We start from the raw sequence: 52,259 nt of genomic DNA on the forward strand, positions 1-52,259 counted from the left end.
TGGATATCGATGACATCATTCTGCGCGGTGGAGATTATAAGTACACTTACATTTGCGATTATGATAACTCCGATTATAAAGTTACCGAAACACATCACACGATTGGAGGTAACGACCATGAAACGGAAAAAATTCCTTGCCCTCGCCCTCGCGGGCGTGATGACCGCAGCGACCCTCACCGCCTGCGCACCGCTGGAGGACCTCTACGACTGGTTCTCTTTGGCGGCGGGAGCAGCAACGCTTCCCACGGCAGCGAAAAGGGCCTTGTGACGGAGTCCGAGGAGCTTGAAAAGCAGCTCAAGAAGTATTTGGAACTTTCTGAAACCACACCAAGCGACAAGGCCAAGGAGACGCTTGAGGCAGTGGCAAAAAAATTTGACGCGGAATGGCTCATCGACGGCGAGTTGGTGAACAAGCCGGCTATAGATGCTGCGCTCGGATCCATCATGAAAGACAAATTGTTAAACCAGCAGTTATGCGTGGACGTGATGGAATGGCCTTCCTCCGACGGGACAGCGGTTACTGATCCGGGTCACAGGATGATTTACGTAGGTAGCTATAAGGATCGAGGGCCTGATCCTGATACTGGTGTGCCTTCCTATGACTCTCGTCTGACAAAGTATTCTTTCTTAAAAGCTCAATTGAAATCCCTCAATATAAATAACGCTGAACTATACGCTGGTACATTCCAGAAAGACGGAAAAACGTACGCCGCGATGGTCATCATATTTTAGGATTGCAAGCAGTGATTAGGCCCTGCTTTACACCCCCTGTTCCAGAAAGAAAGCTTTTCCCCCTCGGAGCGCAGGCCCGGGGGGCTTTTTGCGCCTGCCGGTAGACCAAAGCCTCTCCCTTTGGGAGAGGTGGCATTGCAAAGCAATGACGGAGAGGGCAAGCCCGTCTCCCAAGAGCCGCCGTGCAGCGATAAGCTGTCTCTTTGTCAGAGCGATACTATCGCTGCGCCTGCGCTTCTCCGCCAGCGTCCTTGCCCTCTCAGGCGCTTCGCGCCAGCTCTCCCAAGGGGAGAGCCTTTTCAACTGCACGATACGGCTCCACTGCGGTGGAACAAGTGGCGAAGTTCCTATAAATAAAACGATATATCATTCAATATTGATTGTTCGCCAACGTGGCGAAGTTCCCCTGATTGGCGAACTACCTACTTCGCCAGCAGGGCACAAGTCCGCCACCTTGGCGAAGTTCGTTTTACGGCGTTGGTACGCTGATATTTGGGAACTTCGCCAGATAACCTGCGTGGCTCGGAGGTGCAGCTCCGTCATACCGCCCTTCCTGCCCGCATACACTTTCCCAAGAGCAAGGACAGGAAAGGAGCATCACCATGGAGCTGAAAGTGTTCCGGGACGTTCTGCCTGCGGCGGGTGCGGACTGCACGGCCAAGGCAGAGCTGCCCCTTGAGACCGAACTTCTCATCTCGGACTATCTGCCGCCGGTGCAGCGCATCGTCAAGTGCTTCGCGCAGCCGGTGGTGCTGCAAAAGCAGCTGGCCCCCGGGCGGCTGACGCTGGAAGGGTATCTGCGCTGCACCGTCTATTATCAGGGCGAAGAGGGGGCGGGCCTGTGCCAGACCGAGCAGAAGCTGCCCTTTACCAAGACCCTCGAGCTGCCCAGCTTCGGGGCCACCGCGTGGACGGCCTGCGTCGAGGGCCAGACCGAGTACCTCAACTGCCGGGCCGTCAACTCCCGCCGCATCGAGGTGCGGGGGGCCTACGGGCTGGTGGTGAGCGTCCACGCCCAGCTGTCCACCGAGGTCATCACGGCCCTCAGCGAGGGGGGCATCGAGCAGAAGCTGACGACCCTTGGGGGCGTGCGGCGGGCCGCCACCCTCGAAAAGCTCGTCACCATCGAGGGGGCGCTGACCTTCCCCAAGCCCCCCGCCGCCATCCTCGACATCACCGGCACCGCCGAGGTGAGGGAGCTGAAGCGGATGCAGGGCAAGGCCGTGGCGAAGGGGACGCTCCGCGCCCTCTGCGCGTGGCGGGCCGAGGGGGACGCCGCCCTCCTGAGCCAGACCGCCGAGCTGCCCTTCCATCAGATCGTGGACGTGGAGGGGCTGAGCGAGGACTGCCAGTGCCTGTGCACCCTTGCGCCGGTGGGCTTTGCCGCCGCCGAGGGGGAGACCGCCGAGGACGGCAGCGCCTCCACCACCCTGACGGCCACCGCCCTGCTCCGGCTGAGCGGCTGGCGCCCCTACCAGCTCCAATGCGTGGCCGACGCCTTTTCCACCCGCTTCGCCGCCGAGGTGACGCCCCAGACCATCGCCACCGAGGGGCTGCTCTGTACGCTGGATGAGACGACGGTGCTGCGGGGGTCCGGGCCGCTGCCCGATGCGGGCGCGCACATTCTGGCCTGCTTTGCCTCTTTCGGGCCGGTGAGCCTGACGCGGAGCGAGGGGAGGGCCGCGCTGACGGCCCGGGCCGTGGTGTCGGCTTTCGCCGAAAACACCCTCGGGGAGATCGAGTGCTACGAAAAGGCGCTGGACTACGCCCTGCCCCTGCCCGCCGACCTCCCGCCCGACGCCCAAGGCTACCCTGAGTGCTGGCTGACGGTGCAGGACGTGCAGTGCACCAGCGCGGGCGGTGCGCTGGAGGTGTCCCTCACCGTCCGGGCCGAGGGCGCAGTGCTGGTGCGGCAGACGTGGCCGCTGGTGGGCGGGGTGGAGCTGGGCGACCCGCTGGCCCCCGCCGACCCCGAGGTGTCGCTGCGCATCTGCTACGCGCAGGCGGGGGAGGAGCTTTTCGCCATCGCCAAGCGCTACCACGTCTCGCCGGGCCAGATGCTCGCCGCCAACGACCTGCCCGACGGCACGGAGCGCCTCGATGAGGCCCAAAGACTGCTGGTGCCGGGGGTATAGGGGGAGGCTCCCCCTTTGGGGGAGCTGGCGAGCGGAGCGAGACTGAGAGGGCAAGGACGCTGACAGAGAAGCGCAGGCGCAGCGATAGCATCGCTCTGCCAAAGAACCTGCTTATCGATGTGTGGCGGCTCTCGGGAGACGGGCTTGCCCTCTCCGTCATCGCTTGCGCGATGCCACCTCTCCCAAAGGGAGAGGCTTTGGCTTGCGGGAAGGAGAAGTACGACTTATGACGAAAAGAGGAAGAAAAACTTCGAAAACATCTACCGTTTCCGCCGCTGGTCTGCTATAATTTTCTATGCTTGTTACAAAACCCGGAAGTGAAGCAAAGGAGCTAGGATATGATAAAGAGCGCTGAACTGGAAAATTCGGCATATGATTTCGAGGCGAAGATGCCGCTGCGCCACGCCGTCCCGCTGGGCCTGCAGCACGTTTTCGCCATGTTCGTGGGCAACCTCACCCCGCTGCTCATCATCACCAGCGCCTGCGGCATCGCAGGCGGTGAGTTTGCAGACCTGCAGGTGAGCCTGCTGCAGAACGCCATGTTCGTGGCGGGCATCGTCACGCTGGTGCAGCTGTACGGCCTCGGCCCGGTCGGCGGCAAGGTGCCCATCATCATGGGCACCAGCTCGGGCTTCCTCGGCGTCTTTAACAGCGTCGCGGCCACCATGGGCGGCGGCGTCACGGCCTACGGCGCCATGATGGGCGCATCCATTCTGGGCGGCCTGTTCGAGAGCGTGCTGGGCGTCTTCCTCAAGCCCCTGCGCAAGCTCTTCCCCCCGGTGGTCACGGGCACGGTGGTGCTGTCCATCGGCCTGTCCCTGATCTCCGTGGGCGTCAACTCCTTCGGCGGCGGCAACGCGGCCAAGGACTTCGGCTCGGTGGAGAACCTGCTGCTGGCCCTCTTCGTGCTGGTGGTCATCCTTTTCTTTAAGCACTGGACGAAGGGCTTCCTCAGCTCCTCCTCCATCCTCGTGGGCATCGTCGCGGGCTATCTGGCCGCCATCGTCATGGGCTTTGTCCTGCCCACCACCGGCGTCACCGCCGAGGGCGTGGAGTTCACCAAGGCATGGGTGCTGAACTGGCATAAGGTCGCCGAGGCCAGCTGGTTCGCTATCCCGAAGCTGGTGCCCGTCAAGATCGTCTTTGACCTCCGCGCTATCCTGCCCGTTATCATCATGTTCATCGTCACCGCTGTGGAGACGGTGGGCGACATCTCGGGCGTCATGGAGGGCGGCATGGGCCGCGAGGCCACCGATAAGGAGCTGTCCGGCGGCATCATCTGCGACGGCCTCGGCTCCACCGTGGCCGCCTGCTTCGGCGTCCTGCCCAACACCTCCTTCAGCCAGAACGTGGGCCTCGTGGCCATGACCAAGGTGGTCAACCGTGGCGCACTGGCCACCGGCGCCATCTTCCTGATGCTTTGCGGCCTCATCCCCAAGCTGGGTGCACTCATCTCCATCATGCCGCAGGCCGTTCTGGGCGGCGCAGCCGTCATGATGTTCTCCTCCATCGTGGTGTCCGGCATCCAGCTCATCACCAAGGAGAAGATGACCCCCCGCACCCTGACCATCGTTTCCGTTGCGCTGGGCGTGGGCTACGGCATGGGTGCGAACGCCAGCATCCTCGCCAACACCCCCCAGTTCGTCCAGCTCATCTGCGGCGAGAGCGGCATCGTGCCCGCCGCCTTTGTGGCGATCATCCTCAACTGCCTGCTGCCGCGGGAGGAGAAGTAACGCTTTCTCTGGAACATAGCAAAGCCCCCTTTCGGAACGCTCCGAAAGGGGGCTTTGTTTGTCACCGGACGGCCTGCTTCAGCCGCGCCAGATCGTCGGCGTCCGGGTGAGAAAGGGCCTTGTCGAAATTCTCGATCAGCATATCCAGATTCGGCATATGGATGGGCTGCTTCTTCATCGCTTCGTACCGCTGGCGCACCGACAGCGGCATCTTGCCCTGACACATGAAGCTGCCGATGAGGGTGTTGCTGCGGTCGAGAGACTTTTGGACGGTCTTTAAGATCTTGTTGAAATAGCCCTCGCTGCCGCCAAAGCCCGCTGTGCCGAAGAGAAAGACCTTCTTTCCGTGCAGCTGTTCCAGAAATTCCAGAATTGCGGCGTCGGCGGTGCCTTTGTCCGTCCAGAAGCCCACATAGAGGGTGTCGGCGTCCAGAGCGGCGGGGCCCGGAGCGCCGAAATAAGAGCAGGCGTCCTGCGGCAGACTGTCGTGGAGGGTGTCTGCCAATAATTTCGTGTTGCCTGTTTTGCTGCTGAATACGATGGCGTAGCGCATAGCTTCTCCTTTGGAGCCGTTGGCTCTCTGAAATGATGATGGTACGGGCGGCTCAGGCTTCTTTCGCCCGCAGCGCATCGTAGATGCAGCGGGTGCCCTGATGGGCCATCAGCCCGCCCAGACACTTTTTGTTGCAGCGAACACAGCGGTGGATCTGTGCTGCCTGTCCATTTTTCAATTTGTTCACCAAGTCCGGGTCAGCCAGAAGCGGACGGCTCATGGCGGCGCACTGGATGCGCCCGCTGGCGAGCTGCTGCTCCACGAAATCGGGGTCGTTCAGGCCGCCGACCCCGCAGAGGGGCAGGGCGGTATACTGCCGCACCTCGTCGCAGAACTTGAGGAAGCACCCCGGCTGACCGAAATAGGGATGGCTGGCCGGGGGGATGGTGTCCTCCAGGGCCGAGTGGTTTGCCAGCGTCACATGGAAGCTGGTGACGCCCGCCTGTTCCAGCAGCGGGACGAAGACCGAAAGCTCTTCCTCCGCCACACCGGCGTTGCCAAAGTGCGGGTCCTCCTGCCGGACGGCCAGCTTGTAATCAATGGGCATCCCCGGGACAGCCGTCCGGACGGCCCGGACGGCCTCCACCGCAAAGCGGGCGCGGTTCTCTGCGCTGCCGCCGTATTCGTCGGTGCGATGGTTGAAGAGAGCGGAGCTGAAGCTGCCGCACATCCGGTCGCCGTGCACCTGCACCATGTCGAAGCCCGCCTGTCTGGCCAGCAGGGCGGCTTTCCCGAACCCGTCGAGGATGGTCTGGATCTTGCGCTTGGGCATCTTGGTGATGTAGGGGCCGACGGCTTCGTTCAGCTTCTCCCGCAGCTGGTCGGGGGTGAGCTTCTTCGTCAGGAGGGCGGGAAGGTACTTGAGCATCGCCAGCAGGTCGGAGTCGCTCTGGTGGAGCTGGGCGCAGAGCTTGCAGTCTGCGGCGTGGGCGATCTCTGCGAGCTGCTGATAAAATGCAAAGCCCTTGGCATCGAAGAGCGACTTCTCAAACCTGCTTTTGCCCACCGGGACATCCCCGACGATGATCATGGCGCAGCCGCCCTCGGCGAGTGCGCGGTATTTTGCAAGGGTCTCCTCGTCCGACAGGCCGAAGGTAGTGGGCGCAAAAAGAATGCGGTTCTTCAGCCGCAGCCCGCCATAGTCAACGGGGCTTAAAATCGTTTCGTACATCGTTTCACCCTTTCTTTTTTGCTGCTTTTTGCAGGAGGGCCAGCAGCTGCTGCCGCTCCGGGGCCGTCAGCCCGCTCAGCGCCTCCGCATCCCAGTCGGCAAAGACCCGGTGACAGACCATAAAGGCCTGTTCACCCTGCGAAGTCAGCCGCAGACGGTAGCTGCGCCCCGGCTTTTCCCTCGTCAGAAAGCCGTCCTCGACCAGCTTGACAAGGCTGCGCTGGGAGTGCCCCCAGTCCAGATGCAGCTCCTTGGTCAGCTCCGAGGGGGTGCAGTCCGGGTGCTTTCCGACGTAGAGGATGAAATACATCTGCCCGAAGTTCAGGCCCAGCTCCTGCAGGCGCTGGCTCGTATAAGAGGCAAAGGCTCTGTGCAGGGTCAGGATGCGGGAGGATACGGTATAAGGCTCCATGTGCTCAGCTCGCTTTCTTCTCTAGAGTGGAATGCAGTATAGCACATTAACTTGACAAAGTCAAGTAATGCGGCATCAAAAATCGCCGGGGGTGCTGTCGGGCAGCTCCCGGCGATCTTGTACAGCGATATTCCGGCGCGAAGACCGTTTTTTTACAGCTCCGCCAGAGCGCGCTTGAGGTTCTGGGCGATCTGGTCGGGGCAGCTGGTGGGACGGGGGCCGCAGGTCGTGCCCTCCATCCGGGCGATGGCATCCTCCGCCTTCATGCCCTTGAGCAGGCGGCTGATGCCCTTCAGGTTGCCGTTGCAGCCGCCGACGACTTCGATGGATTCGATGGTGTGGTCATCGTTCAGCACGATGTGGGTCTCTTTGGAGCAGGTGCCCTTGTTGGGGTAGCTGAAAGACTTGCTCATATTCATACATCCTCTCTCTATGGCCGATTGACAGTCGTATTATACACCCGCAGGGCAGAAAATGTCAATGTGACCCGGTCACAGTGTGCCGCCCCGGCGCTGGCGGGCCAGCGCTTCCACCCGGGCGATCTGGTCGTCGGCAGTGACGCAGGCCCCCACAGGGTGGGGCTTGCCGTGGTTCGCGCCGTGGAAGTCGCTGCCGCCGGTGACGATGAGGCCGTGGGCCGCGCAGAGGGCGGCGCACTCGGCCCTGTCCTCGGGGCTGTTGCGGGGATGGTCCACCTCGATGCCGTCGATGGCCCCTTCGGCCACCAGCTCCCGCACAAGGGGCATACTCTTGTACACCGTCGGGTGGGCGAACACCACCACCGCCCCGGAGGCTCTGGCCGTGGCCAGCACCTCCCGCACCGGCGGGTAGGCGGGGGAGTGGAGGCATTTGCCCCGAGGCTCCCAGCCGAACAGCTCATGGTACAGCCCGGTGTAGATGCCGTCGCACAGGCCCAGCTGCTGCAGCGCCTGCATGATGCCGCTCTTGAAGAGGACGCCGCTGTCCTGCGCGTACTCCAGCGCCTGCTCGGTGCGGAACTGGGGATAGAGCGCCTCGATCTCCCGGCAGCTCTGCAAGGCGCACTCGTTGCGGCGCTGGCGCATGATGTCGCAGTGCCGCCGCAGGGCGGGGCTGTCGGGGTCGGGCCAGAAGGCCAGAATGTGGACGCGGTGGCTCCGTTGGAAGTCGTAGCCGGTCAGCTCGGCGGCGGGGATGAGCCGCACGCCGTCCTGCACCGGGTGGTCGTAGGCGTACTGTGCGCTGAGGATGGTGTCGTGGTCCGAGAGGGCCAGAGCGCTCAGGCCCAGCCGTGCTGCCATCAGGGGCAGACGGTGGATGGGCACAGAGCCGTCAGAGCAGGTGGAATGGGTGTGAAGATCGCCAGCCATAGTTTCTATTCCCTCGATTTGCGTGTGATTTTTCTACGCCCATAGTGTAGCACAAAACGAATCGGGGGACAAGAGCGCCTCAGCCCACGGTGAGGCTGGAAGCGGTGAGCCGGTGGGTCAGGACAGCCTCGGCGTCCTCGCCGCCCATGGCCAGCAGCTCGTCCACCGAGAGGGTGGTGGAGCAGAGGATGGTCTGGAAGGTGATGGTATCGATGCCCTCAGCCCGCAGCTGACGCAGGGTGGCCAGCGAGACCCGGAGGGAGGCCGTGAACCGCCCGACGCGGATAGAGAGGACGTTGTTGCCCCGGATGCTGGTGTAGGAGATGCGCTGGCCGTCCTTGTCGGTGACGACGAGGCCCGGGAAGACCGACTCCTGCACAGAGGCGTCCGCAGAGCCGCCGCCCGACGCGGAGGGAACCGCAGGAACAGGGTCGGTGGGGAGGGTGATGTTGTTGCCCTCGAAGTCGGAGCGGGTGATGGAGCTGCCCTCAGCAAGGCCGGTGAACTCCTGCTCGATGCCGTTGGCACCGATGGCAACATTGTCTTTTCCAGCGGTGGCTGTGATAGTCACTTTGCCCTCAAGGGTGATGTCGGCATCTGCAACGCTTTCGCAGCCAGCACCGATGCCTGCGCCGCCAATAACGATTTTTTCCTTTTCATCTGTACCGCCGCCGACCGCTTTGACGGTGGGACTGCCGTTCGCATTGCTCTTGATGGTGATTTGATTGCCCTTGTTATCGCTGTTGTTTTCAGCGCCAGCACCGCCGCCGATGGCCGCGCCGCCTGCGCCTCCGGCAGCGTTGACTTTGGTGTTGCCCTCGATGGTCACATTGCCGAGACCATAAACACCACCGCCGATGCCTGCGCCATAGGCGCCGCCCTGCACATTGTCGATTTCGGCATTCTCCTTGATGACCACGTTGCCGTTGCCGATTTTATCGGGGGAACTAAATGCGCCGCCGCCGATGCCTGCCGCACCGTAGCCGCCGGTCGCATTCTCGATTTTTGCATTGCCGGAGATCGTCACATCACCGTCGTAGCCATAACCGCCGCCAATGCCTGCACCGTATTTCGTGTTGGATGCATTTTTAATAACAGCGTCGCCGGTTATCGTAACGGTCGCACCGTTATAATAACCACCGCCGATGCCCGCAGCGCCTTCACCGCCTGCGGCAGTGATGCCGCCGCCGCTGATGGTCACATTGCCGCTGCCGTTGCAGCCGCCGCCGATGCCAGCGCCTAAATAACCGCCGGTTGCATTGATCTCGCCGCCAGTGATCTCTACATAAGCAGTACCGTCGGAACCACTGCCAATGCCTGCACCCCAATCGTCACTGGTGGCCGTGATATTGCCGCCAGTGATTTTCACCTGAGCGTCATTGCTGCCAGCGCTGCCGATGCCAGCGCCTTTGAATCCGCCGACAGCCTCCAGACTGCCGTTCTTATCTTTGTCCTGAATGGTCAGTTCGCCGCTGGTGTCAGTCTTGTTGTGCTCCAATCCGGCATGGCCAGCGCCGCTCTTCAGCTCGTTGTCGCCATCCAGCTCGATATTGGTATCGCCCTTGCCGGTCACGCTCACGGCGGCTTCGCTCCCTCTGCTGGCGTCGATGTTCAAATCCTTGAGCGTGACCTCAACCTTATCATTCTCATTTTCGGCCTTGATGGTCACGGTGTTCTTGTCTGATTTGCCGGTGATGACGGTGCCGGTGTCCTCCACATCCTTCTGCTCGCCCTGTGAGACCATGTTCGTTCCTTCGGTCTTGCCCGCCTTCACGGTGATGTCACCTTTTTCGATGTCCCATGTCTCGGCAAAAGCCGGGGCGGTCAAGGTGGTGAGCATTGCGGCGGTCAGAACAAGCGCCGCTGCCCGCTGAGAGGCCGGACGGGGTGAATCGTTACCCCCCCCCCGTATGGAGAGGCCGACCCAGAACACGCATCGCAAGCTTACGATAAGACAGCATACAAAAACCTCCTTTGAATGGTGAAAAGAAATGGTAAAAACGGGGAACATTTGACTGCCCTGAATGTACCACATCTGAGGGGAAAAATCAAGAAAACCTGCGCGAATCGCCCTGTTTCCTGCGTGAATGGAGAAGATCCGACAGAAAGAGTGCCTTTTGGCGAAGAAGAAGCGCCGCTTTTGCTTTTCCGGGGTAGACATGGTATACTGGGAAAGGAAAAACCCGCCGACTGGGCGGGAAAAAGGAGAATGGTATCATGAAAACGAAATTTGGCATCGTGGGCTGCGGCTTCCTCGGAAACATTGTGGCCGATGCATGGAAGAAGGGCCTGCTGGAAGACTACGAGCTGGTGGGCGTCACCAGCCGCACCTTCGCCTCGGCAGAGAAGACGGCGTCCGCCGTGGGCTGTGCGGCCTGCGCGGACGTGGACGCCCTGCTGGCGCTGGAGCCGGAGTACATCGTGGAGGCGGCCTCGGTGGAGGAGGTGCGGGCCATGGCGGTGCCGGTGCTGCGCCGGGGCGTGAGCCTCGTGGTGCTGTCCATCGGTGCATTCGCCGACCTCGCCTTCTACGAGGAGGTCAAGCAGGCGGCCCGGGAGGGCGGGGCCAAGGTGCATCTGGCCAGCGGTGCCATCGGCGGCTTCGACGTATTGCAGACCGTCACCCTCATGGCTGAGGCCCAGAAGCTGGACGAAAAGGCCGGTATCGAGACCCACACCGGCGCGAAGGGCTTCCGCAACACCCCCGTCTGGGCCGACCATCTGCTGACTGACACCGAAAAGACCACTGTCTTCACCGGCAGTGCCAAGGAGGCCATCGCTACCTTCCCCCGCCGGGTGAACGTCGCCGTGGCCACCTCGCTGGCCACCACCGGCCCGGACGTCACCGGCGTGACCATGCACTCCGTCCCCGGCTGGGTGGGCGACGACCACTGCATCACCGCTGAGATCGAGGGCGTCAAGGCTGTGGTGGACATCTGCTCCTCCACCAGCGCCATCGCCGGGTGGAGCGCCGTGGCCCTGCTGCGCAACCTCGCCTCGCCGGTCTGCTTCTATTAAATAAGGAGGGAAAGCGCTATGTTCCAGAAACTGGTCGCCATCGAGCCGGTCAGCCTCATCCCCTCGGCGGAAGAGGCCCTGCATCAGTACGCTAGGGAGGTCGTGCTCTTCCGGGACGTCCCCGCCGACGCGGACGAGATCGTCCGCCGCATCGGGGACGCCGACGCGGTGCTCCTGAGCTATACCTCCCGCATGGGCCGGGACGTCATCGCCCGCTGCCCCGATCTGCGCTACATCGGGATGTGCTGCAGCCTCTACTCCGAGAAGAGCGCGAACGTGGACATCGCCTTTGCCCGGGAAAAGGGCATCCGGGTGCTGGGCATCCGGGACTACGGCGACCGGGGCGTGGTGGAATATGTCCTCCACGAGCTGACCGGCCTGCTCCACGGCTTCGGGATGCCGATGCTCCGGGACGAGCCGGTAGAGATCTTCGGCCTCCGGGTGGGCGTCGTGGGTCTGGGCGTCTCGGGCCGGATGATCGCCGACGCGCTGGCCTTCCTCGGCGCGGACATCTCTTATTACAGCCGCAGCCGCAAGCCGGACGCCGAGGCTGCGGGCATGAAGTACAAGCCTCTGGACGCTCTTCTGCGGGACAGCGAGGTGGTCTTTACCTGCCTGAACAAGAACGTCCTGCTGCTGGGCGGGCCGGAGTTTGAGGCGCTGGGGGAGGGCAAGGTACTCTTCAACACCTCCATCGGCCCCGGCTTCGACTCCGCCGCCCTCGAAGCGTGGCTGGACAAGCCCGGCACCTACTTCTTCTGCGACACCTACGCCGCCGCCGGCCCGGTGAGCGAGGGCTTCTTCGCCCGTCCCAACGTCCACAGCCCGGGCGTCTCGGCCGGACGCACCAAGCAGGCCTTCGTGCTGCTGAGCGAGAAGGTGCTGGCAAACCTGAAAAAGGCGCTGGACGGCTCAGAGGAAACGCTTCAGCGCCTCTAAGCGCTCCACCGTATCCGCATCTTCCAGCTCCTCGGCGCTCTGGGCGTACACGGCCCGGATGTAGCCGGGGTGCTGGCGGATGACTACGCCGCCGCCCCTGCCCTCGGGCAGGGCGCGCAGGGCGTCGAAATGACCGCTTCCGAACAGGACGGGACTCCCCAGCAGAGGCTCTGCGCCCCCAGCGCGCCAGCCCAGACGGAGGATGACCCGTTCTGTTTCTTTTTGCGCGTGGAAGTCGCGCACCATGGCCTCGAGGCTCTCCCGCCGCAGCAGCGGCTGGTCGCCGGGCAGGAAGATGCACCCCCCGAGGCCGGGGCACTCGCCCAGCAGCGCGTCAAGGCCGAGGCGGACGGTGTCGTTCCGGCCCGGCAGGCTGTGGAGGACGGTCGTTGCACCCGCCGCCCGGGCGAGACGCGCCACCTCTGCCGATCGGGTGACGACCACCCGGGCCGCAAGGGCGGGGGAGGCCGTGACGGCCAGCGCCCGGGCGATGAGGGGCGCGCCGCCGAAGTCGGCCAGAAGTTTATCCGAGCCGAAGCGCACCGCCCGCCCCGACGCCATGATGACGCAGCCCACCGCCGCCTGCTTCGTCTGTTCCATCGTCCCGTCCTCCCCTGCATGGAAAAGTTGAATCGCTACAGTGGCATTATAGCGGATTTTGTGATAGAATAAAAGCAAAAGGCCAAAAAAGAGAGGAAACAGCAAAATGATGACCATTCGGGAATACAAAAAGGCCGAAAGTCTCGAGGAGGCGTGGCAGCTCAACCAGAAAAAGCAGAACCGTGTCCTCGGCGGCATGATCTGGCTCAAGATGGAGAACATCAATGTGGGCACTGCCATCGACCTGTCGGGCCTCGGCCTCGATACCATCGAGGAGACGGAGGAGGGCTTTGCCATCGGTGCGATGGTGACGCTGCGCCAGCTCGAGCTGCACGAGGGCCTCGCCGCCTACACCGAGGGCGCAGTGCGGGAGTCGGTGCGCCACATCGTGGGCGTCCAGCTGCGCAACCTCGCCACCGTGGGCGGCAGCCTTTACAGCCGCTTCGGCTTTTCGGACGTGCTGACCATCTTCCTTGCGCTGAACGCCTCGGTGGAGCTGTACAAGGGTGGCGTCGTGCCCCTTTCGGAGTACGCCCAGCGCCCCTATGACCGGGACATCCTCGTGCGGGTCCTCGTGCCGAAGGAGCACGCCCGCTTCTGCTACCAGTCGGTGCGCAACAGCCAGACCGATTTCCCGGTGCTGACCTGCGCCGCCGCCCGCCTTGCCGACGGCAGCATCCGCGCCGCCCTCGGCGCACGCCCGGGCAAGGCCGTGCTCTACACCGCCGCACCGCAGGCAGGGGAGACCGCCGAGGCCTTCGCCACCCGCTTCGCCGCTGAGGTGAAAGCAGACATCAAGACCGAAAGCAACATCCGGGGCAGCGCCGCGTACCGCCGCCATCTGGCCGGCGTGCTGACCAAACGCGCCGTCTGCCGTCTGGAAGGCTGAGGAAGGGGAACACCATGCAGATCACACTTACCTTAAATAATAAGAAGCTCACCGCCGACGTTGCGCCTGACGCGCTGCTCATCGACTTTGTGCGCAGCCACGGCTGCCTGAGCGTCAAGCGGGGCTGCGAGACCTCCAACTGCGGCCTGTGCACCGTCTTTCTCGACGACAAGCCGGTGCTGTCCTGCTCTGTCCTCGCCGTCCGGGCCGACGGCCGCAGAGTGACCACCCTCGAGGGCCTGCAGGACGAAGCCGCCGAGTTCGGCGCCTTCATCGCCGATCAGGGTGCAGAGCAGTGCGGCTTCTGCAACCCGGGCTTCATCATGAACGCCCTCGCCCTCTTCCGGGAGAAGGAATATCCCACCGAGGAGGAGATCAAGGAATATCTCGCCGGAAACCTCTGCCGCTGCTCGGGCTATGAGGGCCAGCTGCGGGGCATCCAGAACTTCCTCGCATGGAAAAAAGCCAAGAAGGAGGCGGCAGAATGAATACGGTCAACAGACCCTTCCGCAAGAAGGACGCCATGCAGCTGGTGACGGGCCAGCCCGTCTATATGGACGACCTCGTCCCCGCCGACTGCCTCATCGTCAAGCTCCTGCGCTCCCCCCACGCCAACGCCATCGTGAAGAGCATCGACACCGCTGTGGCCAAGAAGGTGCCCGGCATCGAGGCCATCTTTACATGGGAGGATGTGCCGCAGGACGCCCGCCGCTACACGCAGGCAGGCCAGACCTACCCGGAGGCCAGCCCCTACGACCGCCTCCTCATCGACCGCCACGTCCGCTTCGTGGGCGACGTTGTGGCCATCGTGGCGGGCAAGGACGACAAATGCGTCGATAAAGCGCTGAAACTGATAAAGGTCGTCTATGAGGTGCTGGAGCCGGTGCTGGACTATCACACCGCCAAGGACAACCCCATCCTCGTCCACCCCGAGGACAACTGGGAGAGCCTGTGCCCCGTGGGCGCGGACAACAAGCGCAACCTCTGCGCCCACGACGAGTGCAGCGACGGCGACATCGACGGGGTGCTGGCCGACTGTGACATCGTCATCGACCATGTCTACCACACCAAAGCCTGCCAGCAGGCCATGATGGAGACCTTCCGCACCTATTGCAGCATCGACCTCTATGGCCGTCTGAACGTCCTCAGCTCGACCCAGATCGTCTTCCACGCCCGCCGCATCATCGCCAACGCCCTCCACATCCCGAAGTCCATGGTGCGGGTGACGAAGCCCCGCATCGGCGGCGGCTTTGGCGCGAAGCAGACCGCCGTCTGTGAGGTCTACCCGGCTTTCGTGACGTGGAAGACCAAAAAGCCCTCCAAGCTCATCTTCACCCGGGAGGAGAGCCAGATCGCCTCCACCCCCCGCCACGAGATGGAGATCCACCTCCGCCTCGGCGCGGACAGGGACGGCACCATCCGCGGCCTCGACCTCTACACCCTCTCCAACACCGGCGCTTATGGCGAGCACGGCCCCACGACGGTGGGCCTTTCGGGACATAAATCCATCCCCCTCTACGGCAGGGCCGAGGCCTTCCGCTTTACCTATGACGTGGTGTACACCAACCATATGTCGGCGGGTGCCTACCGGGGCTACGGCGCGACGCAGGGCCTGTTTGCGGTGGAATCCGCCGTCAACGAGCTGGCCGCAAAGCTCCATATGGACCCCTTCAAGCTCCGGAAAATGAATATCGTGAAGGAGGGGCAGGTCATGCCCGCCTACTACGGCGCGGTGAACACCAGCTGCGCCCTCGACCGGTGCCTTGCGAAGGTCCACGAGATGATAAACTGGGACGAAAAGTACCCTCGCCGCGATATGGGCAACGGGAAGATCCGTGCCGTCGGCATGGGCATGGCGATGCAGGGCTCTGGCATCTCCGGCATGGACGTGGGCAGCGCCACCCTGAAGATCAACGATGAGGGCTTCTATACCCTCCTCATCGGCGCTGCCGATATGGGCACCGGCTGTGACACCACGCTGGCCCAGATCGCCGCCGAGGTGCTGGAATGCGGCATGGACGACATCACCGTCTACGGTGCCGACACCGACACCTCCCCCTACGACTCCGGCTCCTATGCGTCCAGCACTACCTACATCACCGGTAAGGCCGTCGAGAAGTGCGCCCTGAAGCTGCGCGGTCAGATCTGCAAGCTGGGCGCGCAGCTGCTGGGCTGCGGGGAGAGCGACGTGGAATTTGACGGTAAGACGGTGTTTGCCTCTGCCGACCCCGCCCGGAGCGTCCCGCTGGCCGACATCGCCACGGCCTCCATGTTCGGCCACGATGTGCCGCTGGAGGTCACGGAGACCCATATGTCGCCCCTGTCGCCTCCGCCCTACATGGTGGGCGCGGCTGAGGTAGAGGTGGACACCGAGACCGGCGAGGTGAAGCTGCTGGAGTTCGACGCCTGCGTGGACTGCGGCACCCCCATCAACCCGAACCTTACCCGGGTGCAGGCCGAGGGCGGTCTGCTGCAGGGCATCGGTATGACCCTCACCGAGAACATCACCTACGACCAGCGGGGCTGGCCCATGGAAAATTCGCTCATGCAGTACAAGATCCCCACCCGCGCCGACGTAGGCCATATCCGGGTCGAGTTCGAGAACAGCTATGAGCCGAACGGCCCCTTCGGTGCGAAATCCATCGGCGAGGTGGTCATCAACACCCCGCTGCCCGCCATCTCGGACGCCATCTACAACGCCATCGGCACCCGCTTCTACGAGCTGCCCATCACCCCCGAGAAGGTCGCTATGGCTGTGGCCGAACAAGCAGGCGAAGTCTGATGAACGGCCTCGAGGCGCTGCCCTTCCTGCGGGAGAAGGGCCATGTCGTCTCCCTCGTGGGGGGCGGCGGAAAGACAACGCTTCTCTACGGGATGGCCCGCCTCTGCGCCGCCGAGGGGCAGAGGGTGCTGGTCTCCACCACCACCCACATCCAGCGCTCCAGCGAGAATTACGCCTCCGATGAGGTCGTGCGGGATGCCCTCTGGCAGGCCGGGATCTATGCCGTGGCGGGTTCGCCCGCCGAAAACGGCAAGCTGACCCAGCCGCCCGGCCTGTCCGGATGGATGGCCGGGGCCGATACCGTCCTTCTCGAAGCCGACGGCGCGAAGCATCGCCCCTGCAAGGCCCCGGCGGCCCATGAGCCGGTGCTCCTGCCCGAAAGCGACATCGTGCTGGTCGTGGCCGGGCTGTCAGCTCTGGGCAGGCCTCTCGCGGAGGTCTGCTTCCGGCTGGATGCGGCCTGCACCCTGCTGGGCGTGCCGCCCGAAGCCTCTCTGACACCTGAGCGGCTGGCAAAGCTGCTGGCAAGCGGCGCAGGCGGGAGAAAGAATGTCGGCACCCGGGCATTTTATGTCATCCTCAATCAGGCCGACGACGCCCCGTGCCGCGCAGCGGGGGAGAGAACGCTGGCGATTCTGAAAGAAACCTACAATGTATCGGGATTTTTGACCCATTTTGAGGAAGGAGAGAGGGCCTGATGGCGCAGGAGGATAAAATCATCTTCTGCACGGGCGGCGGCTGTACCGCCAAGCTCGGCGCAGGAGTGCTGAGCCATATTCTGGAAAAACTGCCCCGGGGCGAGCCGGACCCGAACCTTCTGGTGGGCTATGACAGCCGGGACGACGCCGCCGTCTACCGCATCACCGACGAGATCGCGCTGGTGCAGACGGTGGACTTCTTCCCGCCCATGGTGGACGACCCCTACACCTTCGGGCAGATCGCGGCGGCGAACGCCCTCAGCGACGTCTACGCCATGGGCGGCGAGGTGAAGACCGCGCTGAACCTTGTCTGCTTCCCGGAGAGCATGGACCTGAACGTCCTCGGCGAGATCTTGCGCGGCGGCGCGGAAAAGGTGGCCGAAGCGGGGGGCATCCTCGCGGGAGGGCACTCCATCGCCGACACCGGCGTGAAGTACGGCCTGTCCGTCATCGGACTCGTAGACCCCCGCCGCCTTACCGCCAACGACACCGGAAAGCCCGGCGACAAGCTCATCCTGACCAAGGCGCTGGGCGTCGGCCTCATCTGCACCGCCAACCGGGTGGGTGAGGCCGCCCCCGGCGCGATGGACGCTGCGGTGGCCTCCATGACGACCCTGAACAAGTCCGCGGCGGAATGCAGCCGCCGGTACGCCGTCCACGCCGCCACCGACGTCACCGGGTTCAGCTTCCTCGGCCATCTCCACGAGATGATGGGCGGGCGGCTGTCCTGCCGGATCGACGCCAGTGCCGTGCCCGTCCTGCCCGGTGCGTGGCAGGCAGCGGACGACTGTCTTTTTACCGCCGCCGGTCAGCGAAACCGCAACCACACAGGCCCCTTCGTCCGGTTCGAGGGGGTGCCCTTCGCCATGGAGGAGATCCTTTTCGACCCTCAGACCTCGGGCGGCCTGCTGCTGGCGGTCGCGCCGGAGGACGCGGCTCCGCTCGAGACAGAGCTGAAGAGGGTTGGCCTGCCCGCAGCCATCGTGGGCGAGATCACAGAGAGACAGGACACCGAGATATTGGTGTCTTATCCGGAATAAAATGTACGATAGAGAGGAAAAATCATGCTGAGAGTGGATGCCAGAGGAGACGCCTGCCCGCTGCCCGTGGTCAAGGCAAAGAAAGCCATTGCCGCGCTGGCTGGCGCAGGCGAGGTGGAGGTGCTGGTGGACAATGAGATCGCCGTCCAGAACCTGACGAAAATGGCCAAACAGAAGGGTTGCCAGTCCGCCGCAGAGAAGCTGGGCGAGCGGGAGTACCGCGTCCTCCTCACGGTGGGCGAGCCGGTCGAGGCCGAGGCGGAAGCCCCGGTCTGCACCCCCGACGCCCGCACCGACACGGTAGTGGCCATCGCGTCCGACAAGATGGGAGAGGGTGCGGAGGAGCTGGGCAAGACCCTGCTGAAGGCCTTCGTTTTTTCGCTGACCCAGCAGGACAAGCAGCCCAAGACCATCCTCTTCTACAACGGCGGCGCTCACCTCACCTGTGCAGGCTCGCCCATGCTGGATGACCTCAAGGCACTGGAGGCCGAGGGCGTCGAGATCCTGACCTGCGGCACCTGCCTGAACTTCTACGGCCTGACCGAGCAGCTGGCCGTGGGCGGCGTGACGAATATGTACGTCATTGCAGAAAAAATGCTCACTGCCGGGAACGTGGTCAAGCCGTGATCTACCTTGATAACGCCGCCACTACCCTTCAGAAGCCGCCCTGCGTGGGGCAGGCTGTGCTGGATGCACTGGCCCATGGGGGAAACCCGGGCCGTGGTGCCCATGAGCCGACCCTTCACGCAGCCCGCCTCGTCTACCACGCCCGGGAAGCTCTCGCAACACTTCTCCATGCCGAAAGCCCCGACTGCATCGCCTTTGCGGCCAACGTGACGCAGGCGCTGAACACGGCGCTCTCCGGTCTTGTCCGCCCCGGCGACCACGTCATCACGACGGTCTGTGAGCACAACTCGGTGCTGCGCCCCCTCTACCGCCTGCGGGAGCAGGGGGCACAGGTCAGCTTCGTGGAGGTGGACGACGCCGGGCAGCTGCGCTACGACCAGTTCGAACGGCTTCTCCGCCCAAACACCCGCTTTGTGGCCGTGACCCACGCCTCGAACGTGACCGGAAACTTGACCGACCTTGCGTTCGTCTCTGCTTTTGCGAAAAAACACGGCCTTGCGCTTATCGTGGACGCGGCCCAGACCGCAGGCGCGCGGCCCATCGACGTGCAGGCACTGGGGGCGGATGTCCTCTGCTTCACCGGACACAAGGCACTGCTCGGCCCACAGGGCACGGGTGGGCTGTACGTTCGGCCCGGCCTCGCCGTCCGTCCCCTTGTGGTGGGTGGCAGCGGCATCCATAGCTTCGATGAGGTCCACCCGTCCCAGATGCCCACGGCGCTGGAAGCGGGGACTCTGAACGTCCCCGGTCTCGCAGGCCTCGGGGCAGGGGTGGAGTGGCTCCTGTCGCAGGACGTCGAGGCTCTGCACAAAAAGGAGCTGGCCCTGACGTACCTGTTCTATGAGCGGATCGTCCATGCCCCCGGCGTGAAGGTCTACGGCAGCTTCGCCGAGGCCGACCGCGCCCCCATCGTCTCGCTGAACTTTGGCGAGGAGGACGCTGCCCGCGCCGCCGACATCCTCTGGGAGGATTATAAGCTTTGTGTCCGGGCTGGGGCGCACTGTGCCCCCCTCATCCACAAGGCCCTCGGCACGGCGGAACAGGGGATGGTGCGGTTCAGCTTTTCCCATCAGAACACCGAGGCCGAGGTGTTCGAGGCTGCCGAGGCGGTCTGTCAGCTGGCCGAGGAACTGTGAGATGCGGAAAAAGAGACAATATATCGTGCTTTCATTTGCCTCCACCGCCCGCGCGATGGGCTGGGAGAAGGAGTGCGCCGCCCGGGGCATCCCGGGGCGCATCATCCCGCTGCCCAGCGAGATCACGGCGGGCTGCGGCCTCGGCTGGCGGATGCTGCCGGAGGACTGGGAGGCTTGGAACTCCCGGCTGGACGGTGCAGGCTACGACGCCGCAACGCCGGTCATGCAATAAAACTCCATAAGGAGAAGTTCTATGTCGATTCGTGAGTTTGCACAAGCGCTGCGCACCACACAGGGCCAGCATATTCTGGCATCTGTGCTGGAAGGCCCCGAGCAGGGGCAGAGGCTTTTGCTCTGTGAGGGTGCGCCGGTCTGGCCCCCGAAGCCCGAGGGTCTGCTGGCCCGGAATCTCCCGGCACTGGCCGGGTGCGGAGCCAGCAGCCTCCTGACGCTGGAGGGCGTGCGTGTCTTCGTGGAAAAGTTTGGCGGTACGCCCCGGCTTGTCCTCTGCGGCGGAGGCCATGTGGCCGAGAGCGTCGTCCGGCTGGCCGTCATGCTGGGCCTGCCTGTCACCGGGCTGGAGGAGCGCCCCGACTACGCCGACGCCCTCCGCCGCGCGGGGGCGGAAACGGTGCTCTGCGGCCCCTACGCGGAGACGCTCGCCCGGGTGGAGGGCAGCGCGGAGACCTACTTTGTCGTAGCTACCCGTGCCCACGCCTTCGACGTGGAATGCCTCACGGAGATATGCAAAAAACGATCCGCCTACGTCGGTATGCTGGGCAGCAGGAGCCGCGCGGCCCTCGTCCGGCGTCAGCTCACCGAGGCCGGGGCCGACCCCGTGCGGGTCGAGGGGCTCCATGCCCCCATCGGCCTTGCCATCGGAGGCCAGACCGCGCCGGAGATCGCCCTGTCCATCCTCGCCGAGATCGTCCAACTGAAAAACAGCCGTCAGCAGACCGAGGGCTTCCCGCCCGCCCTGTTGAACGCGCTGGACGCCTGCGCCGGGCAGGAGACGCCCCCTGTCCTCGTGACCATCGTTTCCCGCCACGGCTCGACCCCCCGGGAGGTGGGTGCAAAGATGCTGATGCTGCCGGATGGGAAGTGCGTCGGCAGCGTGGGCGGCGGCATCATGGAGTACCGCATCCAACAGCTTGCATCCAAAATGCAGGCAGGCGAGGCCGCACCCTGTCAGCTGGCGGAGTATTCGGCCAGCGCGCAGGAGGACGATGCGGCGCTTGCAGCCTGCGGTGGTTCCATGAAGGTATTTTTGCAGCTGCTCAAGGAGGAAAAGAGCGATGAAGCGTGATGAAGTCATCCTTGTGCGGGGCGGCGGCGACCTTGCCACCGGCACCATCCACCGGCTGTGGTCGGCGGGGCTGAAGGTGCTCGTGCTGGAAGCGGAACAGCCCGCCGCCATCCGCCGTCAGGTCTCGGTAAGCGAGGCCGTCTATCAGGGCGAGGCGGTCGTAGAAGGGATGCGTGCCACCCTCGTGCAGACGCTGGACGAGGCCGTGGTCGTCTGGTGCCGCGGCGATGTGCCGGTGATGGTGGACCCGAAGGGAGCGCTGATCCCGCAGGTGCGGCCCGCCGTTGTCGTGGACGCCATCCTTGCGAAGAAAAATCTCGGCACGACGCGGGATATGGCCCCGCTGACCATCGCCCTCGGCCCGGGCTTCACTGCGGGGGAGGACGTTGATTTCGTGGTGGAGACCAAGCGCGGCCATCGTCTGGGACGCATCATCCGGGAGGGCATCGCCGTCCCGAACACCGGCGTCCCCGGCGTCATCGGCGGCTACAGCGCAGAGCGGGTCGTCCGCGCAGCGCGGGAAGGCATCTTCCATGAGCTGCGCGCCATCGGCGATGTTGTGGAGTCGGGCGACGTCATCGCCGAGATCGAGGCCTTTGACGGCACCCGCACCCCGGTTACGACCTGCATCGGGGGCATCCTGCGGGGCCTGCTGCGGGACGGGTATCCCGTCACGATGGGCTTCAAGGTGGCCGACGTGGACCCCCGCCGCGAGGAGCTGGAAAACTGCTTCCTCATCTCGGACAAAGCCCGCTGCATCGCCGGAAGTGTGCTGGAGCTGGTGGCAGAACAGCTGTGGAAATAAGCAAAACAGGCTCTCCCAAAAGGAGAGCCTGTTTTGCTGTCTGTGTATCAAATGTCCATCCCGTGATCTGCAAGGCACCGACGGAATGCCCCCTGCGTAGACCGGAACACGATGCCATGTTCTTGCAGCTTTTGCCCGTCCATCACGAGGTTTCGGACAAAGTCCGTTTCTTCGATGCGCACATCCACTTGGAGCAGGTGTGCGAAATACAGCGCAGTATCGACCATATCCTTGTCGTTCCCGCTGCCGAAGTTGTAGACGCCGCCGGGCAGCGCCATCGCGAGGAGAAGGTTTGCGATGACCTCCCGCACATAGCCCACGCCCCGGTGGTCGCGGTGGGAAAAGTGCAGCACTTCGCCGGTCTTCGCGGCCTGCAGAAGGTTCAGCGGCAGATTGCCCCGGATGGGCAGCCGACCGCCCGGGAGATCGTACATCCACGGTAAGCGGAGCGCCACAGCGTCCGGGCAGCGGGCCATCACCCGCGCCTCGGCCTCGAGCTTGTGCCGGCCGTAGACATTGGCGGGGGAGAGGGGCAGCGCTTCGGCCAGAGGCCCGGGCTGCTGCACCCCTGCGTAGACCTGATCGGAGCTGAAGGAGAGCAGCTTTGCGCCGGTCTCCGCTGCCGCCGCTGCCACCCACTCGGGCAGCAGGACGTTGGCCCGGAAGGACTCCTCTGGATGCTGCTGGCAGACCTGCGTGTTGGAGAGGGCTGCGGTGTGGACGATGACGTCCGGGTGCTCTGCAGTGATGAAGCGGCGCACGGCGGTCTCGTCGGCGGTACGCAGAAAATCGGGCGGAAAGGCGGAAAGCTCGAACCGGCCGCGCCACATCTCCAGAATGCGCGCGCCTACGAAGCCGCCTGCGCCGGTCACGAGGATCTTTTTCATCAGGTCGTCACCTCACCGGACAAGAAACAGTTCCAGCACAAAGACGACGGCACAGCAGGCCACCGACACCTGAAACAGGCTGGCCCCGTACCATGCCGCAGCGATGCCCACCACCAGCGCTGCCGCACCGGCCACCGGGCTTTGGGTGGCGTTGACGATGGCCGGGAAGGTCATGACCGCCAGCGTGACGTAGGGGACATAGTAGAGGAAGGACTGGATGAACTGATTCCGGATGGGCTTGCGGATGAGGGTCAGGGGCAGGATGCGGATGGTGTAGGACACCGCGAACATCACCGCGATGTAAAGCCAGTTGCTGCGGATCATTGTTCAGCCTCCTCACTCTGGGTCTTGATGGGGAACAGCAGCGCTCCGGCACAGGAGATCGCCACCGTCAGAAGGATGGTGCGGGTGCCGTCCGAAAAGGCGGAGATGCCCGGTAGGTAGGTGCAGACGAAGCTCAGCGCGAAGCTGAGGACCACCAGCCCGGCGACGACCTTATCCTTCCGGGCCGGGGGGATGATGATGGCGAGGAACATCCCGTAGAGCGCCACGCTGAGGGCGCTGACGGCCCGCAGAGGCAGCAGATTGCCTGCGATGATGCCCAGCGCCGTGCCCGAGGCCCACGCCGGGGCGGCCAGCGCGATGGCGCCGTAGGTGTAGAAGGGGTTCAGGTAGCCGGGCCGGGCGATGGTGATGCCGAACAGCTCATCGGTGACGTCGTAGCCGATGATGAGGCGGTGGAAGAAGGGGGTGCCCGGGGCGAACCGCTGGGCCAGCGCACAGCTCATCAGCAGATAGCGGGCGTTGGCGATGAGGGTGATGATGGCCACTTCCAGATAGGTCGCACCGCTGGCGATGAGGGCGAAGGCCGCGTACTCGCCGGCCGAAGCGTTGTTGAGCAGGCTGGCCACGAAGCCCTGCAGGGGCGTGAAGCCCGCCGTCCGGGCCGCGATGCCCAGCGAGAAGGACACCGCAAAATATCCCAGCGCAATGGGCACACCGTCCCGCATCCCCTCGCAGAACACCTTGCGGCTGAATGCGTAGGGCTTGGAGGGCTGTGCGGAGCGGAGGGTCTGTCTCGACGACTCATGCGTTGTTTCCATGAGAAAAGCTCCTTTCCAATTTCAAACACAACGCTTATTATAGCATAGTTTGCCGGAAAATGACATTCGATTCCACTGAGACGAAAAAGCCGCAGCTTTCACCCCCGAAAGCTGCGGCTTTTTCAAGACAGACGGCTCAGTGGAACAGCTTGTTGTCGATCCAGATGCAGACACAGGTGCCCACGACCGAGATGACGAAGGAGCTGAAGCTGCCGGTGGCGTAGATGTGGAACATCCCGAACAGAAACTCGCCGACAAAGCTGCCCAGAACGCCCAGAACGACATTGCGCAGGAACGAAGTCTGCGTGCCCATAAAGCGGCTGGCAAGATAACCGGCCAGTGCGCCGACCAGAATACCGGTCAGCAGGGAAAAGAAGAGGCCGATGATCGAAAAAAGCCCCATCAGGCAGCCGAACAGGGCGACCATAATGGCGAGGATAAGTAAGATCGTCAGAGTGAACATAAGCAAAACCTCCTTGCTTTATCCAATGGATGCCGCTTCTTCCCGCGCATAGCGGCAGATGTCAGAGAGGCAACACTTTTCGCATTCGGGCTTCCGGGCGCTGCAGACAGCACGGCCATGCATCACGAAGCGGTGGCACAGGTCGCTGCCCTCCTCGGGCGGGATGATCTTCCACAGGGCCATCTCCACCTTCTGCGGCTCCTTGATGCCATCCACGAGGCCGATCTTGTTGCACAGCCGGATGCAGTGGGTGTCGGTGACGATGGCGGGCTTGCCGAACACATCGCCCATGATGAGGTTGGCGCTCTTGCGGCCCACGCCGGGCAGGGCCAGCAGCTCGTCGAAGGTGGTGGGCACCTTGCAGCCGTAGTCGTCCCGGAGCCTGCGCATACAGGCCGAGATGTCCCGGGCCTTGCTGCGGCCCAGCCCGCAGGGCTTGACGATGGCCTCGATGTCCTCCGGCTCGGCTTCGGCCAGCGCGGCCACCGACGGATATTTTTCAAACAGGTCCTGCACTACCACGTTCACCCGGGCATCGGTGCACTGGGCCGCCAGCCGGACGCTTACCAGAAGCTGCCACGCATGGTCGTAGTCCAGCGTACAGCCTGCGTCGGGGTATTCGGCCTTGAGCCGCCGGATGACCTCCAGCGCCAGTTCCTTCTTGGCCGTCAGGTCTTCGGCGGCAGCGGTCTTTCCGCGCATATGCTCTCCCTCGATTCTTGACTGGAATGGTACAAGCATATCACGTTTTGCGAAATTTGTAAATCCTTTGCGGATTATCTGAGAATCATTTTTATTATTTCTCTTGCCCCGGCGTGTAAAATGCGCTATACTAGAAAAAAGAACGAACCGCATCCTATGCTTGGAGGGAAGACCCATGAACGAACCGCTGGCGCAGCGTCTGCGCCCCAAAACGCTGGCCGATGTCTGCGGCCAGCAGCATCTTCTGGCCGAGGGGCAGGTGTTCCGCCGCACCATCGAGAGCGGCCGCATCCCCAACATGATCTTCTACGGCCCTTCCGGCACGGGCAAGACCACCGTGGCCCGCATCATCGCCGAGAACAGCGGGATGACCCTCCATAAGCTCAACGGCACCTCCTGCGGCACCGGCGACATCAAGGCCGTGCTGAAGGACATCGGCACACTGGCCGGGGCAGGGGGCATCCTGCTCTACCTCGACGAGATACAGTACCTCAACAAAAAGCAGCAGCAGAGCCTCTTGGAGTGTATCGAGGACGGCTCTGTCACCCTCATCGCCTCCACGACGGAGAACCCCTACTTTTACATCTATAATGCGCTGCTGTCCCGCTGCACCGTGTTCGAGTTCAAGCCTCTCTCTGCCGCCGATGTGGAGCGGGGCATCCGCAACGCCCTGAAAAAGCTCTCGGCGTCCGAGCCGCAGCCCGTGACGATGGACGAGGACGCCTGTGCCTACCTCGCCGAGAGCGCGGGGGGCGATCTGCGCAAGGCGCTGGGCTGCCTCGATTTCGTGGTGACGGCGGCCCCTGTGGACGAGGGGGAAAAGCACGTCACCCTCGGGATGGTGCAGCAGGTCACCCGCCGCACCGCCATGCGGTACGACCGGGACGGCGACGACCACTACGACATCGTCTCAGCCTACCAGAAGTCCATGCGCGGCTCTGACCCCAACGCCGCCCTCCACTATCTGGCCCGTCTGCTGGAAGCAGGCGACCTGCCCTCGGCCTGCCGACGCCTCATGGTCTGCGCCTGTGAGGATGTGGGCCTTGCATACCCGCAGATCATCCCCATCGTCAAGGCGGCGGTGGACGCCGCCAACATGGTGGGCCTGCCCGAAGCCCGTCTCCCGCTGGCGGATGCCGTCATCCTCGTGGCCACCAGCCCCAAGTCCAACAGCGCCCACGACGCCATCAACGCCGCCATCGCCGACGTGCAGGCGGGCCGCACCGGCCCCATCCCGCGCCAGCTCCAGAACAAGCACTTCGACGGCGAGGATGCGGCAGTCAAGGGCCAGAACTACAAGTACGCCCACGATTTTGAGAACCACTGGGTCGAGCAGCAGTATCTGCCGGATGTGCTCAAGGATGTGAAATACTATACGTTCGGAGACAACCGCACCGAACAGGCTGCCCGGGCCTACTGGGCAAAGATCAAAGGGGAGGACAAGCTCTGACCCCGGCCTTGATCCGGACCCAAAACGATAAGAAAAAGGAGAAAGACCATGCGTTATTCCAAGCAGCGCGAGCTGGTATTGCAGAAGGTGGAGCAGCTGTGCGACCACCCCACCGCAGAAGAGATTTTTGACCTTGCGGCCAGGGAGTGCCCCGGCCTGAGCCTCGGCACCGTCTACCGCAACCTCAACAGCCTCGTGGAGGCGGGCCGCGTCCGCCGCGTCTCCATCCCGGGCAAGGCCGACCGTTTTGACCACACGCTGTGCTGGCACAGCCACCTCTACTGCAACTGCTGCGGCGGTGTCGTGGACGCCGACGTGGACGAAAAGCAGGTGATGAAGCTGGTGCGCCACCAGAAGGGTGTCGTGGAGGACTGCGCTGTGGTGCTGTTCGGCCTGTGCGAGGCCTGCGCCGCCAAGCAGGCACAGTAAAAATAAGCTCTTGCCCTCCAAGGCCAAAAAGGGTATACTATAAGGAGCTTTTTATAGTATAACGATGTCTGCCGCCGGTGTGCGGCGGCAGAGAAGGATGGTTCCATTGGAGTACATAGCATTTGAACATAACAACGCGGCGGCTGAGCTGGTCAAGCTGGCCTATGACACCCCGCCGCTGGCCTTCGTCCACAGCTACGGCTGTCAGCAGAACGTCAACGACGGCGAGCGCATCAAGGGCGTGCTGATGGACATCGGCTACGGCCTGTGCGACAAGCCCGAGGATGCCGACCTCATCCTCTTCAACACCTGCGCCGTCCGTGAGCACGCCGAGCAGCGCGTTTTCGGCAACGTGGGCGCCCTCAAGGGCCTGAAGGAGAAAAAGCGCGGCCTCATCATCGGACTCTGCGGCTGCATGGCCAACCAGAAGCACGTCGTGGAGAAGCTGCGCCAGAGCTACCCCTACGTTGACCTCGTCTTCGGCGTGGACGGCATCGACACCCTGCCTCAGCTCATCGCCCAGAAGCTGCAAAAGCACAAGCGGGTGCTGATGGAGCCGGCCCAGCGCCCCGTCATCGTGGAGAATATCCCCATCCGCCGCGAGAGCGAGTTCCGCGCATGGCTGCCCATCATGTACGGCTGCGACAACTTCTGCACCTACTGCATCGTGCCCTACGTCCGCGGCCGCGAGAAGAGCCGGAAGCCCGGCGACATCCTCGCCGAGTTCAAGGGCCTCGTAGAGGCAGGCTACAAGGAGATCACCCTGCTGGGCCAGAACGTCAACAGCTACGGCAAGGGCCTTGAAGAGCAGGTGGATTTTTCCGACCTGCTGAACCTGCTCTGCACCGTCCCGGGGGACTATCACATCCGCTTCATGACCAGCCACCCGAAGGATGCCAGCTTCAAGCTCATCGACACCATCGCGGCGCAGCCGAAGATCTGCAAGCACCTGCACCTGCCGGTGCAGTGCGGCTCGGATCGGCTGTTGGTCCAGATGAACCGCCACTATACCGTGGAGCACTATCTGGAGCTGATCGAGTACGCCCGGAAGAAGATCCCCGGCATCACCTTCTCCAGCGACATCATCGTGGGTTTCCCCGGTGAGACGGAGGAGGACTTCCAGAAGACCCTCGAGCTGGTGCAGAAGGTGGGCTATATGCAGCTGTTCACCTTCATCTACTCCAAGCGCACCGGCACCAAGGCCGCCGACCTGCCCGACCCCACCCCCCGCAAGGAGAAGACCGACCGGATGACCCGCCTGCTGAAGCTGCAGGACGACATTGCAATGGCCCTCGTCAAGGCGCAGGTGGGCCAGACTGTCCGCGTCCTCGTGGAGGGCTATGGCCGGAACGAAGGCACCCTCTCGGGCCGTCTCGACAACAACCTCACCGTCGAGTTCAAGGCCGACCCGGCCCTCATGGGCAGCTATGCGATGGTGCATCTCACGGATGCCCGCGCCACCGTCCTGCTGGGCGAGCTGACCGAATAACGATATTCTGGATATACTATCCTAAGGTGTATCTGAAAACAAAGAAAATGACGAATATTTCGCAAGCACAAGCGGGATTTAAGGCAAAGAGCCGCAGGAATCCTTTGTGGATTTCAAGGCTGTTTAACGCAAAATCCAGCTGTGCTTGTAGAAATAGACTAGATTTTCGACTTTTCAGATACACCCTAATAGAATATAGAACACAGGAAAAAAGGAGACTATTACAATGGATTGCATCGACCTCTTCAAGCGTGCCGCGATGGCACTTCAGACCGACCCCCGCTATCTGGCCATGGACCAGGCCCGCAAGATGAACGATAAGGACGAGGAGCTGCAGAACCTCATCGGCGAGTTCAATCTGGCCCGGATGGACCTGAACAACGAGATCGGCAAGACCGAGCGCAGCGATGCACGCATCGCCGAGCTGAACGAGAAGGTGAACGACCTCTACGGCAAGATCATGGCCGACGAGGGCATGGTGGCCTACAACGAGGCCAAGCGCGACTGCGAGAACCTCGTGAACTATATCGACGCCATCATCAACACCGCCATGAACGGCGGCGACCCCATGACCGTGCAGGAGCCTTCCGCTTCCTGCACCGGCAGCTGCTCCACCTGCGGCGGCTGCCACTAAAGGCATCCCCATCCAAGGCTTACAAAACGCGGCTGTGCAATGCAGGGCCGCGTTTTGCTTGCAAAAGACGGTTTTGGATGCCAAACCCACACCCACGCGACAACAAGGGGAGGAAGGTGAACGGTCATGGCAGAGCTTTCGCCCATGATGCAGCAATATCTTGAGATAAAAAAACAACATAAGGATGAGATCCTTTTCTATCGCATCGGCGATTTCTACGAGATGTTCTTCGACGATGCGCTCACGGCCTCGCGGGAGCTGGACCTGACCCTTACGGGCAAGCAGTGCGGCCTCGAGGAGCGTGCTCCCATGTGCGGCGTGCCCTTCCACAGCTACGAGGGCTATGTGGCCCGCCTCATCGCAAAGGGCTATAAGGTCGCCATCTGCGAGCAGGTGGAAGACCCGGCCAAGGCCAAGGGCCTCGTCAAGCGGGACATCATCCGGGTGGTCACGCCGGGCACCGTCATCGAGAGCAGTATGCTTCAGGATGACAAGAACAACTACATCGCCAGCATCTTCCTGAAGGGCGGCGCGGCGGGCCTCTGCTTTGCTGACATCTCCACCGGCACGGCCCACATCACCGAGCTGAAGCGGGAAAAGATCGCCCCGGCAGTCATCGCAGAGCTTTGCCGCTACCACCCCAGCGAGGTGCTGATGAACCCGGGTCTGCTGGACTGCCGGGAGATCACCGCCTACCTCAAAAAGAACATGAACTGCGCCGTCGAGCTGGTGGAGGAGGAACGGTATGCCCCGGGCCTCGTCTCCATCGCCCTCGAGAACCAGTTTGGCCGCGACTGGCCTGCCAAGACCGGCATGGCCGAGGATGGTCTCGTCCGCTTTGCGATGGCGGCGCTGCTGGAATATCTCCACGATACCCAGATCAAAGGCGTCGAGCGGCTCAAGACCGTCATCACCTATAACGAGGCTCAGTTCATGAGCCTGTCGCCGGTCACACGGGCCAACCTTGAGTTGACCGAGACGCTGCGGGGCCGCGAAAAGCGGGGGACGCTGCTCTGGGTGCTGGACAAGACCAGCACTGCTATGGGCAAGCGGATGCTGCGCAGCTGGATCGAGCAGCCGCTGGTGTCCAGCGCTGCCATCAACCGCCGCCTCAGCGCGGTAGAGAGCCTCGTGAACCAGACCATGCAGCGGGGCGACCTCATCGAGCAGCTCCACTATATCGCCGACCTTGAGCGCCTCATGACCCGTGCGGTCTATGGTTCGGCCACGCCCAAGGAGATCTACACGATGGCCCAGACCTGCGAGCGCCTGCCTGACCTGCGGGCGCAGGCCGAGAGCTGCGGCTGCCCTGAGCTGACCGCCCTTGCGGGCCAGATCGATCTGCTGGACGACGTCAAAACAGCCATCCTCGCAGCCATCGACCCGGATGCCCCCTCCACCCTGAAGGACGGCGGCGTCATCGCCAAGGGCTACCACTCCGAGGTGGATGAGCTGCGCTCCATCCGCGACAACACCAAGGGCGTCCTCGCCCAGCTGGAGACGCGCCTGCGGCAGGAGACGGGCATCCCCAAGCTGAAGATCGGCTACAACCACGTCTTCGGTTACTTCATCGAGGTCAGCAACTCCTATAAGCAGATGGTCCCCGAGACCTACATCCGCAAACAGACCCTCACCTCCGGCGAGCGCTACATCACGCAGGAGCTGAAGGAGCTGGAAAACAAGATCCTCGGCGCACACGAGCGCCTTATCGCACTGGAGCACCGGCTCTTTGCCGAGCTGCTGGAAAAGATCGGCGGTCAGCTCGACCGCATCCAGCGGACGGCCAACGCCGTGGCCGAGCTGGATGTGCTGGCGGCGCTGGCGCAGGTGGCGGCAGAGAACAACTACTGCCGCCCCGTGGTGGACGACAGCGACGAGCTGACCATCACCGAGGGCCGCCACCCGGTGGTAGAGCAGATGCTGAAGGGGAGCCTCTTCGTGCCCAACGATACGAAGCTCAACTGCACCACCGACCGCTGCCTCATCATCACCGGCCCGAATATGGCAGGCAAATCGACGTATATGCGTCAGAACGCGCTGATCGCGCTGATGGCCCAGATCGGCTCCTTCGTCCCGGCGTCCAGCTGTCATGTGGGCGTCGTGGATGCCATCTTCACCCGCATCGGCGCATCGGACGACCTCGCCGCCGGACAGTCCACCTTCATGGTGGAGATGACTGAGGTGGCCGAAATCCTGAAAAACGCCACCCCCAAGAGCCTCGTCGTGCTGGACGAGATCGGCCGCGGCACCTCCACCTTCGACGGCATGAGCATCGCCCGCGCCGTGGTGGAGCACATCTCCGACCCGGCCAAGGGCCTCGGCTGCAAGACTCTTTTCGCCACCCACTACCACGAGCTGACCGATTTGGAAGGGTCCATCGAGGGGGTCAAGAACTACAACATCGCCGTCAAGAAGCGGGGAGAGGACATCACCTTCCTCCGCCGCATCGTCCGCGGCCCTGCCGACGACAGCTACGGCATCGAGGTGGCGAAGCTGGCCGGGCTGCCCGGCACTGTGACCCGCCGCGCCCACGAGGTGCTGCGTGCATTGGAGGCTTCTGCCCCGAAAAATAAGGTGGAGCAGATGGACTTCGACGCCTTGCAGGAGTATTCCTCGCCCGCCGTCCCCAGCGAGATGATGGAAAAGCTCGAGGCGCTGGACGTGGAGACCCTGACCCCCATCGAGGCGCTGAACTTCCTCTATGAGCTGAAAAAGACCCTGAGCGGCAGCCTGAAGGGTTGAGTTTATCTGAAACGGAGGGAAACGAATGGCAGAGATACACGTTCTGGACAAGCATACCGCAGAACTCATCGCCGCCGGTGAGGTGGTGGAGCGGCCCGCGTCGGTCGTGAAGGAGCTGCTGGAAAACGCCATCGACGCAGGCGCGTCCCAGATCACCGTCTCCATCGAGTCGGGCGGCGTCCGCCTCATCGAGATCAGCGACAACGGCACCGGCATCGAGGCGAAATACATCCCCACAGCCTTCATCCGCCACGCCACCAGCAAGATCCGGACGGAAGATGACCTCAACAGCATCCACACGCTGGGCTTCCGGGGCGAGGCACTGGCCTCCATCGCCAGCGTGGCCCGGGTCGAGCTGCTCACCCGTACCGAGGCCGACGAGTGCGCCTCCCTCTACCGCATCGAAGGCGGGGAAGAGCAGCCCATCGAACCGGGTGCCCGGGGCGTCGGTACCACCATCCGCGTCCGGGACCTCTTCTTCAACACGCCCGCCCGGATGAAGTTCCTCAAAAAGGATTCCAGCGAGGGCACCTTCGTGGCCGACCTCGTGGGCCATGTGGCCCTCAGCCACCCCGAGGTGAGCTTCAAGTTCCTCCGTGAGGGCAAGCTGCAGTATGTCACCCCCGGCGACGGCCAGCTCCGCAGTGCGGCTTACGCTGTGCTGGGCCGGGAGTTCAGCCGCGACCTGATGGAGGTGGACAACCGTGAGGGCGTCTACCGGGTCTGGGGCCTGATCACTCAGCCCCGCAGCTGCCGCGCCAGCCGCAGTATGCAGTATTTCTATATCAATGGCCGCTACGTCCGCAACCGCACCATGATGGCGGGCATGGAGATGGCGTTCAAGGGCACCATGATGCAGGGCAAGTTCCCTGGAGGGATCTTGCTTCTTGAGATGCCTGCCGACCTCGTGGATGTGAATGTCCATCCGGCCAAGACGGAGGTCCGCTTTGCCCGGGAAAACGACATCTTTGACCTTGTCTACCACGCCGTCAAGCTGGCTCTGAGCCAGCCGGGCACGGGGGAAAGACGATTCGTTTTCGACGAAGATAAAGACAACGATGCATCCCAAGAATCAAAAAACGGCGAAACGAAAGAAAAAATAAATGTAAAGAATAACTGCTTTACAGGACTTTCCGCAGTCATTTCGGGGCAGGCAGAGCCGGGAAGCCTGCCGCACCCGACCGAAAGCCCCCTCCGCCCTGCGGCGTCGGCAGCGCCCCGCCCGGCACAGCCCTCTGCCCCGGAGCGGGACATCCTCCCGCTGCCTGCAAAAGCCCCGGAAACGGCGGCTCCGGAGCCGGAACACAGCTGGACAACGGTTGCAGCCGATGCACTGCTGCCGATGGACGCCGCCCTCCACAGCCCGGAGTCTCCGGTGCAGGACAGCACCCTTGAGCCGCCGCCCTTCCGGGCTGCGTCCAGCGAATCCCAGCTGGATGTGGAGCCGGACATCGACCTGCCGGACGTCACCCGCGACCACATGGCCGCATGGGAGCCGACCCCGGTGGGAGCGGAACGCCCATCGCTGCCGTCCCTGCCCGATGTGCCGGACGCGCCGCAGCAGAGCACGGCCCCCGAGCAGCTGGGCTTTGCTGTACAGGACGGCCCTGAGCCGCTGCGGTATGTGGGGGAGCTTTTCCGCACCTATATCCTCGCGGAGCGGGGCGATGAAGTCTGTATCATCGACAAGCACGCCGCCCATGAGCGCCAGCTCTTCGAGAAGCTGGCTGCGAACTACGGCGACGTCCCCAGCCAGCTCCTGCTGGAGCCGTTGGTCATCGAGCTCTCGGCGGAAGAGAAAACGGCCCTCCTTGCGAACCTCCCGCTGCTGGAAAGCGCGGGCCTCGAGGTGAGTGATTTCGGCGGCAGCTCGGTCTGTCTGCGCTCTGTGCCTGCCGACGTAGAGCAGGGGAGCGCCGAGGACCTGCTGGTGGAGCTGGCGGCAAAGCTGGCTCACGGCAGCCGCGACGCCCTGAACGAGCGGACGGAATGGGTGCTCCACTCCATCTCCTGCCGCGCCGCCATCAAGGCGGGCGACCACACCTCGCCGCAGGAGCTGATGGCGCTGGCCGAGAAGATCCTTTCCGGCGAGGTGCCGCCCTTCTGTCCCCACGGACGCCCCTGCGTCCTGAAACTGACCCGAAAGGAGCTGGAAAAGCAGTTTGGCCGAATCGTGTAACAAAAAGCATCCGGTGCTGGCCGTCGTAGGCCCTACGGCCACCGGCAAGACCGCCCTCGGCGTCACGCTGGCCGAGATGTTTGGCGGCGAGGTCATCAGCGCCGACTCGATGCAGCTCTATAAGGGTCTGGATGTCGGCACGGCAAAGGTCACGCCCGACGAGACCCACGGCATCCCCCACCACGCGGTGGACCTTCTGACCCCCGATGAGCCGTTCAGCGTAGCGGATTTCGTCGCGCTGGCCGGGCGGCTCGAAGCGGATATCTCCGCCCGGGGCCGTCTGCCCATCCTTGTGGGCGGTACGGGACTCTATGTTCAGAGCTTCCTGTACGGGGTCCGCTTTGCCGCCGAAAAGACGCCGGATGGCCTGCGGGAGAAGCTGGCCGCCGAGCTGGCCCAAAAAGGCCCGGAAGCCATGTACAAGGAGCTTCAGGAGGCCGACCCGGAGGCCGCTGCCGCCATCCACCCGAACAATCAGGTGCGGGTGCTGCGGGCGCTGGAGCACTTCCGCGCCACCGGCAAGCGTCTGAGTGAACAGAAAGCCCAGTCCCTCCCGCCCGAGCGGCCCTATCGTTCGCTGGTGCTGGGGCTGGATTTCCCCGACCGCGCCCAGCTCTACCGCCGCATCGACCTGCGGGTGGACAAGATGCTGGATGCCGGTCTGCTGGACGAGGCGAAGCTGGTCTACGACCACCGCCAGACCTACCGCACGGCGGCGCAGGCCATCGGATACAAAGAGTTTTTTCCCTTTTTTGAGGGGACGGCTGCGCTGGAGGAGTGCGCCGACAAGCTCAAGCAGGCCTCCCGCAACTATGCCAAGCGTCAGCTGACGTGGTTCCGCCATATGGACGGCGTGGTCTGGCTGGACGCCTCCGCGCCGGACGCTGCGGCCCGGGCTGTCCGACTGACCCGAGAATTTTTAGCGAAAGGGTGACCTTTTATGGCCGATAAAACGCATTCAGAACCCGGAACGCCGGGTGTACTGAGCCGTCTGGCGGGCATCGCTGTGGTGGCGGTGGTTCTGGCGGGCATCTATGTGGGCTATCAGGCCTTGCAGGTGCTCTTCCCGCCCAACACCTACGAGACCGCGATGCTTGCCACGGTGGCGGATACCGTGAGCGCCGACGGTGTCCTGCTCTTCGATGAGACCTATATCTCCGGCAGCGGGACGCTGGGCTACCTCGCCGCCGACGGCGAGCGCGTCTCGGCGGGCGCTGCGGTGGCCGAGATCTACAGCAGCCCGGAACAGGCGGGCCTCCGCCAGCAGCTCACGGCTCTGAACGACCAGATCGAGCTGCTGCAGCGGTCTCAGAACACCACCGCCACCCAGCTGGATTCCCTGAGAAAAGAGCGTTCCGGTGCACTTTATGATCTGATGGATGCGCTGGACAGCTCCGCCTATGACGAGACGGCGCAGGGCGAGGAGAATTACATCCTCGCCCAGAACAAGCTCTGGGTCATCACAGGGGAAGTCTCGGATTTTTCGGCCCAGATCGCGGCCCTGACTCAGCAGTCGGCGCAGGTGCAGGCCCAGCTGGGCGCGCCCACCCAGATCGCCGCCCCCCAGACCGGCTACTTCATCCGCAGCACCGCCGCCGGACGGCTCAACGCCGGGGCGGACGACATCCTCGCGCTGGATGCTGCCGGTCTTGAGGCCTATCTGAACTCCGACCCGGAGCTGCCGCTGGACGGCTGCGCGGGCAAGCTCGTCTCGGGCTTTACGTGGAGGTATGTCGGCCTCTGCTCGGCCAAGGAGGGGGAGAAGCTGCTGGGGGACAACGGCAAGCCACTGACCCGCTCGGTGAAGATCAAGTTTCCCGGCCAGATGGAAACGCCCCTCAAGGCGTCGGTGTCGGAGGTGAGCATCGACGAGGCCAGCGGCTTGGCCCGCTTCGTCGTCACCTGCGAGGTCATCAACGGCGATGTCCTCCGCCTCAGCCGGGCCAAGGCCCAGATCATCGTGGACGAGACTACCGGCCTGCGTATCCCCATCGAGGCTGTCCATTATTTAAAGGAAGACGGCACCGAGTCCGAGACGCAGGGCGAAAATTACATCCCGGGCGTCTACGTCAAGTATGGCAATCTCGCCCGCTTCTGTAAGATCGACCCTGTGGACAGCGCTCATCCGCTGGTGACGGATGGCGACTACTGCATCGTCATGCCCAGCAGCACCGATAAGACCAAAACCATCAGCGAAGTCCGCCTTTATGACGAGATCATCGTCTCGGGACAAAATTTGTATGATGGAAAGCTTTTATAGTTATTGACATCTGATGCAAAAAATCAGATAATAGAAAAAGCTATTAGCAGCTCTTTGTTCACAAAGGGGTGCCGGGCGGCGTGAGCTGCCTGAATGAAAGGAGCAAGTTTCTATGTCTTTTGTGGATAGTCTGAAAAAAGGACTTTTTGGCAGTGAGGACGATTACGACGATCAGTACATGGACGACGGCCCTCAGATGGTGAATAACAACAACGGCATCGGCACCACAGGTGCTGACGAGGAGGACACCCCCGAGGAGGCCGCGACCCCCAAGCGGAACGGCAAGGTGGTCAACATCCATGCCACCACCCAGCTGAAGGTCGTTCTGGTCAAGCCCGAGCACTTCGAGGACGCCAGCACCATTGCAGACCACCTGAACAACAAGCGCACCGTTGTGCTGAATCTGGAGTCCACCAACAAAGAGGTCTCCCGCCGTCTGGTGGACTTCCTCTCCGGTGTGGCCTACGCCAACAACGGCCAGATCAAGCGGGTAGCCAACAGCACCTTCATCATTACCCCCTACAACGTAGACATCATGGGCGACCTGCTGGACGAGCTGGAGAACAATGGCGCGTTCTATTGATGCACAGCCCGGCGTGCGGGGCTTCGTCCCGGCGCAGAACGATGAGGAGCGCTTCCTCATGCGCCATGTGGAGGATCTGGCCCGCGCCGCCTTTGGCCGGGGCATCGCCCGCTATTCAGCTTTTCTGAGCGACCGGGAACAGCAGCTGGCGCAGGCGGCACTCAACCGCGCCGACGCGCCGGAAGAGAGCTGCCGCTTCGAGGGCGGCTGGCCCGGGGCGGAGCGCCGGGTGCTCTGCCTTGAGCCGGAGGACTGCTATCCGGCCTGCCCGGTCTGCTGCGTCCGGCTCAGGTGCCGCGGGCTGGCCGGGGCACAGCTGCCCGTCCACAAGGACTATCTGGGCAGCCTGATGGGCCTCGAGCTTCGCCGGGAGGCGCTGGGCGACATCGTCCTGCCGCCGGAAGAGCCGGGCACCGCCTATGTGTTCGCGCTGGAGCCGGCCGCAGACCTCATCTGTCAGGAGCTGCGCAGCGTGGGCCGCACCGAGGTGACGGCCCAGCTGCTGGCACTGGACGAGGTGCCGCAGTTCGCCGAGGCCGAGCGCCGTTTGCAGACGGCCACCGTGTCGTCCCTGCGTCTGGACGCTGTGCTGGCGGCCATGCTGCGGTGCAGCCGGGGCATGGCCGCAGAGCTTGTGGCGGCGGGACGGGTGGAGATCAACCATCTGCCCGCTTCCAGCGCCCACGCGCCGGTGTACCCATCGGATGTGTTCACCGTGCGGGGCAAGGGGCGCTTCCGCCTGACGGCTCTGCCGGGCAAGAGTAAAAAAGACCGACAAATCATCGAGTTCTTCCAGTATTGATGCGAAGGACCGGAATAAATGGAGGAGATCACTATGCTGACACCGCAGGACGTGCGCGCTGTCCAATTCGAAAAGAATCTCCGCGGCTACCGCACCGAGGACGTGGATCGTTTTCTGGATAAGGTAGAACAGCAGCTCGAGCAGGATGCAGGACAGATGGAGGCGCTGCGCAAGCAGGTGGCCGATCTGACTGCGGAGAACGAGACGCTGCGCCGCAGTATGCAGAGCTATGAGGCCGACGGAGATATGCTCAAGAGCGCCCTCATCAATGCCCAGCGGATGGGTGAAAACGTCATCCGCGAGGCCAACCAGAAAGCCGAGGACATCCTGCACCGTGCGAATCTGCGCGGCGACGACATCATCCGGGATGCCAACGAGCTGCTGCAGAAGGCCAGCGACCGCGCCGATGAGATCATCAGCGAGGCCAACGACAAGAAGCTGGCCGAGGAGCGGGAGTACGACCGCGTCCGTCTCGAAGTCACCCGCTTCAAGTCCGACGTGCTGAACCTCTACCGCACCCACGTGGAGTCCCTGAGCCGTCTGCCGGAGTTCCAGCAGAAGGAAGAGGCGGCCGCGCAGGATGCAGGCGAGGAGCTGCCCGAGGCAGAGACTGCTGACGCTGAGAACGCAGAGACCGCACCCGCTGCGGACGCCCCCGAGGCCGAAGCTGCCCCCGCCGTCCCTGCTTCCGATAAGGGCGAGGACTTCTGGGAAAAGGATGAATCCCAGCTCAAGCTCGACCCGCCCCCCGCAGACCCCAACGCTGCATTTCAGGGCGTGAGCTTCAGCGAATAAAAAACCATGCATCGACAGCAAAACGCTGTTTTCGATAATCATCAGGCGCACAACTGCGCTGCTTGCGATTGCAAAACCAATAGAGGAGAGTGTAAACCAGTGGCTAAGAATAAGTCTCAGTACGATAGTACTCTGAACCTGCCCAAGACCCTGTTTGAGATGCGTGCCGGTCTGCCCAAGAAGGAGCCGGTCATGCTCAAGGATTGGGACGACAACGACCTGTACAACCAGCTCATGAAGCACAATGAGGGCAAGCCTCAGTTCATCCTGCACGATGGCCCTCCGTATGCCAACGGCAACATCCACATGGGCACCGCGCTGAACAAGATCATCAAGGACATCATCATCCGCGAGAAGAACATGGAGGGCTTTCAGGCTCCCTATGTGCCCGGCTTTGATACCCACGGCCTGCCCATTGAGCTGAAGGCCCTGTCCTCCGTCGGCGAGAAGAAGAAGGACATCTCCAAGCTCGAGCTGCGCCAGATCTGCGAGAAGTTTGCCACCGAGCACATCGACATCATGAGCGACCAGTTCAAGCGTCTGGGCGTTATCGGCGACTTTGAGCATCCCTACCTGACCCTCAAGCCCGAGTTTGAGGCACGTCAGATCGAGATCTTCGGCGAGATGGCCAAGAAGGGCTACATCTACAAGGGCCTGAAGCCGGTCTACTGGTGCCCCGACTGCCGCACCGCTCTGGCAGAGGCCGAGATCGAGTACGGCGAGGACGAGTGCGACTCCATCTTCGTCCGTTTCCATGTTTCTCAGGACCCCAACGGTGTGCTGGCAAAGCACGGTATCCCGATGGAGAAGACCTACTTCGTCATCTGGACCACCACCACTTGGACCCTGCCCGCCAACGAGGCCATCTGCCTGAACGGCCAGTTCGAGTATTCCTTCGTCAAGATCGGCGACGAGTTCCACATCATGGCCACCGACCTCGTCAAGAGCGTCATGGATTCCTGCCACATCACCGATTACGAGGTGGTGGGCGAGCCGGTCAGCGGCGCTGAGTTCGAGCTGATGCGCTACAACCACGTCTACCTGCCCAAGGAGGGCTGGGTCATCCTCGGCGACCACGTCACGCTGGAAAGCGGCTCTGGCTGCGTCCACACCGCCGGCGGCCACGGCGTCGATGACTTCAACGTCTGCCAGAAGTACCCCCAGATCCCCATCACCGTCCCTGTGGACGACGGCGGCTATCTGACCGAGCAGGCCGGCAAGTACGCTGGTCAGCGCGTCTGGGCTTCCAACAAGACCATTCTGGCCGACCTGACCGCCTCCGGCGCTGTCATGGGCCAGCTGCACATCAAGCATCAGTATCCGCACTGCTGGCGCTGCCACAACCCCATCATCTTCCGCGCCACTGAGCAGTGGTTCTGCTCCATCGCCAAGTTCCGTGAGGACGTCTACAAGGCCATCGACACCGTGACCTGGATGCCCGACTGGGGCCACGACCGGATGCACGGCATGGTCCGTGACCGCAACGACTGGTGCATCAGCCGCCAGCGCACTTGGGGCGTGCCCATCCCGGCCTTCTACTGCAAGAAGTGCGGCACCTACCACATCACCGATGCCACCATCAAGGCTGTCAGCGACCTGTTCCGCAAGGAAGGCTCTGACGCATGGTACAAGTACGACGCCGAGCAGATCATCCCCGCCGGTGAGGTCTGCGAGAAGTGCGGCGCATCCGAGTGGACGAAGGACACCGACATCATGGACGTCTGGTTCGACTCCGGCTCTACCCACGCCGCCGTTCTGGAAGAGCGGCCTGAGCTGCGCTTCCCGGCCGATATGTATATGGAGGGCGGCGACCAGTTCCGCGGCTGGTTCCAGTCCAGCCTGCTGACCAGCGTTGCAAGCAAGGGCTGCGCACCCTACAAATCCGTTCTGTGCCACGGCTGGGTCGTGGACGAGCAGGGCAAGCAGATGCACAAGAGCGCCGGCAACGGCGTCGAGCCGAGCGAGATCATCAAGGACTACGGCGCAGACATCATCCGCCTGTGGGTGGCTTCTTCCGACTACACCGTTGACGTGCGTGCAGGCAAGAACATCTTCAAGCAGCTGAGCGAGGCCTACCGCAAGATCCGCAACACCGCCCGCTTCATTCTGGGCAACCTCGACGGCTTCGACCCCAATACCGACTGCGTCTCCGATGACCAGCTGCAGGACATCGACCGCTGGGCACTGGCTGCGCTGGATGACCTCGTCGTCAACACCAACGCAGGCTATGCCGTCTACGACTTCAACAAGGTCTACCATGCGGTCTACAACTTCTGCGTCGTGGCCATGTCCAACTTCTATCTGGACGTCACCAAGGATCGTCTGTACTGCACCAACGGCACCGGCCGCAAGGCTGCACAGACCGCGATGTACAAGATCCTCGTCGCTCTGGACAAGATCATCGCCCCCATCCTCTGCTTCACCAGTCAGGAGATCTGGGACTTCCTGCCCAAGACCGAGGGCATGAACAAGTACGTCGTCTTCGAGGATATGCCGAAGGCCGGCCAGTACGCAGCCGACGACGCCTTCAAGGCCAAGTGGGCACAGCTCATCGCTGTCCGCGACGAGGTCAAGAAGGTGCTGGAGCAGGCCCGTGCCGACAAGCAGATCGGCGCGTCTCTCGAGGCTTCCGTCACCCTGTACTGCAATGATGCCGTCTATGCGCTGCTGAACAGCATCCCGATGGACGAGCTGGCCGACCTGATGATCGTCTCCCATGTGGAGCTGGTCAAGGGCGAGGGCGGCGCAGCCAGCGCAGTCGAGGGTCTGGGCGTTGCTGCTGCACACGCCACCGGCGACAAGTGCGAGCGCTGCTGGAAGTACTCTGCCGACATCGGCACCCACTCTGCTCACCCCACCCTGTGCGCACGCTGCGCCAGCGTTGTGGAGGGCTGATCCATCTTATATCTCTGGCGGCGCACCCGGCGCAAAAGGGGGCGCCGCCTTTTTCAAAAAATCAAGCGTTGGGAGAAACTATGGCATACGTCATTCTGAATCTGATCTGTGTGGCCGCGCTGGTGGGCATCGATCAGGCCATCAAGCTCTGGGCCGTTCAGGCGCTGGCTCCGGTGGAGTCCATCACCCTCATCCCCCATGTGTTGGAGCTGCGCTTCGTGCTCAATCAGGGCATGGCCTTCAGCCTGCTCAGCGGCAGACAGCTCTTCCTCATCCTCACCACCACCGCCGCGCTGCTGTTGGTGGCCTATATGCTGTTCTTCCGCAGCCGGGGCAAGCTGCTGCAGCAGACGGCGTTCATCCTCGTGCTGGCGGGCGGCATCGGCAACCTCATCGACCGGGTGCTCAACGGCGAGGTCGTGGACTACATCAACCCTCTGTTCATCGACTTTGCGGTCTTCAATTTCGCCGACATCTGCGTCTGCGTTGGTGTGGCGCTCTGGGTGCTGGTCATCCTGCTGGAAGAGGTGGACGACAAGCCCTCGAAGGAGCGCTGAAACATGGAACAGCGTGAATTTATCGTGGAGGCGGAGGCCGCAGGCCAGCGCATCGACCGCTTCCTCAGCGGGGAGGACACCGGGCTTTCCCGCAGCGCGCTGCAGGGCCTCGTGGCCGAGGGCCATGTGCTCTGCAACGGCAGGAGCATCGCCAAGAGCCTCAAGCTCAAGGCGGGAGATACCATCCTGCTGGAGATCCCCGACGCAAAGCCCATCGAGGCCGTGCCGCAGGACATCCCGCTGGACATCGTGTATGAGGACGACCATCTTCTGGTGGTGAACAAGCCCAAGGGGATGGTGGTCCATCCGGCCCCGGGCAACCCGGACGGCACGCTGGTGAACGCCCTGCTCTGGCACTGCAAGGGCAGCCTCTCGGGCATCGGCGGTGAGATACGCCCCGGCATCGTCCACCGCATCGACAAGGACACCAGCGGGTTGCTGGTGGTGGCGAAGGACGACGCCACCCACATCGGCCTGTCCCAGCAGATGGCCGTCCACAGCGTGGAGCGGGCCTACCAGACCGTCGTTTACGGCGGCTTTGCACAGGATGAGGGCTTTGTGGAGGCCAATCTGGGCCGCTCCAAGACCGACCGCAAAAAGATGGCGGTCTACCCGGCCAGCGAGCCGCACACCAAGTACGCCTACACCGGCTACAAGGTGCTGGAGCGCTTCGGGGGCTTCACCCTGCTGGAGTGCCGCCTCAAGACGGGCCGCACCCACCAGATCCGCGTCCACATGGCGTCCATCCAGCACCCCGTGGCGGGCGACCCTGTGTATGGCCCGCACAACTGCATCACCAAGCTCCACGGCCAGTGCCTCCACGCCAAGACGCTGGGCTTCATCCACCCCATCACGGGGGAGCAGCTCCGCTTCGATTCGGAGCTGCCGGAGTATTTCACCCACTTTATCGCATCGCTCAGGAGGGGGACTGTATGACAAAACTTCTCGATTCTGCGCTCGTGCTCTGCGATCTGGACCACCTTCTCTTGGCCGGTGACGGCAATATGCCGCAGGTCGTCCGGGACGTGCTGCAGCTGTTTTCCAGCCGGGGCGGCCGCCTGACCGTCTTCACCCAGCGCTCGCCCCGGGCTGTCCGCGCCGTGCTGGGCGGGGTGCGCCTCGCCGCGCCTGCGCTGACCTGCGGCGGCACGCTGGCCTACCGGTTCTCGGAGGGCGGCGGCCAGCCGCTGTGCAGCTTCGCGGGCTGTGAGGAGTCCATCTTCAAGAAGCTGCCCGCTGCGGTGGGGCTTGGCATCGCGCTGCAGATGGCCGACGGCTCCACCCGCGTGCTGCGGATGAGCACCGCCCTTGAGCGCCATCTGCGCCGGGAGTTCACCCCCTTTACCCTGTGCAGCCCCGCCGATGTCCGGGGCGAGGACGTGCTGCGCATCCTGCTCTATCAGGACCGCCAGCAGCTGCCCATTCAGGCCCTGCTGGAACGGGCGCTGGGGGACAATGCCGCCATGCTGCGCTCGGAGCGCATCGGCATGGACGTCATGGTGCTGACGCCGGGCACGGTCTCGGCGGAGGCGATGCTGGGGGCGGTCTGCCTGCCCATCAACTGCACCGCAGACCAGCTCACCGTCGCCGCCGGATGCGGCCAGATGCTGGAGCTTGTCCGTCAGGCTAGGCAGAGCGTCGTCCCGGCCGATGCCCCGGTGGAGCTGCGCCTTGCCGCCAGTCAGACGACCCTGACCGACCACGACACCGGCGCGGCGGCAGAGTTTTTCTATGGCCTTGTGCGAAGTGCTGAAGCTGCTTCGTAAAAATTGTGTAAAGTCTCCTGCAAATTTTCCGCAGGAGACTTTCTTTTCGGAGGGATTTCTAGTACAATGAAAGAAACTATGTCTGCGCCCCGCCAGCGCCGCTTTCTGGCGCTGGCAGCAGCGGCGGCAGCGTGCATCGTCGGGCTGGCACTGTGGTACGCCGTGCCGCCCGCCCCGGCGCAGGATGTTCCGGCGTCCGCGCCGGAGGCGCTGCGGGAGTCCTTCCGGGTGGACCTCAACACCGCCGGGGTGGACGCGATGACTACCCTGCCCGGCCTCGGGGAAAAGAAGGCGAGAGCGGTCTTGGAATACCGCCTCACCCACGGCCCCTTCCGGAGCCTCGGCGAGGTGGCGCAGGTGCCGGGCGTTACGCAGGATATGATAGACGGATGGCAGGGCCTCGTCTATCTGAGCTGAGGGGAGACCCCCTCGCAGGAAAGAGGAATCATCATGAGTGAAGAGAGCATCTTTATCAACCGGGAACTGAGCTGGCTGGATTTCAACCGCCGCGTGCTGGTGCTGGGCAAGGATAAAAATGTCCCGCTGGCCGAGCAGCTCAAGTTCCTGTCCATCTATGGCTCCAATCTGGACGAGTTCTTCATGGTGCGCGTCGGCTCGCTCCAAGAGCGGGCAAACCTCATGCGCGGCAAGAAGGAGAAGCGGGAGAATAAGACCAACATGACGGCGGAGGAGCAGCTTGCCGCCATCATGCCCAAGACGGCCCAGCTTCAGGAGGACTGCGACAAATATTACGCCAAGGCGCTGGAAAATCTGGCCGCCTGCGGCTACCGCAAGGTGGACTTCGATAAGCTGACCAAGGAGGACGAGCATTTCTGGAAAAAGTATTTCCAGAGCGAGCTTTTCCCCATCCTCAGCCCCCAGATCGTGGACAGCCGCCACCCTTTCCCGTTCCTGCGCAATAAGGAGATCTACCTCGGCGTCCTCCTCCACGAAAAGCACTCTGCGGAGAACACCCTCGGCATCGTACCCATCTCGAGCCAGATGGAGCGGATGCACCTCGTCCGGAAGGACAACGAGACGCTTTTTGCCCTGACGGAAGAGCTGGTGCTCCACTATGCGGCTCTTATCTTCGGTAAGGAGAACGTGCAGGAAAAGTGCCTCTTCCGGGTCACCCGCAACGCCGACATCGACGTGAAAGAGGGGATGATGGACCATGACATCGACTACCGCGAGATCATGGCCGACCTGCTCAAGCGCCGCCGCAAGCTGGCCGCAGTGCGGCTGCAGGTCATCCCTGCCGCGCCGCAGGTCACGCAGCTGCTGTGCAGCCGCCTCGAGCTGACCCACAAGCGGGTCTTCGTCCAGAAAAGCCCCCTTGACCTGAGCTTCTTCTTCAAGCTCACGAGCCGGATGGAGTCCGACGGACACCCGGAGCTGTTCTATTCGTCGGCCCGGCCCATGCTGCCTCCGCAGGACTACGACCTCACCGCCGAGGTGGAAAAACATGATGTGCTGCTGAGCTATCCGTACCAGTCCATCCGTCCCTTCATTGCGATGCTCAAAAAGGCCGCGCAGGACCCCGACGTCATCTCCATCAAGATGACCCTCTACCGGATGGCCCGGGAGTCCCAGATCGTGCAGGCCCTCGTGGAGGCCGCCGAAAACGGCAAGGAGGTCGTGGCGCTGGTGGAGCTGCGCGCCCGCTTTGATGAGCAGAACAACATCGACTGGTCGAAGCACCTCGAGGAAGCGGGATGCACCGTCATCTACGGCTTCGACGACTACAAGGTGCACTCCAAGCTGACCCTCATCACCAAAAAGAGCGCCCATGGCTACTCCTACATCACCCAGATCGGCACCGGCAACTACAACGAGAAGACCAGTGAGCTTTATACCGACTACTCCTTCATCACTGCCGACCTCGGCATCGGCGAGGAGGCTTCCAATGTCTTCCAGAACCTCGCCGTGCAGAAGCTGACGGAAGAGAGCGAAAAGATGCTGGTGGCGCCGCTGCGCTTCAAGAGCGTCCTGCTGGATGAGATGGACCGGGTCATCAACGCCGCCCGTCTGGGGCGTCCGGCCTCCATGATCCTCAAGAACAACTCCATCTCCGACCGGGACATCATCCTGAAGCTCGAGGAGGCCAGCTGTGCGGGGGTCCGCATCGACATGATCGTCCGCGGAATCTGCTGCGTCCGCGCCGGTGTGCCCGGAAAGACCGAGAACCTCCACATCCGCAGCCTCGTGGGCCGCTACCTTGAGCATGGCCGCATCTACAGCTTCTTCGATGGGGTCAACACCCGCACCTATATCGCCTCCGGCGATTTCCTCACCCGCAACACCGAGTGCCGCGTGGAGGTGGGCGTCCGGGTGGAAGACCCCGTCCTGAAGGAAAAGCTGGACAGCATCCTCCGGCTTCAGCTCAGCGACAACGTCAACGCCCGCGAGATGCAGCCGGACGGCAGCTACCAGAAGGTCAAGCCCGCCCCCGGCGAGCCGCTGGTGAACAGCCAGATGGGGATGTACGACCTTCTCCGGGACGACTGGACCGCCCGGGACAAGGCAGCTGCGCCCGTTGAACCGCCGAAGCCCATCAAGGCCCCGGAGATGCCTGCCGCACCCGCAAAGGCTGTACCTCAGCCCGCCGCTCCCGCCCCGGCAGAAAAGCCGCAGGCGAAGGCCGCTCCTGCCCCCATGCCCGTTGTCGTCACCGAGAGCCGTTCCCGCAGCACCGGCTTGCTGGGCCGTCTGCTCGGATATTTCCGGAAATAATGAGACCCGCTGCCGTCAGCCCCAAAGCTGGCGGCAGCTTTTTTGTGTTCTGGCTGCCCCTTCTGCTGCATATAGTGCAGAGAGCAGGAGGGACGCCGATGCGGACAAGACAGCAGAGCACAAAGGGGTGGGTCATCTTCGCGGCGTTCTGCGCCGTTTTGTTCTGTATGACTGTGCTGCGGGCCTGTGCCGCCAAGACTGCGCCGGAGGGCTGCTCGCTGGAACGGGTGCGGCCGACGCAGGCCGTCTGCTTCCCACTGGGGACGAATGGATGGCGCGTCTCGGACGCCTACGGTTGGCGCACCGACCCCCTCACCGGCGAAGAAACCTTTCACCGGGGCACAGACCTCGCCTGCGCGGAAGGGACGCGGGTGCTGGCAGTGATGGACGGCGTCGTATCTGCCGTCCGGCGGAGCACGACCTACGGCAACTATCTCCGCCTGAGCCACAGCGGCGGGCAGGAGACGCTTTACGCCCACCTCCAATACCTCTTCGTCCGGGCCGGGGAGGTGGTGCAGGCGGGCCAGCCGCTGGGCACAGCAGGGGAGACTGGCCGCTCCACCGGGGCACACCTCCATTTCGAGCTTCTTGAGCAGGGCATTCGCTATGACGCCGGGGCGCTGCTGGGTCTGCCATGAGGCGGCTCGTCCGGGCAGGGCCGCTGGTCTTCCGTGACCCGCTCTTGCTCTGCGGGGCGCTGTATCTGCTGCTCTGGTCCGACGCCAGCGGCTTTCTGCGCATCGGCCTGTATGCCGCTGTCCTCCATGAGCTGGGACATATCCTCGTCTATCTGGCCCTCTTCCGCCGCCTGCCGGTCATCGAAGTGACCATAACCGGCTTTTGTATGCGGACGAGGGGGCAGGCCCTCACCCGGGGACAGACCTTTCTTCTCGCTGCCGCCGGGCCGGGGACGAACGCTCTGCTGGCCGCTGTCTGGGCGGTGCGGATGGAGCAGTACGCTACCATCCGGGGCAGCGCCTTTCTCGCGGCCAACGTCCTCACCGGGGCATTCAATCTCCTGCCCATCCCGCCGCTGGACGGGGCGCAGATGGTGCGCTGTCTGTTGCAATCCTCCTCAAAATAGGGTACAATAAGGAAACATGAAATCCGTATTGTCAAATGGAGGAACTTGATGTTTGATCCGAAACTGAAAGAAGCGCTGTCCCGGGTGCAGAAGCCGGGCCGTTATACCGGCGGCGAACCGGGCAGCGTGTATAAAAATAAAGATGAGGTGGATGTCCGCTTTGCGTTCTGCTTCCCGGACACCTACGAAGTGGGAATGTCTTTTCTGGGCGAAAAGATACTCTATGAGCTGCTGAACAGCCACAAGAACTGGTGGTGCGAGCGCGCCTTTATGCCGTGGCTGGATATGAAGGCGGAGATGGAGCGTCTGGGTCTGCCCCTCTACACGATGGAGAGCAAAGACCCTCTCACCGACTTCGATGCCGTGGGCTTCACGCTCCAATATGAGCTGTCCTACACCAACATCCTCGCCATGCTGGAGCTGGCGGGCATCCCGTTCTATTCGAAGGACCGCGACGAGCGCTGGCCGCTCATCGTGGCAGGCGGCCCCTGTGCCTGCAACTCTGAGCCGATCGCGGATTTCTTCGACGTCATCCAGCTGGGCGAGGGCGAGAACCAGCTGCCCGGCATCTGTGCCGAGATCGAAAAGGCGAAGAAGGAGGGCGGTGTCTCCAAGAAGGAGCTGCTGCGCCGCATCGCCAAAATTCCCGGCGTCTATATCCCGGCGTTCTACGATGTCGAATACTGCGAGGATGGCCGCGTCAAGTCCATCACCCCCAACGAGCCGGGCATCCCGGCCGTCGTCACCAAGGCCATCATCAAGGACCTGAACGAGTTTGCACCCCCGACCAACTTCGTTGTCCCCATGGTGGGCGCGATCCAGGACCGCGCCAGCGTCGAGGTGCTGCGGGGCTGCGTGCGGGGCTGCCGGTTCTGTCAGGCCGGCTTCCTCTACCGCCCCATGCGCCAGCGCGACGCCAGCCTGCTGAATAAGGCAGCGCAGGACCTCTGTGCCAACACCGGCTATGAGGAGCTGAGCCTTTCCAGCCTGTCCACCTCCGACCACAGCCAGCTGGAAGAGCTGCTGGACGACCTGAACGAGTGGGCACCGAAAGAGCACGTCAGCCTGTCGCTGCCCTCCCTGCGGATGGACAACTTCTCCCAGAGCCTCATCGAAAAGACCACCAAGGTGCGCAAAAGCGGCCTGACCTTTGCCGCTGAGGCCGGCACCCAGCGCCTGCGCGACGTCATCAACAAGAACGTCACATGGGACGAGATCGAGAAGACCTGCTCGCTGGCCTTCGCCAACGGCTACACCTCCGTCAAGCTCTACTTCATGATGGGCCTGCCCACCGAAACGATGGAGGACATCGAGGGCATCGCCGAGACGGCTCAGAAGGTGGTGGACCTCTATTATTCCAACCCCAAGCACGCCAAGGGCCGCGGCGTGCAGGTGACCATCAGCTGCGCCTGCTTCGTGCCCAAGCCCCACACTCCCTTCCAGTTCGTCCCCATGGACACCGAGGAAATGCTCAAGGCCAAGCAGAAGCATCTGCTGGAGAGCGTCCACAGCCGGAAGATCAAGGTCAACTACCACGACAGCACCACCAGCTTCCTCGAGGGCGTCTTCGCCAAGGGCGACCGCCGCTTGGCCCCGGTCATCCTCGAGGCCTACAAGCGGGGCTGCTACTTCGACGGCTGGGAGGAGTGCTTCCAGTACGACACATGGCTGAAGGTCTTCGAGGACATGGGCATCGACCCGAAGTTCTACTGCCAGCGCCCCATCGGTCTGGACGAGGTGACGCCGTGGAGCCATATGGACTATGGCGTCACCCACGAATATCTGGTGCGGGAGTACAACAAGGCCCTCGCAGCCCAGACCACCCAGCCCTGCAACCGTGCCTGCCACGGCTGCGGTGCCAATCATCTGTTAGGAGGGCCGTGCTTTGATTACAGTCAGGATCTCGTTTAAGAAGAGGGACGAAGCCTCCTACATCTCCCTGCTGGATCTGCAGCGGGTGATGCAGCGGGTGCTCAAGCGCAGCGGACTGCCGGTGTGGCACACGCTGGGCTTCAACCCCCATATCTATATGACCTTTGCCTGTCCGCTCTCGCTGGGGCAGGAGAGCGAGTGTGAATGCGTGGACGTAAAGACCGAGGCCGAAGCCCCCGACTTTGCCCAGTGGCAGACGGCGCTGAACGCCATCATGCCCACTGGCATCGAGGTCTACCGGGTGGAGCCGGTAAAGATGAAGGCCGACGCCATCGCCTACGCCTGCTACCGCATCCGCTACCCGGCCTCTGCTGCGCCGCTGCTTGAGCAGTACAACACCCTCGACAGCGTGCCGGTGGAGAAGAAGAGCAAGCGCGGCGTCCGGATGGTCGAGATGAAGGACTACGTCCCCGCGCTCACGCTTGAGCCGGAAGGGGAGAGCGTGAGCTTTGCCGTCTGTCTGCCCGCTGCACAGGAGCTGAACCTGAACCCCTCGCTGCTGACGGCGGCGCTGGAAGCAAGATTCGGCCTGTCTGCGGCGAGCGCCTCCATCCTGCGCACCGAATTCCTGACGGCGGACAAGCAGAAGTTTCAGTAAGAACGGCCCGGCGGGGCCGGAATGAAAATTTCCCGCATAAATTTGCACAAAACCCTTGCTTTTGCGGGCGGTTTGTGCTATCCTATTAAGGCGTTAGTGTCCGCTGAGACCACAGCGGGGTTAATGACACATATCATTAAACGGGCGGTCCTCTGACGGCAGTTCGCCGTGCATGAACGTCTAAAAACAAATGGAGGAATTAAAATGGACGCACTGAAGATCATTTCTGAAGGCAGCATCAAGGCTGAGAAGCCTCAGTTCAACGTCGGCGATACCGTCCGCGTTGATGTTCGTATCAAGGAAGGCGAGCGTGAGCGTATTCAGGCCTTCGAGGGCACCGTCATTGCAAAGAAGCACGGCGGCGTCGCAGAGACCTTTACCGTTCGCCGCGTTTCCTACGGCGTCGGCATCGAGCGTGTCTTCCCCATCAACAGCCCCTTCGTCGAGAAGGTCACTGTTGTCCGTAAGGGCAAGGTCCGCCGCGCAAAGCTGTTCTACCTGCGTGGCCGCACCGGCAAGGCTGCCAAGGTCAAGAGCGATATTTGATGATTCCCCGTTTCAAAGCGGGAGAAAAGGGGGCAACTTGTTTGTCCCCTTTTTTCTGTTATACGGCGCTTTTGGCGCAGGGACAGAGAAAATAAAAACGGGCGCAGGCCCGGACAAAGAGGTGCATCGGATATGGAACAGTCACAGCCCGCTGCCCGTGGGCAGAGCCTGCTGGAATGGTACGAAGCGCTCATTTCGGCGGCGCTGGTGTTGGTGCTGGTGTTCTCCTTCTTTTTCCGCATCATTCAGGTGGATGGCGAGTCGATGGTGCCTACGCTGGAAAACGGAGACAAGCTCATCGTCTGGGGCGCAGGATACGAGCCGCAGCGGGGCGATGTGGTCATCGTGGACAGCTACACCAGCTATGGCCGGCCGCTGGTCAAGCGGGTCATCGCCAAGGGCGGCGACACCATCTCCATCGACTATGCCACCGGCACCGTGAAGGTGAACGGCAAGGTGCTGGAAGAGGATTACATTGCAGAGCCGACCTATCTGGGCTATGACGTGGAGTTTCCCTACACTGTGCCGGAGGGGACGGTCTTCGTTATGGGAGACAACCGCAACGCCTCGCTGGACAGCCGCTCGAGCTATGTCGGCTGCATCGACGAACAGGATATACTGGGCAAAGTGCTGCTCTGCTTTTTGCCCTTTTCGGATTTTGGAGTAGTAAAATGAACAATCAGGACACCCGGTTTGCAAACCAATATACCATCCAATGGTTTCCGGGCCATATGACCAAGACGCTGCGGATGATGGAGCAGGAGATCCTGCACGTTGACGCCAGCCTTGTGCTGCTGGACGCCCGCATCCCGCTGTCCAGCCTCAACCCGGAGATCGAGCGCATCACGGCCCGCAAGCCCAAGCTCTATGCGCTGAACAAGGCCGACCTCGCCGACCCCGCCGTGACGGAGGAGTGGATCCGCTACTTCCACGAGGCCGACGCAGGCTGTGTGGCCATCAGCGCCAAGCAGAAGGGCGGCGCGAACGCCGTCAAGGCCGCTATCGAGAAGGAGCTGTCCGGCCTGCTGGCCCGCCGCCAGAACCGCGGCATGGGCGGCGCAAAGACGCAGGTGATGCTCTGCGGCATCCCGAATGTGGGCAAATCCACCTTCATCAACACCTTCGCAGGCTCGGCCCGTGCCAAGGCGGCCGACCGCCCCGGCGTGACCAAGGGCAAGCAGTGGGTCAGCACCGAGAAATTCGACCTGCTGGATATGCCCGGCGTGCTCTGGAAGAAATTCGATTCCAAGACCATCGCCTCGAATCTGGCCTTCATCGGCTCCATCAAGGACGACATCCTTGACGTCGAAGAGCTGGCTATGAACCTTCTGGATGAGGTGCGCCGCAACTATCCCGACCTCGTGGCCCAACGGTACAAGCTGGACGCCGAGACGCTGGCTCTGCCGCCCTACGAGCTGATGGAGGCCATCGGCCGCAAGCGCGGCCTGCTGGTGCGGGGCGGCGAGGTGGACACCGAGCGCTGTGCGATCATGCTGGTGGACGAGTTCCGCGCCTGCAAGTGGGGCCGCATCTCCCTCGAGCGCCCGCCCCAGCGGGACGATATGGCGGACTTTGCCGAGGAGGACGAGGAATGAAGCGCCGGACAGACGAGGAGATCTCTGCGCCGCTCTACGCCTATGATGCCGACATCCGGGCGCAGTACGGCTGCTTTGCAGGCGTGGACGAGGCGGGCCGCGGCCCCC

Annotated in this window: 52 protein-coding genes; 40 read left to right on the plus strand and 12 right to left on the minus strand. The window is 63.0% G+C overall.

Annotated elements, in window-relative coordinates:
• From LKD23_RS07340 to LKD23_RS07350, 3 genes are all read left to right on the plus strand, one after another.
• Positions 1 to 734 (plus strand): hypothetical protein (locus LKD23_RS07340; RefSeq protein WP_227621078.1); only part of this gene is annotated, 734 nt, incomplete at its 5' end.
• A 602-nt stretch (positions 735 to 1,336) separates the two neighbouring features.
• Entirely contained in the window at positions 1,337 to 2,869 is a 1,533-nt protein-coding gene (locus LKD23_RS07345) for a DUF3794 and LysM peptidoglycan-binding domain-containing protein (RefSeq protein ID WP_227621079.1), read from the plus strand.
• Between the two features lie 338 nt (positions 2,870 to 3,207).
• Positions 3,208 to 4,602 (plus strand): uracil-xanthine permease family protein, encoded by a 1,395-nt coding sequence (locus LKD23_RS07350; protein ID WP_227621080.1) that lies wholly within the window; start codon positions 3,208 to 3,210, stop codon positions 4,600 to 4,602.
• Positions 4,603 to 4,663: 61 nt separating this feature from the next.
• Here LKD23_RS07350 and bilS read toward each other — a convergent pair whose 3' ends face one another.
• From bilS to LKD23_RS12910, 6 genes are all read right to left on the minus strand, one after another.
• Positions 4,664 to 5,155, minus strand: a complete 492-nt coding sequence (gene bilS, locus LKD23_RS07355; protein WP_227621081.1) for a flavodoxin family protein BilS — start codon at positions 5,153 to 5,155, stop codon at positions 4,664 to 4,666.
• Between the two features lie 52 nt (positions 5,156 to 5,207).
• Complete coding sequence (gene bilR, locus LKD23_RS07360; protein ID WP_227621082.1) at positions 5,208 to 6,326, minus strand: bilirubin reductase; 1,119 nt, start codon at positions 6,324 to 6,326, stop codon at positions 5,208 to 5,210.
• 4 nt (positions 6,327 to 6,330) lie between these two features.
• Positions 6,331 to 6,738: a bilirubin utilization transcriptional regulator BilQ gene (bilQ, locus tag LKD23_RS07365; protein WP_227621083.1), complete on the minus strand. Its 408-nt coding sequence runs from the start codon at positions 6,736 to 6,738 to the stop codon at positions 6,331 to 6,333.
• A gap of 152 nt (positions 6,739 to 6,890) precedes the next feature.
• The gene (locus LKD23_RS07370; RefSeq protein ID WP_223387351.1) at positions 6,891 to 7,151 is read right to left on the minus strand and encodes a TIGR03905 family TSCPD domain-containing protein; all 261 of its coding nucleotides are present in this window, start codon (positions 7,149 to 7,151) and stop codon (positions 6,891 to 6,893) included.
• Positions 7,152 to 7,229: 78 nt separating this feature from the next.
• The gene (locus LKD23_RS07375; RefSeq protein WP_227621084.1) at positions 7,230 to 8,087 is read right to left on the minus strand and encodes a PHP domain-containing protein; all 858 of its coding nucleotides are present in this window, start codon (positions 8,085 to 8,087) and stop codon (positions 7,230 to 7,232) included.
• Between the two features lie 79 nt (positions 8,088 to 8,166).
• On the minus strand, positions 8,167 to 9,927 hold the full coding sequence (locus tag LKD23_RS12910) for a hypothetical protein (RefSeq protein WP_304999968.1): 1,761 nt from the start codon (positions 9,925 to 9,927) through the stop codon (positions 8,167 to 8,169).
• Between the two features lie 138 nt (positions 9,928 to 10,065).
• On the opposite strand from LKD23_RS12910, the gene LKD23_RS07385 reads away from it, so the two are divergent.
• The 3 genes from LKD23_RS07385 to LKD23_RS07395 are packed head-to-tail and all read left to right on the plus strand — an operon-like array spanning position 10,066 to position 12,044.
• Positions 10,066 to 10,308 (plus strand): hypothetical protein, encoded by a 243-nt coding sequence (locus LKD23_RS07385; RefSeq protein WP_227621085.1) that lies wholly within the window; start codon positions 10,066 to 10,068, stop codon positions 10,306 to 10,308.
• Complete coding sequence (locus LKD23_RS07390; RefSeq protein ID WP_227621086.1) at positions 10,305 to 11,105, plus strand: aspartate dehydrogenase domain-containing protein; 801 nt, start codon at positions 10,305 to 10,307, stop codon at positions 11,103 to 11,105. Before LKD23_RS07385 ends, LKD23_RS07390 begins: the two co-directional genes overlap by 4 nt.
• 18 nt (positions 11,106 to 11,123) lie before the next feature.
• Complete coding sequence (locus LKD23_RS07395; RefSeq protein WP_227621087.1) at positions 11,124 to 12,044, plus strand: NAD(P)-dependent oxidoreductase; 921 nt, start codon at positions 11,124 to 11,126, stop codon at positions 12,042 to 12,044.
• On the opposite strand, the gene LKD23_RS07400 is transcribed toward LKD23_RS07395, so the two are convergent.
• A complete protein-coding gene (locus LKD23_RS07400) occupies positions 12,018 to 12,644 on the minus strand; it encodes a nucleotidyltransferase family protein (RefSeq protein ID WP_227621088.1) in 627 nt (208 codons plus the stop codon). The two genes, LKD23_RS07395 and LKD23_RS07400, sit on opposite strands and share 27 nt — an antisense overlap.
• 106 nt (positions 12,645 to 12,750) lie before the next feature.
• On the opposite strand from LKD23_RS07400, the gene LKD23_RS07405 reads away from it, so the two are divergent.
• Genes LKD23_RS07405 through yqeB form a run of 10 tightly spaced genes read left to right on the plus strand, consistent with a single transcriptional unit; the run spans position 12,751 to position 21,927 of the window.
• The gene (locus LKD23_RS07405; RefSeq protein ID WP_227621089.1) at positions 12,751 to 13,533 is read left to right on the plus strand and encodes an FAD binding domain-containing protein; all 783 of its coding nucleotides are present in this window, start codon (positions 12,751 to 12,753) and stop codon (positions 13,531 to 13,533) included.
• A 14-nt stretch (positions 13,534 to 13,547) separates the two neighbouring features.
• Entirely contained in the window at positions 13,548 to 14,021 is a 474-nt protein-coding gene (locus LKD23_RS07410; RefSeq protein ID WP_227621090.1) for a (2Fe-2S)-binding protein, read from the plus strand.
• Positions 14,018 to 16,315, plus strand: a complete 2,298-nt coding sequence (locus LKD23_RS07415) for a xanthine dehydrogenase family protein molybdopterin-binding subunit (RefSeq protein WP_227621091.1) — start codon at positions 14,018 to 14,020, stop codon at positions 16,313 to 16,315. The genes LKD23_RS07410 and LKD23_RS07415 overlap by 4 nt, the downstream gene beginning before the upstream one ends.
• The gene (gene yqeC / locus LKD23_RS07420; protein ID WP_227621092.1) at positions 16,315 to 17,013 is read left to right on the plus strand and encodes a selenium cofactor biosynthesis protein YqeC; all 699 of its coding nucleotides are present in this window, start codon (positions 16,315 to 16,317) and stop codon (positions 17,011 to 17,013) included. The genes LKD23_RS07415 and yqeC overlap by 1 nt, the downstream gene beginning before the upstream one ends.
• Positions 17,013 to 18,053, plus strand: a complete 1,041-nt coding sequence (gene selD, locus LKD23_RS07425) for a selenide, water dikinase SelD (protein WP_227621093.1) — start codon at positions 17,013 to 17,015, stop codon at positions 18,051 to 18,053. Before yqeC ends, selD begins: the two co-directional genes overlap by 1 nt.
• A 24-nt stretch (positions 18,054 to 18,077) precedes the next feature.
• Positions 18,078 to 18,680 (plus strand): sulfurtransferase-like selenium metabolism protein YedF, encoded by a 603-nt coding sequence (gene yedF, locus LKD23_RS07430; protein WP_227621094.1) that lies wholly within the window; start codon positions 18,078 to 18,080, stop codon positions 18,678 to 18,680.
• Positions 18,677 to 19,816 (plus strand): aminotransferase class V-fold PLP-dependent enzyme, encoded by a 1,140-nt coding sequence (locus LKD23_RS07435; protein ID WP_227621095.1) that lies wholly within the window; start codon positions 18,677 to 18,679, stop codon positions 19,814 to 19,816. The genes yedF and LKD23_RS07435 overlap by 4 nt, the downstream gene beginning before the upstream one ends.
• Before the next feature lie 25 nt (positions 19,817 to 19,841).
• Positions 19,842 to 20,048 (plus strand): putative Se/S carrier protein, encoded by a 207-nt coding sequence (locus LKD23_RS07440; protein WP_349138494.1) that lies wholly within the window; start codon positions 19,842 to 19,844, stop codon positions 20,046 to 20,048.
• A 21-nt stretch (positions 20,049 to 20,069) separates the two neighbouring features.
• Positions 20,070 to 21,122, plus strand: a complete 1,053-nt coding sequence (locus LKD23_RS07445) for an XdhC family protein (RefSeq protein ID WP_227621097.1) — start codon at positions 20,070 to 20,072, stop codon at positions 21,120 to 21,122.
• Positions 21,112 to 21,927, plus strand: a complete 816-nt coding sequence (gene yqeB / locus LKD23_RS07450) for a selenium-dependent molybdenum cofactor biosynthesis protein YqeB (RefSeq protein ID WP_227621098.1) — start codon at positions 21,112 to 21,114, stop codon at positions 21,925 to 21,927. Before LKD23_RS07445 ends, yqeB begins: the two co-directional genes overlap by 11 nt.
• Before the next feature lie 47 nt (positions 21,928 to 21,974).
• Here the strand turns inward: yqeB and LKD23_RS07455 are convergent, their stop codons facing one another.
• The 5 genes from LKD23_RS07455 to LKD23_RS07475 all read right to left on the minus strand — a co-directional run bounded on the left by LKD23_RS07455 (position 21,975) and on the right by LKD23_RS07475 (position 25,082).
• A complete protein-coding gene (locus LKD23_RS07455) occupies positions 21,975 to 22,814 on the minus strand; it encodes an SDR family oxidoreductase (RefSeq protein ID WP_227621099.1) in 840 nt (279 codons plus the stop codon).
• A gap of 12 nt (positions 22,815 to 22,826) precedes the next feature.
• Entirely contained in the window at positions 22,827 to 23,138 is a 312-nt protein-coding gene (locus LKD23_RS07460; protein ID WP_227621100.1) for an AzlD domain-containing protein, read from the minus strand.
• On the minus strand, positions 23,135 to 23,917 hold the full coding sequence (locus LKD23_RS07465; RefSeq protein ID WP_227621101.1) for an AzlC family ABC transporter permease: 783 nt from the start codon (positions 23,915 to 23,917) through the stop codon (positions 23,135 to 23,137). The genes LKD23_RS07460 and LKD23_RS07465 overlap by 4 nt, the downstream gene beginning before the upstream one ends.
• A gap of 136 nt (positions 23,918 to 24,053) precedes the next feature.
• Positions 24,054 to 24,380, minus strand: a complete 327-nt coding sequence (locus LKD23_RS07470; protein WP_227621102.1) for a GlsB/YeaQ/YmgE family stress response membrane protein — start codon at positions 24,378 to 24,380, stop codon at positions 24,054 to 24,056.
• Positions 24,381 to 24,398: 18 nt separating this feature from the next.
• Positions 24,399 to 25,082: an endonuclease III domain-containing protein gene (locus LKD23_RS07475; protein WP_227621103.1), complete on the minus strand. Its 684-nt coding sequence runs from the start codon at positions 25,080 to 25,082 to the stop codon at positions 24,399 to 24,401.
• A 175-nt stretch (positions 25,083 to 25,257) separates the two neighbouring features.
• Here LKD23_RS07475 and LKD23_RS07480 point away from each other — a divergent pair, with 175 nt between their 5' ends.
• The 24 genes from LKD23_RS07480 to ylqF all read left to right on the plus strand — a co-directional run bounded on the left by LKD23_RS07480 (position 25,258) and on the right by ylqF (position 52,151).
• Positions 25,258 to 26,532 (plus strand): replication-associated recombination protein A, encoded by a 1,275-nt coding sequence (locus LKD23_RS07480; RefSeq protein WP_227621104.1) that lies wholly within the window; start codon positions 25,258 to 25,260, stop codon positions 26,530 to 26,532.
• Positions 26,533 to 26,580: 48 nt separating this feature from the next.
• Positions 26,581 to 26,961, plus strand: a complete 381-nt coding sequence (locus LKD23_RS07485) for a Fur family transcriptional regulator (protein WP_227621105.1) — start codon at positions 26,581 to 26,583, stop codon at positions 26,959 to 26,961.
• Between the two features lie 97 nt (positions 26,962 to 27,058).
• The gene (gene miaB / locus LKD23_RS07490; protein WP_227621106.1) at positions 27,059 to 28,450 is read left to right on the plus strand and encodes a tRNA (N6-isopentenyl adenosine(37)-C2)-methylthiotransferase MiaB; all 1,392 of its coding nucleotides are present in this window, start codon (positions 27,059 to 27,061) and stop codon (positions 28,448 to 28,450) included.
• Positions 28,451 to 28,676: 226 nt separating this feature from the next.
• Positions 28,677 to 29,084, plus strand: coding sequence for a YlbF/YmcA family competence regulator (locus tag LKD23_RS07495; RefSeq protein ID WP_227621107.1), 408 nt, complete (start codon positions 28,677 to 28,679; stop codon positions 29,082 to 29,084).
• Between the two features lie 126 nt (positions 29,085 to 29,210).
• The gene (mutS, locus tag LKD23_RS07500; protein WP_227621108.1) at positions 29,211 to 31,826 is read left to right on the plus strand and encodes a DNA mismatch repair protein MutS; all 2,616 of its coding nucleotides are present in this window, start codon (positions 29,211 to 29,213) and stop codon (positions 31,824 to 31,826) included.
• A 25-nt stretch (positions 31,827 to 31,851) separates the two neighbouring features.
• Entirely contained in the window at positions 31,852 to 34,005 is a 2,154-nt protein-coding gene (gene mutL, locus LKD23_RS07505; protein WP_227621109.1) for a DNA mismatch repair endonuclease MutL, read from the plus strand.
• Positions 33,989 to 34,939 carry a tRNA (adenosine(37)-N6)-dimethylallyltransferase MiaA gene (gene miaA, locus LKD23_RS07510; protein WP_227621110.1) on the plus strand — a complete coding sequence of 317 codons (951 nt, stop codon included), beginning with the start codon at positions 33,989 to 33,991 and terminating at the stop codon, positions 34,937 to 34,939. The genes mutL and miaA overlap by 17 nt, the downstream gene beginning before the upstream one ends.
• A 6-nt stretch (positions 34,940 to 34,945) precedes the next feature.
• The gene (locus LKD23_RS07515; RefSeq protein ID WP_227621111.1) at positions 34,946 to 36,265 is read left to right on the plus strand and encodes a biotin/lipoyl attachment domain-containing protein; all 1,320 of its coding nucleotides are present in this window, start codon (positions 34,946 to 34,948) and stop codon (positions 36,263 to 36,265) included.
• A 112-nt stretch (positions 36,266 to 36,377) separates the two neighbouring features.
• Positions 36,378 to 36,848 carry a cell division protein SepF gene (locus LKD23_RS07520; protein WP_227621112.1) on the plus strand — a complete coding sequence of 157 codons (471 nt, stop codon included), beginning with the start codon at positions 36,378 to 36,380 and terminating at the stop codon, positions 36,846 to 36,848.
• Positions 36,832 to 37,650 carry a YlmH family RNA-binding protein gene (locus LKD23_RS07525; RefSeq protein ID WP_227621113.1) on the plus strand — a complete coding sequence of 273 codons (819 nt, stop codon included), beginning with the start codon at positions 36,832 to 36,834 and terminating at the stop codon, positions 37,648 to 37,650. Before LKD23_RS07520 ends, LKD23_RS07525 begins: the two co-directional genes overlap by 17 nt.
• Before the next feature lie 33 nt (positions 37,651 to 37,683).
• Positions 37,684 to 38,445 (plus strand): DivIVA domain-containing protein, encoded by a 762-nt coding sequence (locus LKD23_RS07530; RefSeq protein WP_227621114.1) that lies wholly within the window; start codon positions 37,684 to 37,686, stop codon positions 38,443 to 38,445.
• 99 nt (positions 38,446 to 38,544) lie between these two features.
• Positions 38,545 to 41,340, plus strand: a complete 2,796-nt coding sequence (gene ileS / locus LKD23_RS07535) for an isoleucine--tRNA ligase (RefSeq protein WP_349138495.1) — start codon at positions 38,545 to 38,547, stop codon at positions 41,338 to 41,340.
• Positions 41,341 to 41,420: 80 nt separating this feature from the next.
• Positions 41,421 to 41,897: a signal peptidase II gene (lspA, locus tag LKD23_RS07540; protein WP_227621115.1), complete on the plus strand. Its 477-nt coding sequence runs from the start codon at positions 41,421 to 41,423 to the stop codon at positions 41,895 to 41,897.
• 3 nt (positions 41,898 to 41,900) lie between these two features.
• Positions 41,901 to 42,833 carry an RluA family pseudouridine synthase gene (locus LKD23_RS07545; RefSeq protein WP_227621116.1) on the plus strand — a complete coding sequence of 311 codons (933 nt, stop codon included), beginning with the start codon at positions 41,901 to 41,903 and terminating at the stop codon, positions 42,831 to 42,833.
• Positions 42,830 to 43,663, plus strand: coding sequence for an HAD family hydrolase (locus tag LKD23_RS07550; RefSeq protein ID WP_227621117.1), 834 nt, complete (start codon positions 42,830 to 42,832; stop codon positions 43,661 to 43,663). The genes LKD23_RS07545 and LKD23_RS07550 overlap by 4 nt, the downstream gene beginning before the upstream one ends.
• Positions 43,664 to 43,729: 66 nt before the next feature.
• Positions 43,730 to 44,080, plus strand: a complete 351-nt coding sequence (locus LKD23_RS07555; RefSeq protein ID WP_227621118.1) for a ComEA family DNA-binding protein — start codon at positions 43,730 to 43,732, stop codon at positions 44,078 to 44,080.
• Between the two features lie 33 nt (positions 44,081 to 44,113).
• Complete coding sequence (gene ppk1 / locus LKD23_RS07560; protein ID WP_227621119.1) at positions 44,114 to 46,396, plus strand: polyphosphate kinase 1; 2,283 nt, start codon at positions 44,114 to 44,116, stop codon at positions 46,394 to 46,396.
• A gap of 98 nt (positions 46,397 to 46,494) precedes the next feature.
• Positions 46,495 to 47,034, plus strand: coding sequence for a M23 family metallopeptidase (locus tag LKD23_RS07565; protein ID WP_227621120.1), 540 nt, complete (start codon positions 46,495 to 46,497; stop codon positions 47,032 to 47,034).
• Positions 47,031 to 47,480 carry a metalloprotease gene (locus tag LKD23_RS07570; protein WP_227621121.1) on the plus strand — a complete coding sequence of 150 codons (450 nt, stop codon included), beginning with the start codon at positions 47,031 to 47,033 and terminating at the stop codon, positions 47,478 to 47,480. Before LKD23_RS07565 ends, LKD23_RS07570 begins: the two co-directional genes overlap by 4 nt.
• Before the next feature lie 48 nt (positions 47,481 to 47,528).
• Positions 47,529 to 49,391: a TIGR03960 family B12-binding radical SAM protein gene (locus LKD23_RS07575; protein WP_227621122.1), complete on the plus strand. Its 1,863-nt coding sequence runs from the start codon at positions 47,529 to 47,531 to the stop codon at positions 49,389 to 49,391.
• The gene (locus LKD23_RS07580) at positions 49,366 to 50,010 is read left to right on the plus strand and encodes a TIGR03936 family radical SAM-associated protein (protein WP_227621123.1); all 645 of its coding nucleotides are present in this window, start codon (positions 49,366 to 49,368) and stop codon (positions 50,008 to 50,010) included. The genes LKD23_RS07575 and LKD23_RS07580 overlap by 26 nt, the downstream gene beginning before the upstream one ends.
• Positions 50,011 to 50,214: 204 nt before the next feature.
• Positions 50,215 to 50,556: a 50S ribosomal protein L19 gene (gene rplS, locus LKD23_RS07585; RefSeq protein WP_149793326.1), complete on the plus strand. Its 342-nt coding sequence runs from the start codon at positions 50,215 to 50,217 to the stop codon at positions 50,554 to 50,556.
• A gap of 132 nt (positions 50,557 to 50,688) precedes the next feature.
• Complete coding sequence (lepB, locus tag LKD23_RS07590) at positions 50,689 to 51,231, plus strand: signal peptidase I (protein ID WP_227621124.1); 543 nt, start codon at positions 50,689 to 50,691, stop codon at positions 51,229 to 51,231.
• Positions 51,228 to 52,151: a ribosome biogenesis GTPase YlqF gene (ylqF, locus tag LKD23_RS07595; RefSeq protein ID WP_227621125.1), complete on the plus strand. Its 924-nt coding sequence runs from the start codon at positions 51,228 to 51,230 to the stop codon at positions 52,149 to 52,151. The genes lepB and ylqF overlap by 4 nt, the downstream gene beginning before the upstream one ends.
• The last annotated feature ends 108 nt before the right edge of the window (positions 52,152 to 52,259 follow it).

The organism is Faecalibacterium butyricigenerans (genome assembly GCF_020687345.1).
Classification (GTDB): domain Bacteria; phylum Bacillota; class Clostridia; order Oscillospirales; family Ruminococcaceae; genus Faecalibacterium; species Faecalibacterium butyricigenerans.

What these genes read in the sequence shown, in the direction of transcription:
- LKD23_RS07530 (WP_227621114.1), top strand. Translation starts at nt 37,684, where the DNA reads ATGCTGACACCGCAGGACGTGCGCGCTGTCCAATTCGAAAAGAATCTC.
- LKD23_RS07370 (WP_223387351.1), bottom strand. Translation starts at nt 7,151, where the DNA reads ATGAGCAAGTCTTTCAGCTACCCCAACAAGGGCACCTGCTCCAAAGAG.
- bilR (WP_227621082.1), bottom strand. Translation starts at nt 6,326, where the DNA reads ATGTACGAAACGATTTTAAGCCCCGTTGACTATGGCGGGCTGCGGCTG.
- LKD23_RS07525 (WP_227621113.1), top strand. Translation starts at nt 36,832, where the DNA reads ATGGCGCGTTCTATTGATGCACAGCCCGGCGTGCGGGGCTTCGTCCCG.
- LKD23_RS07455 (WP_227621099.1), bottom strand. Translation starts at nt 22,814, where the DNA reads ATGAAAAAGATCCTCGTGACCGGCGCAGGCGGCTTCGTAGGCGCGCGC.
- LKD23_RS07375 (WP_227621084.1), bottom strand. Translation starts at nt 8,087, where the DNA reads ATGGCTGGCGATCTTCACACCCATTCCACCTGCTCTGACGGCTCTGTG.
- rplS (WP_149793326.1), top strand. Translation starts at nt 50,215, where the DNA reads ATGGACGCACTGAAGATCATTTCTGAAGGCAGCATCAAGGCTGAGAAG.
- LKD23_RS07520 (WP_227621112.1), top strand. Translation starts at nt 36,378, where the DNA reads ATGTCTTTTGTGGATAGTCTGAAAAAAGGACTTTTTGGCAGTGAGGAC.
- LKD23_RS07515 (WP_227621111.1), top strand. Translation starts at nt 34,946, where the DNA reads ATGGCCGATAAAACGCATTCAGAACCCGGAACGCCGGGTGTACTGAGC.
- LKD23_RS07400 (WP_227621088.1), bottom strand. Translation starts at nt 12,644, where the DNA reads ATGGAACAGACGAAGCAGGCGGCGGTGGGCTGCGTCATCATGGCGTCG.
- LKD23_RS07555 (WP_227621118.1), top strand. Translation starts at nt 43,730, where the DNA reads ATGAAAGAAACTATGTCTGCGCCCCGCCAGCGCCGCTTTCTGGCGCTG.
- LKD23_RS07415 (WP_227621091.1), top strand. Translation starts at nt 14,018, where the DNA reads ATGAATACGGTCAACAGACCCTTCCGCAAGAAGGACGCCATGCAGCTG.
- bilQ (WP_227621083.1), bottom strand. Translation starts at nt 6,738, where the DNA reads ATGGAGCCTTATACCGTATCCTCCCGCATCCTGACCCTGCACAGAGCC.
- LKD23_RS07480 (WP_227621104.1), top strand. Translation starts at nt 25,258, where the DNA reads ATGAACGAACCGCTGGCGCAGCGTCTGCGCCCCAAAACGCTGGCCGAT.
- yqeC (WP_227621092.1), top strand. Translation starts at nt 16,315, where the DNA reads ATGAACGGCCTCGAGGCGCTGCCCTTCCTGCGGGAGAAGGGCCATGTC.
- lspA (WP_227621115.1), top strand. Translation starts at nt 41,421, where the DNA reads ATGGCATACGTCATTCTGAATCTGATCTGTGTGGCCGCGCTGGTGGGC.
- lepB (WP_227621124.1), top strand. Translation starts at nt 50,689, where the DNA reads ATGGAACAGTCACAGCCCGCTGCCCGTGGGCAGAGCCTGCTGGAATGG.
- mutL (WP_227621109.1), top strand. Translation starts at nt 31,852, where the DNA reads ATGGCAGAGATACACGTTCTGGACAAGCATACCGCAGAACTCATCGCC.
- LKD23_RS07465 (WP_227621101.1), bottom strand. Translation starts at nt 23,917, where the DNA reads ATGGAAACAACGCATGAGTCGTCGAGACAGACCCTCCGCTCCGCACAG.
- LKD23_RS07385 (WP_227621085.1), top strand. Translation starts at nt 10,066, where the DNA reads ATGGTGAAAAGAAATGGTAAAAACGGGGAACATTTGACTGCCCTGAAT.
- LKD23_RS07550 (WP_227621117.1), top strand. Translation starts at nt 42,830, where the DNA reads ATGACAAAACTTCTCGATTCTGCGCTCGTGCTCTGCGATCTGGACCAC.
- LKD23_RS07405 (WP_227621089.1), top strand. Translation starts at nt 12,751, where the DNA reads ATGATGACCATTCGGGAATACAAAAAGGCCGAAAGTCTCGAGGAGGCG.
- bilS (WP_227621081.1), bottom strand. Translation starts at nt 5,155, where the DNA reads ATGCGCTACGCCATCGTATTCAGCAGCAAAACAGGCAACACGAAATTA.
- LKD23_RS07350 (WP_227621080.1), top strand. Translation starts at nt 3,208, where the DNA reads ATGATAAAGAGCGCTGAACTGGAAAATTCGGCATATGATTTCGAGGCG.
- LKD23_RS07445 (WP_227621097.1), top strand. Translation starts at nt 20,070, where the DNA reads ATGTCGATTCGTGAGTTTGCACAAGCGCTGCGCACCACACAGGGCCAG.
- LKD23_RS07395 (WP_227621087.1), top strand. Translation starts at nt 11,124, where the DNA reads ATGTTCCAGAAACTGGTCGCCATCGAGCCGGTCAGCCTCATCCCCTCG.
- yqeB (WP_227621098.1), top strand. Translation starts at nt 21,112, where the DNA reads ATGAAGCGTGATGAAGTCATCCTTGTGCGGGGCGGCGGCGACCTTGCC.
- LKD23_RS07390 (WP_227621086.1), top strand. Translation starts at nt 10,305, where the DNA reads ATGAAAACGAAATTTGGCATCGTGGGCTGCGGCTTCCTCGGAAACATT.
- LKD23_RS07485 (WP_227621105.1), top strand. Translation starts at nt 26,581, where the DNA reads ATGCGTTATTCCAAGCAGCGCGAGCTGGTATTGCAGAAGGTGGAGCAG.
- LKD23_RS07575 (WP_227621122.1), top strand. Translation starts at nt 47,529, where the DNA reads ATGTTTGATCCGAAACTGAAAGAAGCGCTGTCCCGGGTGCAGAAGCCG.
- miaB (WP_227621106.1), top strand. Translation starts at nt 27,059, where the DNA reads ATGGTTCCATTGGAGTACATAGCATTTGAACATAACAACGCGGCGGCT.
- LKD23_RS07495 (WP_227621107.1), top strand. Translation starts at nt 28,677, where the DNA reads ATGGATTGCATCGACCTCTTCAAGCGTGCCGCGATGGCACTTCAGACC.
- LKD23_RS12910 (WP_304999968.1), bottom strand. Translation starts at nt 9,927, where the DNA reads ATGCTCACCACCTTGACCGCCCCGGCTTTTGCCGAGACATGGGACATC.
- yedF (WP_227621094.1), top strand. Translation starts at nt 18,078, where the DNA reads ATGCTGAGAGTGGATGCCAGAGGAGACGCCTGCCCGCTGCCCGTGGTC.
- LKD23_RS07565 (WP_227621120.1), top strand. Translation starts at nt 46,495, where the DNA reads ATGCGGACAAGACAGCAGAGCACAAAGGGGTGGGTCATCTTCGCGGCG.
- LKD23_RS07410 (WP_227621090.1), top strand. Translation starts at nt 13,548, where the DNA reads ATGCAGATCACACTTACCTTAAATAATAAGAAGCTCACCGCCGACGTT.
- ylqF (WP_227621125.1), top strand. Translation starts at nt 51,228, where the DNA reads ATGAACAATCAGGACACCCGGTTTGCAAACCAATATACCATCCAATGG.
- LKD23_RS07570 (WP_227621121.1), top strand. Translation starts at nt 47,031, where the DNA reads ATGAGGCGGCTCGTCCGGGCAGGGCCGCTGGTCTTCCGTGACCCGCTC.
- ppk1 (WP_227621119.1), top strand. Translation starts at nt 44,114, where the DNA reads ATGAGTGAAGAGAGCATCTTTATCAACCGGGAACTGAGCTGGCTGGAT.
- mutS (WP_227621108.1), top strand. Translation starts at nt 29,211, where the DNA reads ATGGCAGAGCTTTCGCCCATGATGCAGCAATATCTTGAGATAAAAAAA.
- LKD23_RS07460 (WP_227621100.1), bottom strand. Translation starts at nt 23,138, where the DNA reads ATGATCCGCAGCAACTGGCTTTACATCGCGGTGATGTTCGCGGTGTCC.
- LKD23_RS07545 (WP_227621116.1), top strand. Translation starts at nt 41,901, where the DNA reads ATGGAACAGCGTGAATTTATCGTGGAGGCGGAGGCCGCAGGCCAGCGC.
- selD (WP_227621093.1), top strand. Translation starts at nt 17,013, where the DNA reads ATGGCGCAGGAGGATAAAATCATCTTCTGCACGGGCGGCGGCTGTACC.
- LKD23_RS07470 (WP_227621102.1), bottom strand. Translation starts at nt 24,380, where the DNA reads ATGTTCACTCTGACGATCTTACTTATCCTCGCCATTATGGTCGCCCTG.
- LKD23_RS07475 (WP_227621103.1), bottom strand. Translation starts at nt 25,082, where the DNA reads ATGCGCGGAAAGACCGCTGCCGCCGAAGACCTGACGGCCAAGAAGGAA.
- LKD23_RS07345 (WP_227621079.1), top strand. Translation starts at nt 1,337, where the DNA reads ATGGAGCTGAAAGTGTTCCGGGACGTTCTGCCTGCGGCGGGTGCGGAC.